Origin of the sequence: Streptomyces spiramyceticus, assembly GCF_028807635.1 — a bacterium.
Classification (GTDB): Bacteria; Actinomycetota; Actinomycetes; order Streptomycetales; family Streptomycetaceae; genus Streptomyces; species Streptomyces spiramyceticus.
In genome coordinates, this window is record NZ_JARBAX010000001.1 from 726,315 (window position 1) to 781,302 (window position 54,988).

Consider the following 54,988-nt stretch of genomic DNA (forward strand, 5'->3'; position numbering starts at 1 on the left):
CAGGGTTACGCGAGACCCGCGCGCTCCAGAGCCTCGGTGCCGGCGCGCAGGGCCGTGATCCGCTCTTCGAGCGCGAAGCCCGCGGGGGCCAGCGTCAGCGTCGTCACCCCGGCAGCGGCGTACGCCTGCATCCGCTCGGCGATCCGCTCCACGGAGCCCAGCAGGGTGGTCTGGTCGATCAGCCGGTGCGGGATCGCGGCGGCGGCGCCCTGCTTGTCGCCGGACAGGTACTTGTCCTGGATCTCGGCGGCTTCCTTCTCGTAACCCATGCGCTGGGCAAGTTGGTTGTAGAAGTTCTGCTTACGGCTGCCCATGCCGCCGACGTACAGCGCGGTGTACGGGCGGAACATGTCGGCCAGGGCGTTCACGTCGTCGCCCACCGCGAGCGGCAGCGTCGGACACACGTCGAAGCCGTCCATGCTGTTGCCGGGCTTGCCGGCCTTCTCGCGGCCCGCGCGGATGTGCTGGATCGCCGTGTCTTCGATGTGCTCGGCGGACGGGAGGATCAGCAGCGCGCCGTCGGCGATCTCGCCGGTCTGTTCCAGGTTCTTGGGGCCGATCGCGGCGATGTAGAGCGGAATGTGCTCGCGCTGCGGGTGGACCGTGAGCTTCAGCGGCTTGCCGGGGCCGTCGGGCAGCGGCAGCGTCCAGTGCTGGCCCTCGTACGACAGGCGCTCGCGGGTCATGGCCTTGCGGACGATCTCGACGTACTCGCGGGTGCGGGCCAGCGGCTTGTCGAACTTCACGCCGTACCAGCCCTCGGAGACCTGCGGTCCGGAGACGCCGAGGCCCAGGCGGAAGCGACCGCCGGAGAGGGAGTCGAGGGTGGCGGCGGTCATCGCGGTCATCGCGGGCGCACGGGCCGGGATCTGGAAGATCGCGGAGCCTACGTCGATGCGCTCTGTCTGGGCGGCGACCCAGGAGAGCACGGTGGCGGCGTCCGAGCCGTACGCCTCGGCGGCCCAGCAGACGTCGTAGCCGAGCCGGTCGGCTTCCTGGGCGACGGCGAGATTGTCGCCGTCCATCCCGGCGCCCCAGTAACCGAGGTTGATGCCGAGCCGCATAGCCACTCCCCTTACTGATCAGTAACGTCCCTGTGCGGGAGGACTCTAGCGCGCAGGAGTGCGATCCGTCAGGGCCAGTCAGGGCCAGTTGTCCACAGGGGCTCCTGCCCGCCGACCCCTGGCCAGTAATCTCAGCGCACATGGAGCAGAGGCATCTCGGGCGCACGGGGCTGCGCGTATCCCGGATCGGGCTCGGCACCCTCACGTGGGGCCGGGACACCGATGAGCACGACGCCGCCGATCTGATGAAGGTGTTCTGGGAAGCGGGCGGCACGCTCGTCGACACGGCGGATGTGTACGGCGACGGGGACGCGGAGTACGTCCTCGGTCAGCTCGTGGAACGGCTCGTACCGCGGCGTGAGCTGGTCATCGCGACCAAGGCGGGCAGTGTGCCCGACCCCGACCGGCGTTTCGACGCCTCCCGCGGCCACCTTCTGGCCGCGCTCGACGCCTCGTTGGAACGCCTCGGCACGGATTACGTCGACCTGTGGCAGGTCCACGCCTTCGACCCCGCGACACCGCTCGACGAGACGCTGCAGGCGCTCGACATCGCGGTCAGCAGCGGCCGGGCGCGGTACGCAGGGGTGTCCAACTTCTGCGGCTGGCAGCTGGCCAAGGCCGCTACCTGGCAGCTCGCGGCGCCCGGCGTACGGACCCGGCTCGCCAGCACGCAGATGGAGTACTCGCTGCTCCAGCGCGGCGTGGAGCGGGAGGTGCTGCCGGCCGCGCTCGACCTGGGGGTCGGGTTGCTGCCGTCGTCGCCGCTGGGCCGTGGCGTACTCACGGGCAAGTACCGGAACACCACCCCGGCCGACTCGCGCGGCGCGTCGGATGACCTGTCCGCCTTTGTCGCCCCGTACCTCGACGACGCCGCGAGCCGCATCGTGGACGCGGTCGCGACGGCCGCGGACGGGCTGGCGACGAGCACGCTCCAGGTGGCGCTGGCATGGATCCGCGACCGGCCGGGGGTGGTGGCCCCGATCGTCGGCGCGCGCAACGCTCAGCAGCTCACGGCGGCATTGTCAGTGGAGGCGCTTAGTCTTCCAGACGAGATCTGCCAGGCGCTCGACGACGTGTCGGCGCCCGTGCACCGCTATCCCGACCAGGACTGGAGCACGCTGTGACTGCGCTTCCCCGGGGGGAAACCCCCGGATCCCCGGCCGAAGCCCGCGACACCACCGCGGCAACCGAGGCCCCCGACACGGCCCCGGAGCCGGCCACGGCCGAGGCCGAGGCCAACGCGGAGCCGGCCGCAGCGAACGAACCGGCCGCCACGGCCGACGAGCACAGCGACGCCGGAGGAGATGTCCCTGCCCCCGGAAGTGGTGCTCCGGACAGCGAGGCCGACGCAGAATCCGTCGCCGTAACGGGCGCCGATGAGGGCGAAGGTGCGGCGGCCGTGCCGCAGTTGTCGGAGGCCGAGGCGGAGCTGGCCGCGCAGCGGGCGCTCCGTGAGCGTATTGAGCAGCGCAAGGCCGAGCGGGCGGCTCCCGTCGAGGCCGGGGCCAAGCTGAGCGGGCAGGCCGCCGATCTGCTCGCCGCCGTACGCGCCGTGGAGAGCGGCCAGAAGCCCGCCGGAGCCGTCTTCGCGACCCCGCGCCGCGTCGCGGCGGCTCCGGCGGCGTCCGTACAGGCGCCACAGACCCCGGCCGCGGCGCCCACCTCGGCGGACGCGACCCGAGCCGTGGCGGCCGTGCTGGCCGAGGGCGGGGCGCCGGAGGCACTCGCCGGTCCGGTCGCCGGCGTACTCGGGGAGCAGGCCGGGCAGGTGCTGCGCGACGACCCCTGGCAGCTGCTGTCCGTACCGGGTGTGCGGCCCGAGCAGGCCGACGCGTTCGCGCGGGCGCTGCTCGGCGCGGAGTGCGGGCCCGGCGACGAGCGCCGGACGGCGGCGCTCGTCGGCCGGCTGCTGGAGCGGGCTGCGCTCCAGGGCCACACCGCGCTGGAGGCGGCCGCGGTACGCAAGGCACTGGCCGAGTACAAGGTGCCCGATCCGGACGAGGCCGTTCGGAGCGCGATCGCCGACGGCGTGGTGCTGGTCTTCCAGGACGGCGTCGCGGACGGGCCCGGTAGCCAGGAATCCCAGGAATCCCAAGAGGAGGGTGAGGAAGCGGGCAGCAAGGCGGAAGCCGAGGCGCTGCTCGGGCTCGAACGGTACGCCCTTGCCGAGGAGAGCCTCGCCGACGGACTCGCCCGGCTGGCCAGCACTTTCGACGACGCTGCTGACTGGGACACGAGCACCGCCCCATCGCCCTCGGCCGCCGAGCTGATCCGCGCCGTCGCCGTGAACGGTCTGGTCGCACACAGTGGCGGCGAGGCGGCCCGCGCCGAACCGGCCGCGCTGGTCGACGTGGCGCGCGGGCTCGGCCTGCGGGCGTACGCCGCGTCGCACAGTACGGACGGCCGCAGGCGCCTCGCGGCGGCGGTCGACAACGCCTCCGCCTCGGTCACCGTCGTCGGCCTCCTCGCCGGAACGGAAGGCCCCGGCCGGGACGAGGAGGGCACGCTCGCCCTCGACATCCTGGTCGTACTGGACGCTCCGCAGCTGGACGTCGAGACTGCGGCAATCCTGGTGGAGTCGCTCCCCGACGGCACCAGGCTCGTCCTCAGCGGCGACCCCGGCGTGCTTCCGTCCGCAGGCGCGGGCCGGGTGTTCGGGGATCTGCTGGCCGCCCGCGCGTGCCCGCAGATCGTCTCGCGTACGCCCGACCCCGGGCCCATCGGCGAGCTGGTCTCCGGTATCGGCATCGGCGAGCTGAACCAGGTCGAAGCACCCGGCAAGGAGGTGGTGATCGTCCCGGTCCGTGACGCCGGAGAGGCGGTGCACCGCACCGTGCAGCTGGTCGCCGAATCGGTGCCGCGCGCCTTCGGGCTGTCCGCCGGACAGACCCAGGTGATCACCCCCGGGCACGGCGGCTCGGCAGGCACCCGCGCGCTGAACACCGCGCTCAAGCAGCGGCTGAACCCCGGCCCCGGCCGGTTCGGCGGCTTCGACCCGGGAGACCGGATCGCGTACGTACCGGCGCCCGGCCGGACACTGCCGGGTGCGGTGGTGTCGGCGGACGCGGATGGCCTGCACCTGGACTGCGAGGGCACACCCGTGGTCGTGCCCAAGGACCGGGTGGAGACCGCGGTCCGGCACGCCTGGGCGCTCACCGCGCACCAGGCGGCCGGGATGCGGTGGCCCGCCGTGGTGGTCGTCCTGCCCGGCGACGCCGCACCGGCGCTGAGCCGCCCCTGGGTCTGCACCGCGTTCAGCCGGGCCGAGAGGCACCTGTCCGTGGTCCACGGCGTGGATCAGGCGCTGCCGCACGCGGTGGCCCAGATTCCGGACCGGCCACGCACGACGCGCCTGCGCACGCTGCTCCAGCCCCCTGCCGAGCGGCCCGACCCCTCGGAGCCGGATCAGCCCGCCTCGTAGGAGGTCAGTCCTGCCCGGGACCTTCGATCTCGTCGAGTGCGTCAAGTGGTTCGTCGAGCTCGTCGTCGAAGACCGAGCTGACGTCGAAGCGGCACACCACCTGCTGCGGGTCGGCCTGCTCGAACGGGGCGTTCAGCCACTCCCCCGGCTCGGGCAGGTCCTCCGCGGCGGCGACCCACAAGGTGGAGTCGCCCTCCGCAAGGCCGAACTCCTTGTGGCGGGATGCGATTTCATCCGGTTCGTACTCGCCGAAGAGTACGCCCAGGGCGGCATGGACGCTGCCGCCCACGATCGCCGCCGTTCCGGCCCGCTGAGCGGCATCCAGATCGACGTCCGGGTCTGCGTCGGCGATCCGCTGCGCCTGCGCGAGCAGGCGCTTCGTCTCCACCACCGCGTAATCGCGACGGATCAGGACACTCACCGCGTTGGGCTGCTCGGGACCTGTGTACGGCGGCAGGGACTCCTCGGATCCGGGGATCTCGAAGGGTGTGACCTCGTCGTACCGGTCGTAGAGCCGCTCGTCGTACGCCTCGGCGGCCGCGGCGAGCTCGTTGAACGCGTCATAGACGGCCGGATCGTCGTCCCCGGTGCGACGTTCGACCGCGTCGAGGTGACGGTCGAGCGCGACTTTGACCGCCTCGGCGGCGGCGCGTACCTCGGCAGCGGTGGGCTGCGCAGCATCAGACATAGTGCAGACGCTATCCGTACTCGGGCTCTGCACGCACAATAGATGCGATGCCGGAATACGAATTTGTCGACGTGTACGTACCGCGCGGGGTCTCCCGCAAGGACGCCACCCGTCTGCTGACCGACCATGCCGAGTACGGACACTGGGAGTTGGACCGACTGAGTCTGCACCGCGACGGCAGCCGCCGCGTGCGGCTGCGCAGGCGGATCATCCGCCAGGTGCGGGCCACATGGTGAAGACGGAGCGGGCCCCGCAGTGCGGGGCCCGCTCCGTCTCATGCCGGGCTGTACCGGCGTGCTTTTTCCGCTACGCCGCCGAGCGACGGGCCCGGTGGTAGAGCACCGCTCCGCCGAGCAGCAGCCCCGCGCCTGCCGGAATCAGCAGGTCGAGCGGGCCCGCGCCGGTCTCTGCGAGCAGCTCGGTGCCCTTGGGCTGGGTGACCGTCTGGGTGTCCGGGTTGTTCGGCGCACCCGGCTTCGACGGGTCGTCCGGCCCGATGATCCCCCCGCGGTCCTCCGGCTCGACCGGCGAGCCCGGCTTGCCCGGCTCCCCGGGCTTCCCCGGCTCGGCGGGCTCTCCGGGCTTGCCCGGGTTGTCCGGCCCGGTCGGCGGCTTCTCGTTGCCGGATCCCGGCGGCGTCTCGTGGCCGGAGCCGTTGGCGCATGTGTTGCCTTCGGCGCCGTTGCCGAGGCCGCCGACGGTGACGGTGTTCCCGCAGGCGTTCACGGGTACGTCGACCGGCGCCTGGACGGTGTTGCCCGAGCCGACGCCGGGCGAATCGCTCGCGCGGCCGTCGGCGGACGCTCCACCACCGTTGTTCTTGCCACTGCCGGGCTTGGAACCGCTCGGGTGGCCGGATTCATTGACGCAGTTGTTTCCCATTGCGGGATTCAGTACGCCGATGACGTTCACGGTGTTCCCGCACGCGTTGATCGGGACATTCACCGGCGCCTGCACGGTGTTTCCCGACAGCACGCCCGGCGAGTCCGACGTGGATCCGTCGGCTCCCGAGCCGGCGTGCGCGTAGCCGCCGCTCATGGCCAGCACGCCACTGGCGGCCGCCACGGTGATCAGGCCTTTTCTGGTGACCTGTCGCATAGCTTCGTACCCCTGACTTCTGCCTTCGAACGAGGCCCGCGGACGTCCCTGTCCGCGGGTGGAATGCCCAGCGGCCCCGGAGTGCATGGCGCGCACTCCGGGGCCGCCCGGGGCTTCAGCCCCTCACGGGTTGAAGCGCAACGTCACGCGTTGACACAGGTGTTGCCGGAGGCGGGGTTCAGGAGACCGACCACGGAGATCGTGTTTCCGCACGCGTTCACCGGCACGTGGATCGGGGCCTGAACGACGTTGCCCGAAAGCACGCCGGGGGACTTGACAGCAGCACCCTGGGCACCCGAGTCGGCGACGGCCATTCCCGCGCCGGCGAGAACCAGACCACCAGTGGCAGCCGCAGCAGCGACGACCTTCTTGATCATTACTTTTCCTCCTTGTTGGCAAATGCGATCCCAGCCGCGGACCGCACACCCTGTAACGAAGGGAAAGTAATGAAGCTACGACCCTATGGTCGCATTCACTCTTTTCAGTCAAGTAGCACGCGCAGCCGAATAGTTGGAGTATCGGCTCGGCAGTTGCCCCGTCAGCAGTTGTCCAGAAAGCGGTCCAGCACGCGCACGCCGAATTTCAGCCCGTCGACCGGCACGCGCTCGTCGACGCCGTGGAACATGCCCGCGAAGTCCAGTTCGGGCGGCAGCTTCAGCGGTGCGAAGCCGAAGCAGCGGATCCCCAGATCGTCGAAGGACTTCGCGTCCGTGCCGCCGGAGAGCATGTACGGGACCGCGCGCGCGATGGGGTCCTCGGCCTTGAGCGCCACCTGCATCGCATCGACGAGATCCCCGTCGAAGCTGGTCTCCAGCGCCTTGTCGCCGTGCACGTCCTCGCGCCGCACGCGCGGGCCGAGGATGCGGTCGAGATCCGCGAGGAACTCGTCCTCGTAACCCGGCAGGAAGCGTCCGTCGACATGCGCGGTCGCCTGGCCCGGGATCACGTTCACCTTGTATCCGGCGCCGAGCATGGTGGGGGCGGCGGAGTTGCGGAGCGTGGCGCCGACCATCTTCGCGATGCCGCCGAGCTTGGCGAGCGTCGCGTCCATGTCCTCGGGGTCGAGCGGGGTGCCCAGCGCGTCCGAGAGCTCGTCCAGGAACGACCGCACGGTCTTGGTGACCCTGACCGGCCACTTGTGCCGGCCGAGCCGCCCGACGGCCTCGCACAGCTCGGTGATCGCGTTGTCGTTGTTGGTCATCGAGCCGTGGCCGGCCGTGCCGTCCACGGTGAGGCGCATCCAGTGCATGCCCTTCTGCGCCGTCTCGACGAGATACAGCCGCAGGTTCTCGTTGACAGTGAAGGAGAAGCCGCCGACCTCGCCGATCGCCTCCGTGACGCCGTCGAAGAGATCCGGGTGCTTGTCGACGAGATGCCGCGCCCCGTACGTACCGCCCGCCTCCTCGTCGGCGAGGAACGCCAGCACGATGTCGCGCGGCGGCTTGCGGCCGCTGCGCATCCGGTCGCGTACGACCGCGAGGGTCATCGCGTCCATGTCCTTCATGTCGACCGCGCCCCGGCCCCACACACAGCCGTCGGCAATCTCTCCCGCGAAGGGGTGGTGCGTCCAGTCGTCGGCGTTGGCCGGTACGACGTCGGTGTGACCGTGGATGAGCAGCGCGGGCTTGGACGGGTCCTCGCCCTCGATCCTGGCCACGGTCGACGCCCGTCCCGGGTGGGATTCGAAGATCTGCGGCTCCAGCCCCACCTCGGCGAGCTTCTCCGCGACGTACTCGGCGGCGGCCCGCTCCCCCGGCCCCGAGTGGTCCCCGTAGTTACTGGTGTCGATCCGGATCAGGTCACGGCACAGGTCGACGACCTCGTCCTGGCCCGAGACCGGCTCGGCCCCGTCGGCCCTGTCAGGCCTGTCAGCCCTCTTCGACTCGCTCACGCTGCTTCCTCCCACTGGCGGTGCTGGTGGTCCCCCTCATCCTCCCGCTACCCGGTCAGGTGGTGTGATCAGGGGGTCTGAATGTTTGCTATGGTTTTCCACGTCGGAACGGCCCAGGGCCGCGAGACAGACACCTTGTCCGGGTGGCGGAATGGCAGACGCGCTAGCTTGAGGTGCTAGTGCCCTTTATCGGGCGTGGGGGTTCAAGTCCCCCCTCGGACACCAGCGAAAACCTCCCAGTTGAACTGGGAGGTTTTCTGTTTTCAGCGCCCCTCGTCGCCCCTCGTCCGCGCCCTCGCCGATGCCCCTGGTCAGTGCCCCCTGGCGATCCATTCCTGTACGTGCGGGGCCTCCGCGCCGATGGTGGTGTCGTCCCCGTGGCCCGTACGGACCTCCGTGTCCGGCGGCAGGGTCAGCAGCCGGTCGCGGATCGAGTCGACGATCGTCGGGAAGTCCGAGAAGGAACGCCCGGTGGCGCCCGGGCCGCCCCGGAAGAGCGTGTCGCCGGTGAAGACAGTGGACAGCTCGGGAACGTAGAGGCAGACGGCGCCCGGTGCGTGGCCCGGTGTGTGCAGGACCGTGAGCGTGGCGCCGGCGATCGTGAGGGTCTGGCCGTCCGTGAGCTCGCCGTCGGGGGCGCGGTCCGGGTGGGTCTGCTTCCAGAGCGGGAGGTCGTCCTGGTGGAGCAGGACCGGGGCGCCGGTGGCGGCGGCGAGGGCCGGGGCCGCGTCGATATGGTCGTTGTGGGCGTGTGTGCAGACGATGGCGCGAAGCGTACGGGCGCCGAGTGCGGCCGCGATGGCCTGTGCGTCGTGGGCGGCGTCGATGACGATCGCCTCGGTGTCGTCTCCGACGATCCAGACGTTGTTGTCGACGTCCCAGGTGCCGCCGTCGAGCGAGAAGGTGCCGGAGGTGACGAGGTGGTCGATGCGGGCGGCCATCAGAAGACCACCACGGAACGCAGGACGTCGCCCTCGTGCATTCGCTCGAAGGCCTTCTCCACGTCGCCGAGCGCGATGGTCTCGGTGACGAAGGCGCCGAGGTCGATTCGGCCCTGCTGGTGCAGGTCGATGAGCATCGGGAAGTCGCGGGACGGCAGACAGTCGCCGTACCAGGAGGACTTGAGCGAGCCGCCGCGACCGAAGACGTCGATGAGCGGGAGATCGATCCGCATGTCGGGGGTGGGTACGCCGACCAGGACGACGGTGCCGGCGAGATCGCGGGCGTAGAAGGCCTGCTTGTACGTCTCGGGGTGGCCCACCGCTTCGATGACGACGTCCGCGCCGAATCCGCCGGTCAGTTCGCGGATGGCTTCGACAGGGTCCGTGGAGCGGGAGTTGACGGTGTGGGTGGCGCCCATGGCGCGGGCGGTCTCCAGCTTGCGGTCGTCGATGTCGACGGCGATGATCCTGCCCGCCCCGGCGAGCCGGGAGCCGACGATCGCCGCGTCGCCCACGCCGCCGCAGCCGATGACGGCGACCGAGTCTCCGCGGCCGACCTGGCCGGTGTTGATGGCGGCTCCGATGCCCGCCATGACGCCGCAGCCGAGGAGACCCGCGACGGCGGGCGACACGGCCGGGTCGACCTTGGTGCACTGGCCGGCCGCGACCAGGGTCTTCTCGGCGAACGCTCCGATGCCGAGCGCCGGGGACAGCTCGGTGCCGTCGAGCAGGGTCATCTTCTGTTCGGCGTTGTGCGTGTCGAAGCAGTACTGGGGGCGGCCGCGCAGGCAGGCCCGGCACTGGCCGCACACGGCACGCCAGTTGAGGATGACGAAGTCGCCCGGGGCGACATCTGTGACGCCCTCGCCGGTCGACTCGACGATGCCTGCCGCCTCGTGGCCGAGGAGGAAGGGGAAGTCGTCGTTGATGCCGCCCTGTTTGTAGTGCAGGTCGGTGTGGCACACCCCGCAGGCCTGGATCTTTACAACGGCCTCGCCCGGGCCGGGGTCGGGGACGACGATTGTCTCGACCCGCACGGGCGAGTTCTTGCCCGGGGCGACAACCCCTTGGACCTGCTGCGACATATGCGAACTTCCTTCCGTACGCGCCGATACGAGCCCCGCCTGCGCACCGTACCCGTCTACAGACCTGCGTCGTAGACCTTCTGGCCGCCCACGTACGTGCGGGCGACGCGGGTCGCGGCGATCTCCTCGGGCGGGGTCGCGTACAGGTCGCGGTCGAGCACCACCAGGTCCGCGAGGGCTCCGGCGCGTACGCTCCCGGTGTCGTCGAGGTGGTTCACATATGCGGAGCCCGCCGTGTACGCGGCGATGGCGTCCGTCAGGCCGATGCACTCCTCCGGGAGGAAGACGGGGCCCTTGCCGTCCGGCTCGATCCGGTTCACGGCGGTGTGGATGCCGTGCAGCGGGTCGGGGCTGCTGACCGGCCAGTCGCTGCCCGCGGCGAGGGTGGCACCGGCGCGCAGCAGCGCTCCGAACGGGTATTGCCGGCCGGCTCGTTCCTCCCCCAGGAAGGGGATGGTCAACTCGTCCATCTGCGGCTCGTGCGAGGCCCACAGTGGCTGGATGTTGGCGGTGGCGCCGAGTTGCCGGAAGCGGCCGATGTCGTCGGGGTGGACGATCTGGAGGTGGGCGAGGTGCGGGCGCGTGTCGCGCGTGCCGTTGGCGGTACGGGCCGCTTCGACCGCGTCCAGGGCGTCGCGTACGGCGCGGTCGCCGAGGGCGTGGAAGTGGGCCTGGAAGCCGAGGGCGTCCAGTTCGGTGACGTACGCGCACAGGGCGGCGGGGTCGATGAAGCTGGTGCCGCGGTTGGCGGTGGCGCAGCCGCAGCTGTCCAGGTAGGGGTCGATGAGGGCGGCGGTGCCTGTCTCGGCGACCCCGTCGACCATGAGCTTGACCGATCCGGCGCGGAACCGGCCGTGGCTCAGTTCGGCGCGGCGCGCGGCCAGTTCGGGGATCTGCTCGGCGCCGCGTTCGCGGTCCCACCACAGGGCGCCCGCGACGCGGGCGGTGAGTGAGCCGTCGCGGGCCGCGGCGAGGTAGGCGTCGGCCGGGTCGGCCATCGAGCCGAAGGTGCCGACGATGGCGTCCTGCCAGGCGGTGATGCCGTACGAGTGGAGCAGGCGCTGGGCGCGCAGCAGGGCGGCGAGTCGGTCGGCGGGCGTGGACGGCGGGGTGAGGCGGGCGACCAGGTCCATGGCGCCCTCCTGGAGGAGCCCGGTGGGCTCGCCGGAAGCGTCCCGCTCGATGCGGCCGTCGGCAGGGTCCGGGGTGGTGCGGTCGACGCCCGCGAGGTGCAGGGCGCGGCTGTTGGCCCAGGCTCCGTGGTGGTCGCGGTTGGGCAGGTAGACGGGGCGGTCGGGGACGACGGCGTCGAGCAGGTCCTTGGTGGGGCTGCCGCCGTCGAACGCCTCCATGGACCAGCCACCGCCGGTGATCCACTCCTGTTCGGGGTGGGTTTCGGCGTACGCCCGTACGGCGGCGACGGTATCCGCTGCCGTACGGACGGCCGTCAGGTCGCACTGCGCCAGTTCCAGGCCTGCCGCTACGGGGTGGACGTGGGCGTCCTGGAAGCCGGGGATCAGCAGCCGCCCGGCGAGGTCGACGACCTCGGTCTTCGGGCCTATGAGGTCGCGCACCTCGTCGTGGCCCACGGCGGTGATGCGCTCGCCGGTGACTGCGACGGTGGTGGCCCGGCTGCGGGCCGCGTCGAGGGTGAGGACGGGGCCGCCCGTGAAGACCAGGTCGGCGGTGGTGTGGCGCATGGTGCGTGTTCCTTCGGTAGGAGTTTGGTGTGAGGGGACAGGCGGTCATGGGGACTGTCTCCGGCGTGCCGCGTCCGGTGACGAAGTACGGGGACTTGCAGACCTTCCCCAGCAGGTGCGTTCCCAGCACCGCCCGGAGAAGCGCCGGTAACAGTGCTCGCTCGCAATACGAGGAGGGCGGCACCCCGCGTGGGGTGCCGCCCTCCTCGTCGTACCGAAAGGTGCAGGTGCTGCTAGACGCGCTCGTGGCGGTCTGCGGCCATCGTGGCGACCCGGTTGCGGACCAGGTACCAGCCGCCGACCAGCGCCGCCGCGATCAGCGGCAGGCACATCACGGTCGTACGGCCCACGCCGCCGCCCCACCACATCAGGAAGACAACGCTGGCGAGGAAGAACAGCGTGACGATCTGCGTGTACGGGGCCCACGGCAGCCGGTAGGCGGGGCGGGTGACCCGGCCGTCCTTCGAGCGGTGCCAGAAGAGCAGGGAGCAGAGCATGATCATGCCCCAGGTGCCGAGGATGCCGATCGACGCGAAGTTCAGGACGATCTCGAAGGCCTCGCCGGGCATGACGTAGTTGAGGCCGACACCGAGGACGCCGAAGCTCGCGGTCAGCAGGATGCCGCCGTAGGGCACCTGGCCCTTGTTCATCCGGCCGGTGAACTTGGGCGCGGAGCCCGAGAGGGCCATCGAGCGCAGGATGCGGCCGGTCGAGTACAGGCCCGAGTTGAGGCTGGAGAGGGCAGCGGTCAGCACGACGAGGTTCATCACGTCGGCGGCGCCGGCGACGCCGAGCTTGTTCATGACGGTGACGAAGGGGCTCTCGTTGCCGGAGTACGCCGTGTACGGGAGCAGCAGCGCGAGCAGCACGACCGAGCCGACGTAGAAGAGACCGACGCGCCACATGATCGAGTTGATCGCCTTCGGCATGATCTTCTCGGGGTTCTTGGTCTCACCGGCGGCGACGCCGCACAGCTCGACCGAGGCGTACGCGAAGACGACGCCCTGGATCACGAGGAGCATCGGCAGCATGCCGACCGGGAACAGGCCGCCGCCGTCGGTGACGGTGGAGAGGCCGGGGGTGTGGCCGCCGAGCTCGTGCTGGGTGACGACGAGGTAGATGCCGACGCACATGAAGGCGACGAGCGCGCCGACCTTGATGATCGCGAACCAGAACTCCATCTCGCCGAAGTACTTCACCGAGATCAGGTTCGCGGCGAGGACGACGGCGAGGGCGATCAGTGCGAGCAGCCACTGGGGTACGTCGCTGAACATGGCCCAGAAGTGGGCGTACGTCGCGGCCGCTGTGATGTCCGCCACTGCGGTGGTCGACCAGTTGAGGAAGTACAGCCAGCCCGCGGCGAACGCGCCCTTCTCGCCCATGAACTCACGGGCGTACGACACGAAAGCGCCCGACGACGGGCGGTAGAGAACCAGCTCGCCGAGTGCGCGGACGACGAAGAAGGCGAAGACGCCGCAGACCGCGTACGCGATGGCCAGCGAGGGGCCGGCTCCGGCCATGCGGCCGCCGGCGCCGAGGAAGAGGCCGGTGCCTATCGCTCCGCCGATGGCGATCATGTTGATGTGGCGGGACTTCAGGTCTTTGCTGTAACCCTCGTCACCCGCGTCGACATGTGGGGATGTCGATACGGGATCGGCGGGACGGGCGGGGGCCGCAGGGAGGATGCGGTCGCTCATGCTTTTTCTTCGCCTTCATTTGGGGGGTGCTGTGCGGTACCGGGCCGCACGATGGTGTTGAGAGTGATCTCGACGTGTTCGAGGTGAGCGGCCATGGCCTGCACCGCCGCTCCCTCGGAGCCGCCGACAATCGCCTCTACGAGGGCCCGGTGCTCAAGGTCCGACTGGCGTCGTCGGTCCCCGAGTTGGTTCAGGAAGGTTGACTGCCGGGCGAGGGCGTCCCTGATCTCCTTGATGATCTTGTGGAAGACAGGGTTGCCCGACGCCTGGGCGATGGAGATGTGGAAGAGCGTGTCGAGCGCCACCCATGCGGTGGGGTCGGGCTCCTGCTCCATCTTCCCGATCAGGTGCGTCAGCAGGTCCACATCGTCCTGCGTGCGCCGGGTAGCAGCGTAACCCGCGACGGGGATCTCGACGTGCCGTCGCACTTCGAGCAGGTCCCGGGCGGAGTACGCGCCGAAGATCGGGTTCTGGTCGGGTCCGCTCGCCGCGACGTACGTCCCCTTGCCGGCCCTGGACACCGTGAGGCCGAGCGCCTGGAGTGCGCGCAGGGCCTCCCGTACGACGGAACGGCTGACCTCGAAGCGCTTTCCGAGCTCGGCCTCCGTGGGGAGCTTCTCGCCGACGGCGAGTTCACCCTGCTCTATGGCGTCCCGGAGGTGGGTGAGGACGGCTTCCATCGCACTGATGCGCCGGGGTGCGCCGCCACCTGTCCGGCTGTCTGACAAGACCATGCGCTGAATGCTCGGAGGTGAGGCATGCAAGCGTCAAGAGTGAACAGCGAGTTGATTTAAAACGTCAAAAAGGATAAAGGGGTGGACATTATGGGGCGAGGACATCGAGCTCCTGAAGGGCCCCGACGGCGATCTGGCGCGTCAGCTCCTCCGCGCGCGCGGCATCGCCTTCCCTTACGGCTTCGGCGACTTGGACGTGCAGGGTGACGGCCGCCGGGTCCGGATCCTCGAACATCACCTGGTGCCGGGTACGTCCGCTCAGCACCTCGGCGACCACGTCGCCGAGCCGGGCGAACATCTCATTGCCCGAGGCGCGCAGCACGACCCGGTGGAAGGCGATGTCGTGCACGAGGTACGCGTCGAGCTGCCGGCCGCGCGAGGTCGCCACCATGCCCAGCGCGTGTTCCGTGAGATCCGCGCACTGCTCCGGGGTCGCGAACCGGGCGGCGAGTCCGGCGGCGACCGGCTCCACGGCGGAGCGCAGCACGGTCAGTGAGCGCAGCTGGCGCGGCCGGTCGGCGCCGGCCAGCCGCCACCGGATGACCTGCGGATCGTAGACATTCCACTCCTCGGTGGGGCGCACGGTCACGCCCACGCGGCGCCGGGACTCCACGAGGTGCATCGACTCCAGGACCCGGACGGCCTCGCGGACGACGGTGCGCGAGACGTCGAAGCGCTGAGCCAGCTCGTCCGTGCGCAACACGCTGCCGGGAGGGTACTCACCGGCTGTGATCGCAGGGCCGAGGCTCTCCAGCAGCTGCGCGTGCAGTCCCCGGGCCTGATTCTCCATGGGCTCAGCGTACGGGGCACCCTTCGGCACTCAAAAGTACGACGTTTATGTCACAGGCTCTTGAATACGTCGTATCTAAAGGGTTTCCTTAGCGCGGCGACCGCCCCCGACAGCGTCGCGACAGCCGATGGACCGATGTCGTTACGGACCGATGTCGATGAAGACAGCGAGGCATCCACACATGAACAGCCCCCACGTCGTCGTGGTGATGGGCGTGGCAGGGACCGGCAAGACCACCATCGGCCCCCTGCTCGCCGACCGGCTCGGCGTTCCGTACGCCGAAGGCGACGACTTCCACCCCCCGGCCAACATCGCCAAGATGTCGGCCGGAACCCCGCTGGACGACACGGACCGGTGGCCCTGGCTCGATGCGATCGGGCAGTGGGCGCACAGCCGGGCGGGGCTCGGCGGGGTGGTGAGCAGCTCCGCGCTCAAGCGGTCCTACCGCGACCGGCTGCGCGCGGCCGCTCCCGACGCCGTGTTTCTCCATCTCACCGGCGACCGCGAGCTGATCGAGTCACGGATGCGGGAGCGCAAGGGTCACTTCATGCCCGCCGCGCTGCTCGATTCGCAGTACGCCGCCCTCCAGCCGCTGCAGGAGGACGAGGCGGGCGTGTCCGTCGATGTCACCGGCACACCGGAAGAAATCACCGAGCGAGCCGTCGCGGCCCTGCGCCGGCTCGGCAGCAAGTAGTCGGCAGCAAGTAGAAGGAAGGAACACCGTGACCAGTCTCAGCGTCGAGACGCTGGCAGCGGGCGTCGTCGAGCCGATCACCTCGGCGGGCAACGGCCAGTTGGGCATAGCAGTGCTCGCCGGCATTGCCGTCATCGTCCTGCTCATTACGAAGTTCAAGCTCCACGCCTTCCTGGCGCTGACCATTGGGTCGCTGGCGCTCGGTGCGTTCGCGGGCGCCCCGCTCGACAAGGCGATCACCAGCTTTTCGACTGGCCTCGGCAATACGGTCGCGGGCGTCGGCGTACTGATCGCGCTCGGCGCGATCCTCGGCAAGCTGCTCGCCGACTCCGGCGGCGCCGACCAGATCGTCGACACGATCCTCGCGAAGGCGAGCGGCCGTGCGATGCCGTGGGCGATGGTGCTGATCGCGAGCATCATCGGTCTGCCGCTCTTCTTCGAGGTCGGCATCGTGCTGCTGATCCCGGTGGTGCTGCTCGTCGCCAAGCGCGGCAACTACTCGCTGATGCGTATCGGCATCCCGGCGCTGGCCGGCCTGTCCGTCATGCACGGCCTGATCCCGCCGCACCCGGGACCGCTGGTCGCGATCGACGCGATCGGAGCCAACCTCGGTGTCACACTCGGCCTCGGTGTGCTCGTCGCGATCCCGACCGTGATCATCGCGGGCCCGCTCTTCTCGAAGTACGCGGCCCGCTGGGTGGACGTCCAGGCGCCGGAGAAGATGATTCCGACACGTCCCTCCAAAAACCTGGAGCCCTCCGAGGACTTGGAGCGTCGTCCGGGCTTCGGTGCCACCGTTGCCACCGTGCTGCTGCCGGTCGTGCTGATGCTGGCCAAGGCGGGCGTCGACATCGTGGTCAACGACCCGGAGAACGCCGTCCAGCGGGTCACGGACGTCATCGGCTCGCCGTTGATCGCGCTGCTCGCGGCGGTGCTGGTCGGCCTGTTCACGCTGGGCCGGGCCGCCGGTTTCACCAAGGACCGGCTCTCCTCGACCGTCGAGAAGTCCCTCGCCCCGATCGCGAGCGTGCTGATGATCGTCGGTGCGGGCGGCGGCTTCAAGCAGACGCTCATCGACGTGGGCGTGGGCCAGATGATCCTGGACTTCTCCAAGGACTGGGCGATACCGACGCTGCTGCTGGCCTGGCTGATCGCCGTCGCCATCCGGCTCGCGACGGGCTCGGCGACCGTGGCCACCATCTCGGCGGCCGGTCTGGTCGCGCCGCTGGCAGCCGACATGTCGACGTCGCACGCGGCGCTGCTGGTGCTGGCCGTCGGTGCGGGCTCGCTCTTCTTCAGCCATGTCAATGACGCCGGGTTCTGGCTGGTGAAGGAGTACTTCGGCATGAACGTCGGCCAGACGATCAAGACGTGGTCAGTGATGGAGACGATCATTTCAGTGGTCGCGCTGGGCTTCGTCCTGCTGCTGTCACTCGTCCTTCAGAGCTTGTAGATCCCTCGACTCCGCTGCCCACAGCGGGTGTTCGAGCTCCGCCCATTCGCGGTCGACGGTCCCGGTGCGCATGCCGCGCCGGGACTCCGGCCGCATCAGGGCCATCCCCACATGTCCCGCCACGACGAGGCCCATGGCGAGCGCCAGCCAGTCGTGGACGAACGTGGCGCTCGTACGCCAGAGCAGCGGGGCAAGGTCCGTGAACCACATCAGCATGCCAGTGCCGAGCATGACGAGCACCGCGCCCGCGATCCAGCTCGCGTAGACCTTCTGGCCGGCGTTGAACTTCCCGGCGGGGCGCGACCCGTGGCGGTGGTCCCGCCGCAGCGCGGCCCGCAGCCACTGCCGGTCGTGCGGCCCGAACCGGTTGAGCTTCCGGAGATCGGAGCGGAACGCCCGGGAGGCGAGGCCGAGCAGGAACGGCGCGGGGATCAGCAGCCCCGACCACTCGTGCACGGTGACCACCAGGTGCCTGCGGCCGACGAGTTCGGCGAGCTGGGGTACGTACAGACAGGCCGCCGTGGCGACGCACAGGAGGGTCAGGCCTGCGGTGGTGCGGTGGATCCAGCGTTCGGAGCGGGTGAACCGCCTGATGCGGACAGGCAGTTCAGGCTCTTCAGACTGTAGGAGCATCGTCGCGTCCGTTCGACCGGCCGACCCACGCGTCGACGTCATAGCCGAGCTCCTCCCAGTACCCGGGCCGCACCTCGGGCGTGACGGTGATGCCGGAGAGCCATTTCGCCGACTTGTAGAAGTACATGGGCGCGACATACAGCCGCACGGGGCCGCCGTGGGAGTGACTGAGGGGCTTGTCCTGCATGCGAAGGGACACCAGAACGTCTTTTCTGCGGGCCTGTTGGAGGGTGAGGCTCTCGCTGTACACACCGTCGAAGCAGGTGAAGCGGACCGCCTTGGCCTCCGGCTTCACGGCGGCGGCGGCCAGTAGCCGCGACAGTTCCACACCCTCGAAGGGGGTTTCGGGGACCCGCCATCCCGTGACGCACTGGACGTCCCGGACGATCCGTGTCTGCGGCATTCCACGCAGGTCGTCGAGCGTGTACGTGGCGGGCCGCTCGACCAGGCCGTCGATCTTGAGCCGGTAGTTGTGCGGGCCTTTGCGCGGTACGGACGAGGCGACCGAGTAGTAGCGGAAGCCGCCGCCGTTGGGGAGCAGGCCGGTCAGGCCCGTCGGGTCCTTCTCCGCCGCCGAGCCGAGGAAGGAGTCCAGGCCGCTCTGGAGGTACGGCGCGGTGGCCACGCCGGCTGCGCCGAGGCCCAGCATGCCGAGGACGAGGCGGCGGCCGACGGGTGCGCCGCCGCCGTCCGGTTCCGGTACTTGAGGAGTCACCACACGATCTGAGCATCTGCGGCCCCCGGGGGCCAGGGGCCGCAGGTGATCGTCAGACTTCCGTCACACCTGGGCGGCGGCGCTCTCCGACTCGGCGGCCTTCTCCAGCTGGAACGCCTCGTTGCCCAGGCCGATCCTGGCATGCACCTCCGGCTTCGCCGAGCGCAGAACCGCGCCGTACACCAGGCCCCCGACCAGGGCGACACCGATGACGCCCGGCAAGATCCAGCTCAGGGAGGATCCGGGGCCCGCGCCCACGAGCACGTCGAAGTCCTTCACCGTGTAGACGGCGATGGCCAGGAGCGCGAGCCCGGCGATCCCGGAGGCCACCAGCCGCCCCGCCTGCGTGCGGCCGGCACCGCGGCGTACGAAGAAGGCGATGACCGCGAGAGACGCGGCGGCCATCAGCAGGATGACGCCGAGCGCGCCGACGTTGCCCATCCAGGTGAACAGGTGCAGCACGGGGACGGTCGGGTCGCCCGCCGGCTTGTCGTCGGTGACCGCGAAGGCGAGGACGACGGCCACGGAGATGACGGACTGGAGCAGCGAGCCCGCGGCGGGTGCGCCGCTCGTCTTGTTCGTACGGCCGAAGGCAGCGGGCAGCAGGCCCTCGCGGCCCATGGCGAAGGCGTACCGCGCGACGACGTTGTGGAAGCTGAGCAGTGCCGCGAACATGCCGGTCACGAACAGGACATGGAGTACGTCGGTGAAGGTGGAGCCGAGCCTGCTCTCGGTGAGGCCGAAGAGGAGACCGGGTCCCTGCTCCCCCGCCACCTTGACGATCTGGCCGGGCCCTGTGGCGACGCTGAGCGCCCAGGCGCTGAGGGCGAGGAAGAGTGCGGCGTATCCGACCGCGAGGAACATCACGCGGGATACGACGATCTGGGGGCGGCTGGTCTCCTCCGCGTACACCGGGGCCTGCTCGAAGCCGACGAAGGCGGCGATGCAGAAGCAGAGGGCGGTGCCCAGTCCGGCGCCGGTGAGGGTCTCGGGGTTGAATGCCTGGAGCGACAGGCCTTCCTTGCCCGGGTCGGCGATCGCCGCCACGTCGAAGATCACGACGAGCGCGCACTCGACGACCAGCAGGACGCCGAGCACCTTTGCGTTGAGGTCGATCTTGAGCCAGCCGAGCGCGCCGACGACCACGACGGCGACGAGCGCCGGGATCCACCAGGCGAAGGTGATGTCGAGGTAGGTGGCGAAGATCCCGGAGATCTCGAAGCCGAGGATGCCGTAGATGCCGACCTGCATGGCGCTGTACGCGACGAGGGCGACCACGGAGGCGCCCGCACCGGCGGTCGGGCCGAGGCCGCGGGCTATGTACGCGTAGAAGGCACCGGCGTTGTGGACGTGCCGGCTCATCTCGGCGTATCCGACGCTGAACAGCATCAGGACCACGCCGAGGATGACGAAGAGCAGGGGCTGGCCGACGATGCCCATGACGCCGTATGTGGTGGGCATGACACCGGCGACGACCATCAGCGGGGCGCTCGCTGCCAGTACGGACAGCAGCAGGCCGGTCGTGCCGAGGCGGCCTGCGCGCAGGGCCCGCTCCTGCCCCTTGTACGTACGGATCTCGCTTCCGCTTCCGCTCTCGCTGTCGCTCTGCACGCTCGTGCTCGATCTGCCCGTCGACATGGCGGGGGTTGTCCCTTCGGTGAGGAGTTACGCGGTGCCGAGCGCGGCATTGCGCGCGGCGTTGAAAGCCTTGTGGGGGTCCCGGTCGGGGTAGGACCACGGGGCCGGGGTGGCATGCGGCCCGATGCGGTGGAAGAGGGCGGCCGCCTCGGCGGCTCTGCCCTCGCAGAACTTCGCGTGGGCGAGGAAGTTGAGGTCGACGTGGTGGCGCGGGTGCCCCTCGTGCTCCCACTCCAGCCACCAGTCGAAGGCCGCCTTCATCACCTGGCGGGCGCGGCGGCCCGTCCAATGGCCGGAGGCGACGGGGTCTTTGGGCTCCTGGCCCGCGACCGCGAGGGCGCGGTAGCGCTCGGCGTGGGCCACCACGGGGAGTACGGCGAGCGGGGAGTCCGCCGGGGCCTGTTCCGCGGCCCAGGCGGCGAAGTCGTACACCTCGTGGAGGGGGTCGCGGCCGGTGTCCGGTCTGCGTTCGGCGAGGCGGGCGGTCATCAGGTGGTGGGCGTGATGGTGCTCGGGGTGGCGCAGCCGCACCTGGTCGAAGAGCTGGGTGACCTCCTCCTCCGTGCCGAGGGATCGGGCGATCAGCAACAGGCCGAGCCAGGGCGTCGGGTCGTCGGGTGCGCGCGCCGCGGCCCGTCGGCAGGCGTCGCGGGCGCGGTCCTGGGGCTCCTTGCCGCGCAGCGCGCCGAAGACGGCGGCGCAGGCCAGGAGGGTGGTGGCGTCGGCGCTCTCGGGCTCGGCGAGCAGCCAGTCGCCGGCCCAGGCAGCGGCGCCCGTGACCTGGGCGAGCACGACGAGGCGGTGGCCGCGGCGGTCCCAGTCGTCGCCGGTCGCGGCGAGGAGCGAGCGGGCCCGGGTCCAGCGGCCCTGCGCCAATTGCCCTCGTACGTCGACGAGTTCGGTGTCGTCGAGGGCGGGGTCGAAGGAAGGGGCGGTCCGGCGGCGTGAGCGGCCGAGGGGTGGCGGAGGTGGGGGCATCCGCGGGTCCTCCACGACGCAGAGTGCGAGCGTTTGATCACGCACAGCAAAGCGGTAGGCACTGCTCCGCGTCAAGGGCAGACCGGCCTGGAACAACTCGCCGGATGCCCTGGAGCATTGGTCCGTCCCGCTTGCCGTGCCTGCCAGGCTCTACTCTTGGCCCATGTCTGATCACTCTTCGCTGCCGCCGTGTCTGCTCGCCTTTCCGGGGCCGCTGCGGGACCGGCTGGTCGCCGCGGTGCTGTCCGGCGAGAAGGTCTCGACGACCGGTCTGCTCGCCGAGTACGAGGCCGAGAAGGAGGAGCTGCCGCCGGTCGGCGAGCGTTCCCTGGTGATCGACTCGGACGGGCGCGGGGTTGCGGTGATCGAGCTGACGGAAGTACGGGTGCTGGCGCTCGGCGACGTAGACCTTCAGCACGCGCTGGACGAGGGCGAGGGGTACGACTCGGTCGCGGCGTGGCGCGCGGGTCACGAGAGGTTCTGGCACAGCGAGGAGATGCGCGAGGCGCTCGGCGACCCGGGGTTCGTGGTGAACGACGCGACGATGGTGGTCGCAGAACGCTTCCGGGTGGTGGAGCGGCTGGCGTAGGCGGCGCCTGCGGCGGGCTTGTTCCCCTAACCGACCGCCCGCGCCGCCGCACGACCCGCCGCCCGCCCCGAGAAAAGGCAGCCGCCCAGGAACGTGCCCTCCAGGGAGCGGTAGCCGTGGACGCCGCCTCCGCCGAAGCCCGCCGCCTCGCCCGCCGCGTACACGCCCGGCAGTACGCCGCCGCCCTCGGTGAGGACCCGCGACGACAGGTCCGTCTCCAGCCCGCCCAGTGACTTCCGCGTGAGGATGTGCAGGCGTACGGCGATGAGCGGGCCCGCCTTGGGGTCGAGGATGCGGTGCGGTGTCGCCGTACGGATCAGCTTGTCGCCCAGATAGTTGCGCGCCCCGCGGATCGCCATCACCTGGAGGTCCTTGGTGAAGGTGTTGGTGATCTCCCGGTCCCTCGCGGTGATTTCGCGGCGCAGTTCCGCCTCGTCGATCAGCGGCTCCTTCGTCAGGGCGTTCATTCCGCGGACCAGTGACGTCAGGTCCTTCTCGACCACGAAGTCCGCACCCTTGTCCATGAACGCCTTGACCGGGCCCGGTACGTCCGCCCTCGCCCGGCCGATGACGTCGCGGACCGACTTGCCCGTCAGATCGGGGTTCTGTTCGGAGCCCGAGAGAGCGAACTCCTTGCCGATGATCTTCTGGTCGAGGACGAACCAGGTGTAGTCGTACCCGGTCTTCATGATGTGATCGAGCGTGCCGAGAGTGTCGAAGCCGGGAAAGAGCGGCACCGGCAGCCGCTTGCCGCGTGCGTCGAACCACAGCGACGAAGGGCCCGGCAGGATGCGGATGCCGTGTCTGGCCCAGATCGGGTTCCAGTTCTGGATGCCCTCGGTGTAGTGCCACATCCGGTCACGGTTGATCATGCGGCCGCCGGCCGCCTCCGTGATGCCGAGCATCAGGCCGTCCACGTGCGCGGGTACGCCGGAGAGCATCGAGGCGGGCGGTGTGCCGAGCCGCTGGGGCCAATTGGCGCGTACGAGGTCGTGGTTGCCGCCGATGCCGCCCGAAGTGACGATGACCGCTTGTGCCCTGAGCTCGAACGAACCGGTCACCTCGCGGCTGCTGGCCTCCCCGCGCTCGATCCCGGACGGCTCCAGGATCTCGCCGGTGACGGTGTCCACGGCCCCGGCGCTGCGGCCGAGGCCGGTGACGCGGTGGCGGAACTTCAACTGGACGAGGCCGCGCGCGACGCCTTCGCGTACGCGGCGTTCGAAGGGCGCGACGATGCCGGGGCCCGTGCCCCAGGTGATGTGGAACCGGGGTACGGAATTGCCGTGGCCGGTGGCGTCGTAACCGCCGCGCTCGGCCCAGCCGACGACCGGGAAGAAGCGCACACCCTGGCCGTGCAGCCAGGCCCGCTTCTCGCCCGCCGCGAAGTCGACGTACGCCTCGGCCCACTTGCGCGGCCAGTGGTCCTCCTCACGGTCGAAGCCGGCCGTGCCGTACCAGTCCTGGAGGGCCAGCTCGCGGCTGTCCTTGATGCGCATACGGCGCTGCTCGGGGGAATCGACGAAGAAGAGGCCGCCGAAGGACCAGTGCGCCTGGCCGCCGACGGACTGCTCGGGCTCCTGGTCGAGCAGGATCACCTTGCGGCCCGCATCGACGAGTTCCGCGGTGGCCGCGAGCCCTGCGAGGCCCGCCCCGATCACGATCACGTCAGCGTCGTACGCCATGGGTTCCGTCCTTGCCGGGGCGAGTGGAGCGAGAAGTTACTCGTGCGTCAGATCTTCGGGAGAGGCGGGCGGGGCGTCAACCTGTTCGGGGCGGTGAGGTTGGATGGCCCGTATGACTCCCGTGACTCCCGCAGACGAGATTCTGGACATCGTCGACGAGTACGACGAGGTCGTCGGGCAGGCGCCGCGCGGCGAGGCGTACGCGCGTGGCCTGCGCCATCGCTGCGTCTTCGTCCTCGCGCGGGACGGCGAGGGGCGGTACTTCGTGCACCGCCGAACACCGGTGAAGCTCGTCTTCCCTTCCCTGTACGACATGTTCGTGGGCGGAGTCGTCGGCGCGGGCGAGTCCTACGACGACGCGGCGCTGCGCGAGGCGGAGGAGGAGCTGGGAGTGTCCGGTCTGCCCCGACCCGTACCGCTGTTCAAGTTCCTGTACGAGAGCGGGGACGGCGTGCAGACCTGGTGGTCGTACGTCTACGAGGTGCGCTGCGATCTGCCGGTGAACCCGCAGGTGGAGGAGGTCGCCTGGCACGGGTTCCTCACCCGGGAGGAACTGGACCAGAGGCTCGGGGAATGGGAGTGGGTGCCGGACGGGCTGGCCGCGTGGGAACGGCTGCGGGCGTCAGGGGCGGCGGGCCCGGGCCGCAGGTGACGTTCGGCGCGGCGGCCGGACGGGGCCGCCGGTAACGCGCGACGCGGCGGCGGCCAGGCCCGCCGGTAAGGTGCGGCGCGTGATCGACTTCGTACAGAGCCTGCGGCTGTGGTTCGCGCCCCAGCGGATCCGGGACGAGGGCGAGACCCCCGACTACCGCTTCTCGCTCGCCAACGAACGCACCTTCCTCGCCTGGATCCGTACGGCACTCGCCCTCATCGGCGGCGGTTTCGCCGTCGACCAGTTCCTGCCGGACCTCGCCTGGGGCGCACGCACGGGCATGGCGCTCGGGCTGCTGGCGGCCGGCGTGCTGTGCGCGCTGCGGGCGGTCAATCACTGGGTGCGCTGCGAGCGCGCGATGCGGCGCGGCGAGGACCTTCCCGTGACCCGGTTCCCGACGCTGCTGGGCCTTGCGGTCGCCGTCGTCGCGGTCGCCATGGTGGTGGCTGTCCTCTTCGGCTGGGACAACGGGTGACCACCCACGTCCCTGCACCCGTCCCCGACCGGGACCCCGGCCTCCAGCCGGAGCGGACCAGGCTGGCCTGGCGCAGGACCACGCTGACTTGCACCGTGGTGGCCGTGCTGGCCGGCAAGCAGGCGGTCCACGAGGAGTTCACGGTGGCCGGGGCCATCGCCATGGCGCTGAGCGCGCTCGTCTGGCTGGGGTTTCTGGCGGTGGCCAACCGCCGCATCCAGGTTCTCGGGAGCGCGGCCCGGCCGGGCCCGCTGTCCGTGCGCGGCGCGATGACGGCGGCCGTGTGCACGATCGCGCTCGCCGGGTTCGCCGTGGCGATGGTGGTCTGACCGGCGGCCGGACGGCCGGCACCGGCGGCGGGGTGCTCGGCGGAGTACGGCGACGACATCGGCGCGGCGCAGGGCTTCGAAGCGGGTCGACGGGCCACTCCCGGATTAGCCTGGGAAATGTCACAAACCATCCCGAATCGCACCACAAGCAGCAGAGGTGAACGACATGGCCACCCTCCACCAGGAGCACACGACCCACGAGCACATCCACGGCCCGACCTGCGGGCACGTCGCCGTGCCGCACGGCGACCACACCGACTACGCGCACGAGGGTCACATGCACCGGGAGCACTCCGGCCACTGGGACGAGTGCGAGTCCATCGACCATGTCCCGCACAGTCGTCACCCCCACGAGCACGGCGAGGGATGCGGACACGGCGCCGTCCTGCACGGCGACCACCTGGACTACGTCCACGACGGCCACCGCCACGCCGCCCACGACGGCCACTGGGACGATCACTGAGATCGGACGACCACCGAGATCATTCACCGGATTCCGCTCCCCCGTGTCAGCGTCAACTGGCAGGCTCGGACCCACGACCGACCAGTTCGACCACTACTCGGGGGAGCCCGGTGCCTGCCACGGATCCGTACACCGTCCAACTCGCGCCTGAGGTGCATGCGTACATCCAGCCCGACGGCGGATGGTGCCTGAACAACGCGGGCTTCGTCAGCGACGGCCGATCGACCCTGCTCGTCGACACCGCGGCCACCGAGCGCCGGGCTCACGCCCTGCGCGACGCGCTCCTCGCGACCGGAGCGCCCCTTCCCCGCACGGTCGTCAATACGCACCACCACGGCGACCACACCTACGGCAACAGCGTTTTTGCCGGCCGGGGGTCCGGGGGTGGCCCCCCGGGAAAGCACAGCGCCGGCCCGGGGTCCGGTGGTGGCCCCCCGGGAAAGCACAGCGAGGGTGAGGCCACGATCGTCGGGCACGACACCTGCCGCGCCGAGGTCCTCGCGGTCGGCCACCAGCTGCACCTGATGTGGCCGCAGAACGACTTCGGGGACATCACCATCACCGCCCCCACCCTCACCTACAGCGACCGGCTCACCGTCCACGCGGGCGGCACCGAAGTGCGGCTGATCCACCCCGGCGTCGCGCACACCACCGGCGACACGGTCGTCCATCTGCCCGAGTACGGGATCGTCTTCACCGGCGATCTGGTCTTCCAGGGCGGCACGCCCTTCGTCCCCATGGGGTCGCTGAGCGGTTCGCTGCGCGCCCTCGACCTGCTCCGCTCGCTCGACGCGCCCACCGTCGTGCCCGGGCACGGCCCGGTGACCGACCCGTCGGCGTACGACGCCACCGAGCGCTACCTGCGGTACGTCGCCGAGCTCGCCCTGACCGGTCGCGCCAAGGGCCTCACCCCGTTGGAGACTGCCCGCGAGGCCGACCTCGGGGTCTTCGCCGAGCTGCGCGAGAGCGAGCGGCTCGTCGCCAACCTGCATCGCGCGTACGCCGAACTGGACGGCCTGCCGGAGGGCTCACCGCTCGATCCGGTGGCCGTATTCGGCGACATGGCGGCCATGAACGGCGGGAAGCCGGTCGCCTGCCACGCGTGATCCCCGTCTCGGGGTACGTCGGCACACTGGACGGCATACCGACTGGTCGGCATGATGAGGCGAGACGTCCTGCCCGCCCTCGGAGGTGCCCCCATGAGTTCAGTCCACCCGCCAGGCCTCGATCCCGAGCAGCTGCGCGGTCATCTCGACCGCGAGCGGCCGGGACTGGTGAGCGGACCGCTCAGCGCCCGGCTCATCGAGGGCGGCCGCTCGAACCTGACGTACGCCGTCACGGACGGCCGCTCGCGGTGGGTGGTGCGCCGGCCGCCGCTCGGCCATGTGCTGGCCACCGCACACGACATGAAGCGCGAGTTCCGCGTCATCAGCGCGCTGCACCCGACGAATGTACCGGTGCCGGAGCCGCTGCTGCTGTGCGAGGACGACTCGGTCATCGGATCGCCGTTCTACGTCATGGAGTTCGTGGACGGTGTTCCGTACCGTACGGCGGGCGAACTGGCCGCGCTCGGCCCCGAGCGCACCCGTAACGCGGTGTTCGCCCTGGTCGACACCCTTGTCGCCCTGCACGCCGTGAACCCAGAGGCGGTGGGCCTCGGCGACTTCGGCCGCCCCGAGGGCTTCCTCGACCGGCAACTGCGCCGCTGGGGCAAGCAGCTCGACGCCTCCCGCAACCGCGAGCTGGCGGGCATCGACGAACTGCATGCCGCACTGGGGCGCTCGCTGCCCGACTCGCCCGCGCCGACGGTCGTACACGGCGACTACCGGCTCGACAACGTCCTGATCGGCGGCCCGGACGACCGGATCAAGGCCATCCTCGACTGGGAGATGTCGACGCTCGGCGACCCGCTGACCGACCTCGGCCTCCTCGTGATGTACAGCTCCGAACTGGGGCTGCCCGACTCCCCCGTCTCCACGACGGCCGGCGCCGCGGGCCACCCGTCGGCGCGCGAGATCGTCGAGCGGTACGCCGCCGGGTCCGGCCGGGACACGTCCGCCATCGCCTGGTACACGGCATTCGCGTGGTTCAAGCTCGCCGTGATCCTGGAGGGCATCCACTACCGCTACACGCTCGGGCAGACCGTCGGCGCCGGCTTCGACCGGATCGGCGACCTCGTGCCCGTGTTCATCGAGCACGGCCTCACCACCCTGCAGGAAGGCTGAGACACCATGGACTTCGCATACGACGCACGGACCGAAGAGCTCCGCACCAAGCTGGCCGCTTTCATGGACGAGTTCGTCTATCCGGCCGAGAAGACCGCGCACGAGCAGCGCGAGCAGCTCGCATCGCCGTGGGACACGCCGCAGGTCGTGGAGGACCTGAAGGCGGAGGCGCGCAGGCAGGGTCTGTGGAACCTCTTCCTCCCGGACGCGGAGTACGGCGCCGGACTCACGAATCTGCAGTACGCGCCGCTCGCCGAAATCACCGGCCGCAGCCCGCACCTGGCGCCGACCGCACTGAACTGCGCGGCGCCGGACACCGGGAACATGGAGCTGCTGGCCCAGTTCGCCTCCGACGAGCAGAAGAAGCAGTGGCTGGAGCCGCTGCTCGCGGGTGAGATCCGGTCGGCGTTCGCGATGACCGAGCCGGAGGTGGCCTCGTCGGACGCGACGAACATCGAGACGCGGATCGATCGGGATGGCGACGAGTACGTCATTACGGGACGTAAGTGGTACATCTCCGGCGCGATGAACCCCGACTGCAAGATCTTCATCGTGATGGGCAAGACCGACCCGGACGGCGCCGACGTCCGCCGCCAGCAGTCGATGATCCTGGTGCCGCGTGACACGCCGGGGGTCGAAGTCCGGCGCGCGATGCAGGTGTACGGGTACGAGGACCACGACCACGGCGGTCACGCCGAGATCGTCTTCGACGGGGCGCGGGTGCCGACGTCTGCGCTGGTCGGGGAGGAAGGCGGCGGCTTCGCCATCGCGCAGGCGAGGCTCGGCCCCGGGCGGATCCACCACTGCATGCGGCTGATCGGCATGGCCGAGCGGGCGATCGAGCTGATGTGCCGGCGGGCGGTGTCGCGTGAGGCGTTCGGCAAGCCGCTGGCCCAGCAGGGCGTCGTACACAACTGGATCGCGGACGCCCGGGTGGCGGTCGAGCAGCTGCGGCTGCTCGTGCTCAAGACGGCGTGGCTGATGGACACCGTGGGCAACCGCGGTGCGCACACCGAGATCCAGGCGATCAAGATCGCTACGCCGCGGGCGGTTGTCGACATCATCGACAAGGCGGTGCAGCTGCACGGTGCGGGTGGCGTGAGCCAGGACTTCCCGCTGGCGGAGCTCTGGGCGGCGGCGCGGACGCTGAAGCTGGCGGACGGCCCGGACGAGGTGCACCAGCGGTCGCTGGCGCGGCGGGAACTGAAGAAGTACGCGTAGGGAGTGGGGGTGGGCCGGGGGGTGGGGTGCGCGTTGCCTACGGCGCCTGTTCCCCACCCCGCCCCTTCCCGAACTGGGGCTCCGCCCCAGACCCCGGTCCCGGGGGCCTGGGGGCTTGCCCCCAGTTTCGGGAAGAATGGGGTCTCCCCTGCTCGAACGAAGTTGAGAGCTTGGGGAAGGGTAGGGGAACTGCGCCGCAGGCAACCCGCACGTCCCGCAGCCGCACCCCCACCCGCCCCCACCTACGGCCGCAACGCCCTCAACAACAGGTCCGCCAAATGGTCCGCCACCTGCTGCGGAGTCAGCGGCCCGTCCGGGCGGTACCACGTCGACAGGTGGTGGACCGAGCCGAAGTGGTAGTCCACGACCAGATCAGCCGGCGTCGCGGTCGAGAAGACGCCCTCCTTCTGCCCCTCCTCGATCAGCGCGCGGAACCGCTCGTGATACCGCCGCCGCTCCGCCCGCACCTGCTTGTCCTTCTCCGGACTCAGATGGTGCATGGAACGGAAGAAGATCGACGCGTCGTCGAGATTCTCGATGGTCGTCACGACAACATCCGCCGCCGCGTCCCGCAGCCGCCGCTCCACCGGCGCGTCCGCGTCCGCGAACGCGTCGAGGCGCTCCTGCTGGAGGCGCAGGACGCGGGCGTACACCTCGTGCAGCAGGTCGTCCTTCGAGCCGAAGTAGTGGTAGAGCGCGCCCTTTGTGACACCGGCCGCCTCGACGATCTCCTGCACCGAAGTGCGGTCGTAGCCGCGCTCGGCGAACAGACGGGTGGCGGCGGCCAGCAGCCTCTGGGGGACGGGGATGCCGCTCCCGTCCGTCGTCCTGGCCATTGCCGCCACCTGCCTTTCACATAGAACAACCGGTTACGAGCGGGAACGCAGTTCCCGCCTGAGGATCTTCCCACTCGTCGTCTTGGGAAGCTCGGGCAGTATCTCCACCTCGCGCGGGTATTTGTACGCGGCCAGCCGTTCCTCGCAGTATGCGGAGATGTCCGCCGGGGCGACCTCGGCTCCGGGGCGGAGGCTGACGTACGCCTTGACGCTCTCCCCCCGGTACGCGTCGGGGATGCCGACGACGGCCGCCTCGCGCACCGCCGGGTGGGTGTAGAGGACGTCTTCGACCTCGCGCGGCCAGACCTTGAAGCCGGACGCGTTGATCATGTCCTTCTTGCGGTCGACGACGTAGAGCCAGCCGTCCTTGTCCATGAAGCCGATGTCGCCCGTGCGCAGTTCGCCGCCGGGGAAGGCTTCGGCGGTGGCCTCGGGGCGCCGCCAGTAGCCGGAGACGACCTGCGGGCCTCGGACGGTGATCTCGCCCTGCTCGCCGAAGGGAACGTCGTCGCCCTTCTCGTCGACGATCCGTACAACCGTGTCCGGCCCCGGAACGCCGACCGACAGCGTCCCGGAAACCGGGTCGACGGGAGCTTCCTTCTCGGGCGGCACCGACGCGCACGGCGCGGTGCATTCGGTGAGTCCGTAGCCGTTGCGGATGTACGGTCCGAAGCCCTCGCGGAATTTCTCCACCAGCGCCGGGGGCACCGGCGCCCCGCCCGAGGAGATCACCTGGAACGAGGCGAAGTGCTCGGGCGTCACGCCGGGCGTCGCCGCGAGCGCCATGAAGGCGGTGGACGGGCCGACGGTGTACGCGGGGCGGTGCTCGGTGAAGGCGTCGAGGACGACGCCCGGGTGGAAGCGGTAGGCGAGGACGAGGGTGCCCGCGTTGGCGAGGCAGACGGCCAGTTCGCAGACCATTCCGGTGATGTGGAAGAGCGGCGCGAGCGCGAAATAGGACTCGCCCTCGGTCAGAGGGTGGCCGGTGCGCTGTCGCTCGGCGTTGTACGTGATGTTGCCGTGGGAGTTCATGGCGCCCTTGGGGGTGCCGCTGGTGCCCGAGGTGTAGCTGATCAACGCGATGTCGGTGGCGGCGAGTTCGCGGCCGACGGGGGCGGGAAGTCCCTGGCGGGCAATGGTCACCAGGTCGTCGGCGTCCGAAGCCTGCGGCACGCGCTCGAAATTCAGGACCCTGGTGTCGTTCCTGGTCTGGAGGTCGAGCTCGCAGGCGGTGAGGGCGATGCGTACGGGAGAGTCCGCGACCGTCTCGCGCAGATACGCCTCCCACGCCCGGTCCGAGCAGATCAGCGCGGTCGCTTCGGAGTCCGCGAGGGCGTGGCCGACCTCGGCCGACTTGTACATCGGGTTGAGCGGGACGACGGTGGCCCCGGCCTTCCAGGCGCCGAGGAGCGCGATGACGAAGTGCGGGGTGTTCTGAAGCATGATCGCGACCCGGTCGCCGCGTTCCAGGCCGTTCGCGGCCAGGTGGCCGGCGACGGAGTCGGAGAGCGCGTCGGTCTCGCGGTAGGTCAGCCGTCCGTCGAAGTAGGCGAGGGCGGGGTGTTCCGGTGCGCGGGCCACCGTGGCGCGGAAGGCGTGCAGCACCGTCTGCGGTGGCTGGACGGGCGCGAGCTGGGCGGCGCTGAGTTGGGCGAGCCAGGGCTTGGCGGCGTACATCGATCCACTCATCGGCTCACTCGTCGGCTCGCTCATCGGCTCACTCGTCGGCTGACTCACTGGGCTGCCTCTTCCCACTTCTGCTGCAGGTGGTTCATGCCGGCCAGCCAGCGGTCGGGGTTCCCTGCGCGTGCCTGGTAATAACCGGCGACCTCACGGTGCGGCAGGATCAGGAAGCGGTCTGCCTCAATGCCGTCGAAGAGGGCATCGGCGACGTCCTCCGGTTCGATGGCGGTCGGAGCGAGCACCAGTTCGCCGGCCGAGCCGGCCGCGGTCAGCATGTCGGTGCGTACGCCCTGCGGGCAAATCGCGTGGACCTTGACGCCGCGGTGGCGGTAGGTGAGCGAGAGCCACTCGGCGAAGGCGAGCGCCCCGTGCTTGCTGACGCTGTACGGCGCCGCGCCGACCATGGTCAGCAGTCCGGCCGCCGAGACGGTGGAGACGAAGCGGCCGCTGCCGCCCTCCAGCCAGTCGGGCAGCAGCGCGCGGGCGGCCCTGACGTGGGCCATCACATTGACGTCCCAGGCCGCTGCCCAGACCGCCTCGTCCGCGAAGGCGTCCCCGGGCGAGGCGAGGCCCGCGTTGGCGCAGTACACGTCGACCCGGCCGCCGAGGGCCTCGCGCGCCTCGTCGACGATCGCGGACGCGTCGCCCGCCACGGCGATGGCGCCGATCTCTTCGGCTATCGCCTTGATCTTCTGCGCGTCGAGGTCGTTGACGACGACGCGTGCGCCCTCCGCCGCGAATCTGCGGGCGAGAGCGGCTCCGATGCCGCCTCCCGCACCGGTGACGACGACGCGCGCGTCCTGGAACTGGCTCATCTGTGGGGCCCGCCTCTCGCTGCCGACAACCCGAGCAGACTAACCAGTCGGTATGGAGCGGCGGAAGGGGTGGAAGGACTCGAACCTCCGTGCGCGACGCGTTCCCGGCGGCCGGTCCGCGCGCTAGCGTGCGTGGCCATGACAGACAGTGCCGATCACGGAGGTAGTGGGATGAACCTGTCCAGACGGGGACTGCTGGCCGCCACCGGGGCGGCGGGAGCGGCAGGAGCACTCGCCGCATCCGCCGGCCCCGCCACCGCACGGCCGGCACGGACCCGGGTGCGTACCGGCTTCGACCGGCTGGCCGGCGACGGCTACGCGCACCTCCAGGGGCAGAAGGTCGGCGTCGTCACGAATCCGACCGGTATCACATCGGAAGTCCGCCACATCGTGGACGTCATGCACGCCGACGACCGCGTGAACCTCGTCGCCGTCTTCGGCCCCGAGCACGGCTTCCGCGGCACCGCGCAGGCGGGCGGCTCGGAAAGGCGCTACGACGATCCGGCGACCGGACTGCCCGTCTACGACACGTACGTGAAGAGCGGGCAGCCGCTCGCCGACATCTTCAGGACGTCGGGCGTGGACACGGTCGTCTTCGACATCCAGGACGCGGGCGCGCGCTTCTACACGTACATCTGGACCCTGTACGACTGCATGGTGGCCGCCGCGCTCGCGGGCAAGCGTTTCGTCGTCCTCGACCGTCCGAACCCGGTGACCGGACGCGCCGCGCTCGGCCCGGTGCTCGACAAGGCATTCGCCACCTTCGTGGGCCGCGAGCCGATCGCCCAGGCGCACGGGATGACGGTCTGCGAGCTGGCGCGGCTCTTCAACGGCGAGTTCCTGGCAAAGCCGGTGGAGCTGGACGTGGTCAGGATGTCGGGCTGGCGGCGCGGCGACTTCTTCGACGCGACGGGCCTTCCGTGGGTGCCGCCGAGCCCCAACATGCCGACGCCCGACACCGCGCTCGTCTACGCGGGCACCTGCCTGTTCGAGGGTACGAACCTGTCCGAGGGGCGCGGCACGACCCGGCCCTTCGAACTGCTCGGCGCGGACGGCATCGACCGCAGGTGGGCCGAGGCCGCGAACGCCGAGGGACTGGCCGGCGTGCACTTCCGCGAGGCGTACTTCGCGCCCACGTTCTCCAAGTTCCAGGGCAGGACTGTCGGGGGCGTACAGCTGCATGTGCACGACCGGGAGGCGTACGACCCGGTGCGCACCGGCATCGCGCTGCTCGTGACCGCGAAGAGGAGCTGGAGCGGCTTCGCCTGGCGGCCCGACAACTGGATCGACAAGCTGACGGGCAGCACGCGGGTCCGCACGATGATCGACGCGGGGGCGGGCACGGACGAGGTCGTGGGCGCGTGGGGCGGCGACCTCGCGGCTTTCAGGTCCGTACGCCGGGAGTATTTGGTTTACCGCTAACTGGTCCGACGTGGCGTATGGCCGACTCTCCGTTCCGGCGGGATGCTGTTTTCGCAGCACACGGCTCGGAGCGGAGGGGTGCGCCATGGCGGATGTGGGTGTGAGGCCGTACCGGGAAATCACCTTCGACGCGGACGGGGATGTCGACGCGCGGCAGCGCGACCGGCTGGCGGAGCTCGATGTCACGGACCTGGTGATGTTCGCGCACGGCTGGAACAGCGACCGCTCGGTCGCCACCCGGCTGTACGACCGCTTCTACGCCCCCTTTCCCGGCCTGTTGGCGGACGCCACGGGTGTACGGCTCGGCTATGCGGGCATCGTGTGGCCGTCGATGCGCTTCACGGACGAGCCGATCCCGGACTTCGAGCCGCGGACCGCCGCCCCGGCCGGTGCCCCCGGACCCGGGCTCGACAGACGCACGCGGCAGTCGCTGGCCGAGCTCTTCCCCGGCCGCGAGGCGGTCGTGGAGAGGCTGGCGCAGCTGCTCGACGAGCAGCCGGAGGAGCGGGCGGCCTTCGACGAATTCGGCATGCTGGTACGGCGGTTGATCGAAACGCCGACCGACGGGCCCGCCTCGCTCCACGGGTCCGACATGGAGTCGGGCGACGCATCGCAGACCGAGCCGACGATGCTGTACGAAGACACCCTGACCGTGTGCCGCGACTTCACACAGGCGCTGGCCGAAACCGGCACGGAGCCGGAGCCGGAGCGTAGCCTCGCGCTGGGCGGTGGCCTGAAGAAGGTGTGGAACGGCGCCAAGGAGCTGCTGCGCCAGGCGACGTACTACGCGATGAAGCGGCGGGCGGGGACGGTGGGCCAGTTGGGGCTCGGTCCGGTGCTCGGGCAGCTCGCGGGGTCCTCGCCGTCGGTGCGTATCCACCTGGTCGGGCACAGCCAGGGGGCGCGGCTGGTCGCGTTCGCGCTGCGCGGCCTGCCCGACGGCGTACGGAACGTGAAGTCCGTGACGCTGCTCCAAGGCGCCTTCTCCCACTATGCGTTCGCCGGCCGCCTGCCGCACTCGACGCGCAACGGCGGCGCGCTCCGTGACGCCCAGCGGCGGGTGGACGGCCCCGTGGTGGCCTGCTACTCGCACCACGACACGGCGCTCGGGGTGATCTATCCGCTGGCTTCGCGGCTGGCGCGCGATTCGGCCGGGGTGGTGAGTCTCGGCGCAGAGTGGGGAGCGATGGGCTTCGACGGGATCCAGGCCGTCCTGGACACCCCCGTGTTCACGCTGACCAAGGCACTGCGGGACGGCATTCCTGGCTCGGGATGTGTCAATGTCGACGCGGCTTCGGTCGTACGGCGCGGGGGTCCGCCGTCCGGTGCGCACAGCGACATCTGCCATGAGGAGCTGGCGAGGGTGGTGCTGGCCGCGGGGCGGATCGGCAGCTGAACGCCCCCGGCGCCCGGGGGCGGTTGTGGTGGTGCGCGGTGGTGGCGGTGCGCGACTGGCGGAAAGCGAATGCGCGTCAACTCGCCAAAATCCCCATTGATGGGTTCGATTCGAATTTCGATGGAGCCGATCCGGGTAGGCGTACGTCCACTCTGTGACGCCGAAGTACCAGCGACGGAGGTGGCAGTGCAATGGCCGGTTTCCGGAGTCTTGCGAGACAGGTGCGCGATCCGCGGTGCGATCTGGCACTGCGGCGGTATTCGCTGCGCAAATGCCTGGAGAGGTTTGCCCCTTATGGGCACCGGGCGACCTGGGACCACCTGTGCTCACGGCACAGGATCGAACCCGAGGACAGGGAGCCCGATCCGGCGCGGCTGGTGGCCGCGCTCGACGAACTGGAAGAGGCACGGGCCGTCTGGCTCGTGTACGAAGTGGAGTTCGCCAAGCGGCGCAAGCGCGAGAAGCACGACGGGCTGCGGCGCCCCGGCTCCTTCGACGACTGGCACCGGCGCACGTGGGGAGGCTGCGGGATTGCATGGTGCGACGATCCCTCGGTCCATCCGGCGGCGACGCTCGGCGACGTACTGCGCCGGCTGATCTCCGCCCTGGAGTCCGAGCCCGGCGCGGTGTGCCCGGTGTGCGCGGATGTCAGGATCGTCTGGAAGCAGGAACTGACTCACGAGCCGTGGTCGGGACCGGTCTGCACGGGCTGCGGCATCCTGGTGCCGAGGCCCGTACTGACGCCCGAGGCACTGGCGGAGTCCAAGAAGGCACGGCGCAGGGAACTGGCATCGGTGGCGTGAGCGATCGGTGGGTGAGCACGCGGGGGCGCGGCGCGCAGTGTGCTGCCGCGCCCCCGCGTTGACCCTGTTGACCGCTTTGCCGATGCGCCGCCACCGCATGCGCGCTCAGGTGGCCGACTGCTCGCAGTCCTGCGCGCTCTTGCGCTCGGGGAGCAGCCGGGATCCTGTCATGCGCTCGCCGAAGACGTCGTCCGGGTTGGACAGTACGCAGGTCTCCATGGACAGGCAGCCGCAGCCGATGCAGTCGGTGAGGTGGTCGCGCAGCCTGCCGAGCTGCTTGATCCGTTCGTCCAGTTCCGAGCGCCAGGCCTCGGAAAGCCTGGCCCAGTCCGCACGGTTGGGCGTGCGCTCCTCGGGAAGTTCGGCCAGGGCGTCCCTGATGGTGGCGAGCGGGATGCCCACGCGCTGCGCCGCGCGTACGAAGGCGACCCGGCGCAGGGCGTCGCGGCCGAAGCGGCGCTGGTTGCCCGCGGTCCTGCGGCTGCTGATGAGGCCCTTGGACTCGTAGAAGTGAAGGGCGGACACGGCGGCGCCGCTGCGCGCGGACAGCTGGCCGACCGTGAGTTCATGGATCTTCTCTGGAATCTGCGGCACTCCTCGAACCCTACTGGGCCATCCGTTGACAGGAGCGGGCCTCCCAAGGATGCTGAGCAAGCGCTTAGACATTCGTTGAGAGGCAGGGGCAGGGACATGGCAGAGCCGAGGATCTTCACGTCCGCCGACGAGCTGCGCGCCGGGGTCGGCGAGCAGCTGGGGCACAGCGACTGGCTGGAGGTCGACCAGAAGCGGATCGACCTTTTCGCCGATGCGACAGGCGATCACCAGTGGATCCATGTGGACCCCGAGAAGGCCGCGGCCGGCCCGTTCGGGTCGACGATCGCGCACGGCTATCTGACGCTCTCGCTGCTGCCCGCACTGGTCCCGCAGATCATGCGGGTCGAGGGCATGAAGATGGGCGTCAACTACGGCACCAACAAGGTGCGTTTCCCGTCCCCCGTGCCGGTCGGCTCGCGGCTGCGCGCGACGGCGGTGCTCAAGGACGTCACCGACGCGGGCGGCGGCGTACAGGTGACCGCCGTCGTCACGGTGGAGCGCGAGGGCGGCGACAAGCCGGCATGCGTGGCGGAGTCGGTGTCCCGTTACTACTTCTAGCGCTGCTGCTTCTGAGCCCTGCTGCTTCTGAGCGCCAGTGCTTCTGAAGCTCTACGTGCGCGTGCCCACCATGCGCAGGACGAGGTCGGCGTAGAGCTCGCCGACCTCGTCGGGCGTCCTGCGTCCCTTGGTGTCGAACCAGCGGGCCACGTCGATGCAGAGCGAGAGCACCGCGAGGGTGGTCCCGGGCACGTCGGGGACGTCGAACTCGCCCGCCTGCACGCCCTCGTTGATGATGCGGCGCACCGCGGCGTCGCTCTTGCGGCGCAGCTCGACGATCTCGGCACGGTGCTCGGCGTCGAGCGAGTCGAGTTCGTACTGGACCACGTGCGCGGTGGTGCGCCGTCCGGCGTGCCAGCGGACGAAGGAGCGTACGGCGTCGGCGAGCCGCTCGGCGGGGCTGCCCGGGCCGTTCGCGGCGGCCTCCAGGATCTCCAGGGCCTTGCCGTGGCCGATCCGGCTGATCCGGTGGAGCAGCTCTTCCTTGGTCTTGTAGTGGATGTAGAGCGCGGCCGGGCTCATCCCGGCGCGGCCCGCGATGTCGCGGGTGGTGGTCGCGTGGTAGCCGCGCTCGGCGAACGCCTCGACGGCGGCGACAAGCAGTCTCCTGGCCGCCTCAGGGGTGACCTCGTCCCACGGCATGTTCTCGCCGTCGGCCGTCTCCTCCGCCGTGGTCATCGTTCGCCCCTTCGTTTCCAGCAGGACGAACACCATACCCCGACGGTGAGCAAGCGCTTAGAGAATGGCGCGGAGATTGGCCTGGACATTGGCGCGGAGCATACTCAGAGCTTCTGGAACGGGTCGTGCTCGGCGAGGAGCTTCTCCAGCCTGGCCTGGTCTACGCGGCTCACGATCTGCCCCGCCTCCTGCCGGTCCCTGATGACCTTGGCGAGCGTGAAGGCGGAGGTGACGAGGTAGAGGACGCCGATGGCCAGGAAGGCGCGCACCCAGGCGTCGGCTTCGAGGTAGAGGATCCCGAGGGTCACGGCGCCCAGGGCGATCGCGAAGGCGATGACGGCCTGTCCGTAGTACGCCGTCGTGTTCTGCTGCTTGACCGTTGTGTCGCTCATGACGGACAGCATCGGCGGCGGCGGGGCGGGCGGCATCCGCTCACGTACTCACATGACGTACTCAGAATGCCGAAACGCCGGTCAGGGCACGGCCGATGAGCAGCTTCTGGATCTGGCTGGTGCCCTCGTAGAGCGTCATCACGCGCGCGTCGCGCAGCAGCTTGCCCACCGGGTACTCGTCGATGTAGCCGTAGCCGCCGAACACCTGGAGGGCGTTGTTCGCGGCCCGTACGGCGGCCTCGGAGGCGAAGAGCTTCGCTTTGGACGCCTCGGTCACGAACGGCTCGCCGCGATCGATCAGGTCGGCGACGCGCCAGGTCAGCAGGCGGGCGGCGTCCACGTCCACCGCAATGTCGGTGATCAGCTCCTGGACGAGCTGGTGACGGGCGATGCTCTTGCCGAACTGCTCTCGCTCGGTCGCGTACGTCACGGCCGCGTCCAGGGCGGCCTGCGCTATGCCGACACAGCCCGCCGCGACGGACATACGCCCCTTGGCGAGTGCCGACATGGCTACGGAGAAGCCCTTGCCTTCGGGCGCCAGCATGGCGGAGGCGGGGACGCGTACGTCTTCGAGGACCAGTTCGGCGGTGGCCTGGCCGCGCAGGCCGAGCTTGCCATGGATCTCACGGCGGGTCAGGCCGGGGGTGTCGGTGGGGACGAGGAAGGCGGATACGCCCTTGTGGCCCGGGGCGTCGGTGGAGCGGGCGAACAGCAGCACCACATCGGCCCAAGTGCCATTGGTGATGAACATCTTGGAGCCGTTGACGACGTAATTTCCCCCGCTCTCGGCTCCGCTCGAACGGGAGGTACCCCCATCGTCGCGCACCGCGCGGGTCGTGAGGTTGCCCGCGTCGGAGCCGGTGCCCGGCTCGGTGAGGCCGAAGCAGCCGACCAGTTCGCCGGACGTGAGGCCGGGCAGCCACTGCCGCTTCTGCGCCTCGCTCCCCCAGGACGCGATGGTCTTGGCGACCAGACCGAGCGATACGGAGACGATGCCGCGCACCGAGGAGTCACCGCGGCCGAGTTCCTCCGTGACGAGGCAGTACGCGAGGTGGTCGCCGGCGGAGCCGCCGTACTCCTCAGGGATCGTGAGTCCCAGGAAGCCGAGCGCTCCGAGCTTCTTCACGATGGCGCGGTCGACGCTCTCGGCCCGGTCCCACTCGGCGGCGTGCGGGGTGATCTCGCGGCCGACGAAGTCCCGGGCGAGCTGCCGTACCGCGGCCTGCTCCTCACTGAGCTCCAGATTCATCCCGGCACCCCACTTGTCGATGAGTCTTCTTTTCGATGAGGCTTTAATTAGCACTGCTAGCTTCTGGCTGGCAGGCCCTACTATGAGCCGCATGGCCCGCCCGCGCAAGCCCCTCCTCAGCCGTGACCGCATCGTCCTGGCGGCAGGCGCGCTCGTGGACGCCGAGGGACTGGAAGCGGTCTCCACGCGGCGACTCGCGGCCGAGCTCGGGGTCAGCGGCCCCTCCCTCTACAACCACTTCCGCAACAAGGACGAGATCCTCGAAGCGGTCGCCGACGCCGTCCAGGCGAGGGTCGACCTGTCGATGTTCGACGAGTCGGACGGCCGGGACTGGCGCACCGCGCTGCACGACTGGGCGGTCTCCTACCGCGCGGCGCTCACCGAGCACCCGAACATCGTCCCGGTCCTGGCCCGGGGTCCGGGCCGCCGCCCGGCGGGCCTGCGGGTCGCGGACGCGGTGTTCGGCGCGATGGTCGGGGCGGGTTGGCCGCCCGCCCAGGCGACGTACATCGGCGCGCTGATGCGGTACTTCATCACCGGCTCGGCGCTCGGCTCCTTCGCGAGCGGCTTCGTCGACGACGAGGCGGCGTACGACCCGGAGGACTATCCGCACCTCGGGCAGGCGCATCTGCTGGCCGAGCGCCGGCAGAAGGTCGACGAGGGGGCGTTCGAGACGGGGCTGAGGGCGCTGCTCGACGGTCTGGCGCTGCAATACGAGCAGCACGGGCAGCACGGGCAACACGCGACGGTTCGGTCTGGGCCGAAGGGTCGCTGACGCATCCTGGATGCATGGCGCACCCCTCGCACAACCCCTCGCAGAACGACTCGCACAACGACTCGCAGACCGGGTCCTCCCCGGCCCGTCGCCTCGCGGCCCTGGCCACGCTCCTCGCCGACGAGACGCGGGCGTCCTTCTGTCTGGCCCTGCTCGACGGGCGGGCCTGGACGGCCGGCGAGCTCGCGCGGCACGCGCGGGTGGCGCCGTCGACCGCGAGCGAGCACCTCGGCAAGCTCGTCGCGGGCGGGCTGCTCGCGGAGGAGCGCCAGGGCCGCCACCGGTATGTACGGCTCGCCGACGCGGCGATGGCGCACCTGGTGGAAGACCTCGCCGCGCACGTTGCCCCGCCGGCCGACGAACGCCCGCGCACACTGCGTGCTGCGAACGCGAGCAGCGCGATGGCACGCGGGCGTACGTGTTACGACCACCTCGCCGGGCGGATCGGCATCGTGATCACCGATGCGATGACCGAACGCGGCCTGCTGCGCCAGGACGCCGGCTTCGCGCTGACGGATGCCGGGGTGGGGTGGTTCGGCGCGCTCGGCATACCCCTGCAACGCACGGGCCGACGACCGCTGGTACGAGCCTGCCTGGACTGGACGGAACGCCGCCCGCACCTGGCCGGGATCGCGGGGGCGGCGCTTTGCGGGCACGCGCTGGATGCCGGGTGGTGCGTACGGATCGGCTCGGAGCGGGCGGTGAAGGTGACGGCGGAGGGGGAACGGGCGCTGCGGGAGACGCTGGGGGTGGTGGAGTGGGGCGGTTGAGGCCCCACTCCACCACCACCGCACCTATCCCCCGTACGCCCCCGCCCACCCGTCCGCCGTGTCGTACGTCGGCACTCCCACCACATCCGCCTCGTCCCGAGCCACCGCCCCCGCAAGCTCCACCGCTCGGTGCACCGCCGCGCGGAAGAGCAGCGAGCCCAGGCTGATTCTGGCCACCCCTAGCGCGCCCAAGCGGGCCACCGTCAAACCGCCCGGCGTGTACAGGACATTGAGCGGCGTCTCGTACTTCGCCGTCAGAGTCCCGATGACCGGCTCGTCCTGCAGGCCGGGGACGAACAGACCGTCCGCGCCCGCGTCTTCGTAGGCCGACAGCCGGTACGCCGTCTCGTCCGCGTGCCCCGGAAGCCAGTACGTGTCCGTACGGGCGTTCACGAACAGCGTGGGCGCCGCGTCCTTCACCGCGCGGATCAGCTCACGCTGGTACGCCACGGGGGCGAGGGCCCCACCGGGGCGGCCGTCTTCGATGTTCACGCCGGCCACCCCGACGCGTACCAGATCCGCCGCCAGCTCGGCGACCTCCGCAGGCTCCCCGCCGAAGCCTCCCTCGATGTCCACGCTCACCGGGACCGTCAACCGGGCCAGGCCGCGCCCGAGTTGGAGCGTCTCCTCGCGGGCGGCGCCCGTCGCGTCGGACTTTCCGGCGGCCGACGCGACGCCGAGGCTGGTCGTGCCGATCGCGGCGAAACCGGCCTCGGCGAGCGCGGCGGCGGACGCGTGGTCCCAGGCGTTGGGCAGGAGAAGCGGGGTGCCCGGGCGGTGGTGCAGGCCGCGGAACTGCTCGTAACGGTTCATGAAGAGGTCTCCTCAAGGAGTACGTCGAGTACGCCGCAGGCCAGCGCCACGGCGTGCAAGGATCCCGGGCACGGGCGCATGCCGTGCCCGAAGGGAGCGTCGGCGGCCGCGAGGTCCAGAGGCACCTCGGTGCCCTCGGCGACGGGCCGGCCGTGCAGGGTCGCCCCCGCGGCGGCAACCCGCTGGGTGCCACGCACAGGCGGGTCGAGGCGCAGCGTCTCGGCCACCAACTCGTCGGCGCCCTGGCCGGATTGTGACGGTCGCGCGGCAAGCGCGTTCGTGATCAGGGCCGCCGTCGCGTCACACGTCTGCACGAGGAGCCCGATCCGGTTCGCGACGGCCTCGGGCTCACCGTCGGGCAGCAGGACCACCAGCGTCCGTACGCCCTCGTCCGCCTGGGCCATCGCCCCGGGCGCCGCCCCCGGCCGGTACGCGGCGGCCACCACGCGCGTCGCCGCGACGACCTCGGCGAACGCGTCGACCTCGTCGACCTCGTCGGATCCACCGCGCGCTCCGAGCGCGGCCCCCAGCACCGCCACCGGCACATACGGCGCCGCGTCCCGCGTGACCTGCCGCGTCAGGGACCTGGCCCCGGCCCGGAGACGGGCGGGGTCGAGCAGCCGCAACTCCCCTTCCGTCAAAGCCCGTCGGCGTACATGCACCGCACCGTTGCTGAAGCGCGGCACCGTGCGGCGCAGCCACCGCATGGTGCCCATCGGCGCGGCCCCGTCAGCGGTGGCGGGCGGCACGATGAACCGGGGGTCGCAGAGCACGGCACGTACGTCCGGCACAGGCGTCGTCATGCACCGAACGTAAGCCCGTGACTCTTCGGCCGCCGCCGAAGAGTGCGGCGACGTGTTGTACGGCTTTCGCGTTGCTCCTGTTCCAGCCACGCACGGTGTGACGTTCTTCACCCCGATAAGGCCCGAATATCACGCAGCGTAGCGACATGTGTACATCTTCTTTACGTACTGTTACGTGTGGCAAGGCAAGTCCGCAGGACCGCACGACCGCACGCCACAGGCACTGAAGGAGACTCATGAAACCGTTCGTGTTGAACTACGCACTTCCGGCGGAGAATTCAGCAGTCACCCTCCCTTACACCTACGACTCCGCACTCCAGTTGAACGTCCTGCCCGACGGACGCCCTGCCATCGCCGACCGGGCAGTGCTCCTGGCAGCGGGCACCACGACGTCAACAGCCGGTTCCCAGACGCACTTCGACGACTGACCGGCCCGGCGGCGTCGATGACTGTGCTGATCCTGACCTGCCCGCAGGATGTGACGACGGACATGGTGGTGGCCAAGCTGCACGCACGGGGGGTCCCTTTGGTGCGTTTCGATCCTGCGGATCTGCCCGAGGAAGCCACCATGTCGGCGGAGTACATCAGTGGCGACTTCGACGGCTATCTGTCGTCCGAAGGGCGCATGGTGAGCATGAGTGGCCTGCGCTCCATATGGGTACGCAGGCCGGGCGAGCCCGCGGCACACGCCCCCGAGCCGTCGGAGTGGCTCACCGCCGAGTCGCGGCAGGCCCTGTACGGGATGCTGTATTCCACGACCGCACGGTGGATGAACCATCCCTGCGTGGCAGCGCAGGCCCGCTGCAAGCCATGGCAACTGCGGGTTGCCCATCGCAGCGGTTTCGCCGTGCCCCCCACGGTCGTGACCACGTTCCCTCGCGTGGCCCGCCAATTCGCGGCGCAGCACCGGGACATCGTGGTGAAGTCCGCTTCGGGACCGCCGCCCGGTGATCCGCCGATCGCGCTTCCCACCACCCGCATCGGGCCGGAGGCGGACTTCGACGGCGTCGCGGCCGGGCCCACGCTCCTCCAGCAGTACATCCCCAAGCGGGCCGACATCCGGCTGACCTGTGTGGGCGGGCGACTGTTCGCGGCCCGCAAGGAATCGCCCTCCGGGCAGGTGGACGGGCGATACGCCGCGACCGGTGAGGCCTGGGAGCCGGCCGACGTGCCCGATCGCGTGGCCCGGGCTGTCCATGAATACACCGAGCTTGCCGGTCTGGCTTACGGAGCTTTCGACTTCGCCGAGGATGCCGAGGGCCTGTGGTGGTTCCTGGAGTGCAATCAGGGGGGCCAGTTCGGCTTTGTCGAGCTGGAGACGGGTCAGCCCATCGCGGAGGCGGTCGCTTCCTGGCTGGCCACCGCGGCTGCGTAGGCCGCGCGTACGTGAGCGGGTGCCAGTGCGGGTCCCCCGTCTGCCCTCAAACGCCGGACGGGCTGGATTTACCAGCCCGTCCGGGGGGGTCTACCGCACCGCGTCCGCCGCCGCCCGCTTCGCCAGCACCCTGATCGACAGCAGGGCGATCACCGCGAGGCCCACGATGTACCCCGACACCGCCATCGACGTACCGAACACCTCAAGCAGCAGCACCATCACGAACGGCGCCAGCCCGCCCCCGAAGACCGCCGCGATCTGATATCCGAGCGATGCCCCGGTGTATCGCATCTCCGCCGTGAACAGCTCCGCGAACAGCGCCGCCTGCGGCCCGTACATGATGCTCAGGAAGCAGCTGCACACGAACGTGCCCACCGCCAGCCACACCAGCGACCCCGTGTCGATCAGCAGGAACATCGGTACCGCCCACACCAGCAGGCCCACCGCACCCGCCGCGTAGATCCGCAGTCGCCCGATACGGTCCGAGAGCGCCGCAGCCGCCGGGATCAGCGCCAGCTGGGTGAGGCTGACGCACAACGACACCGCGAGAACCGCGCTGCGCTTCATGTCCAGTTCGCGCGTCGCGTAGTCCAGCACGCCGGTGATGATGATGTAGAACGTCGCGGTATTGACGGCGAACGAACCACCGGCCAGGAACACCGTGCCGAGATGCTTCGTCAGGATCGTACGCAGCGGCGACCGGGCGGCGTCCGCGCCCTTCTCCTGCTCCGCCAGAGCCCGTTCGGCCTCCCGGAAGGCAGGTGTCTCCTCGACCCGCGTGTGGATGTACCAGGCGAGTACGAGCACGAGGATGCCCACGAAGAACGGCACCCGCCATCCCCACGACGCGAAGGCGCTCTCACTGGTGGTCGCACCCGCGATGAGGAAGACGGTGTTGGCGGTCACCACACCGATCGGCACACCGAGCTGGACCAGGCTGCCGTACAGGCCGCGCTTCCCCTCCGGGGCGTACTCCGTGGCCATCAGCATCGCGCCGCCCCACTGCGCACCGACCGCGATGCCCTGGGCGACGCGGAGCAGGACCAGCAGGATCGGTGCCGCGATGCCGATCGTCTCGTACGTCGGCAGGAGGCCGATTCCGGTGGTGGCGAGGCCCATCAGGGTCAGGGCCATTACCAGCATCGGCTTGCGGCCGCGCTTATCACCCAGCTGACCTGCGATGATGCCGCCGACGGGGCGGGCGAGGAAGCCGACGGCAAAGGTGGCGAAGGCGGCGAGCACACCCGCCGACGAGCTGCCGGACGGGAAGTACAGGTCTCCGAGGACGAGAGCCGCTGCGATGCCGAAGACGAAGTAGTCGTACCACTCGACGGCGGACGCGAGGGCGGCCGCAGTGGCGACTTTGCGGCGATTGCGGTCGGCGGGCGGGGAGTTCGTGGTGTCCGTGAGCGGGGAAGGTGCCGTGTCCATGCTGTGCACACTCCGATGGGTGCGGGGGACGTAACAGGGGACGTAACAGGGGGGCGGCGCCGAGATGTGCCGGGACCGTACCGACCGGATGGTACGGCGGTCAACGGGTCTGGCATCCGGAGTTTCCGCCGCTCCGTCGCCCCGGCCGCAACCGCCTCCGCGCAGCACAAGCACCCCGGCCGCACAATGGCGTCCGGGGTGCCGGAAATGCAGGGCCGCTAGCTCGGGCTAGAAGACGACCAGGGCGCGGCCCCCCTTGCCCGCCAGCATGTTGTCGAACGCGGCCGGGATGCCGTCGAGGCCGATCTGTTCGGTGACCATGCTGCTCAGGTCGAGGCGTCCGGCCCGGATGTGGTCGGCGAGCACGGGCAGGTCACGCTCCGGGTCGGAGTTGCCGTACACGCAGCCCGAGAGCGTACGGCCGAAGTGGAAGATCTCCAGGGCGTTGAACGTGACCTGCTGGTCCTTGCCGCCGATGCCGACGACCGTGGTCCGCCCGCCCCGCCGCGTGGAGTCCCACGCCGCACGGATGGTGAGGGCCCGGCCCACGCACTCGACGGCCACGTCGACGCCCTGCGCGGCACCGGTGAGCTTGCGGACCTCCTTGGCGGTGGTCTCGGAGGCGATCACGAAGTCGGTGGCTCCGGCGGCCCGCGCCAGCTCCTCCTTCGCCGGGGACATGTCGACGGCGACGATCTGCCCCGCGCCCGCGATACGGGCCGACTGGAGGACGGCCAGGCCGACCCCGCCGACTCCGAAGACCGCGACCGACTCGCCCGCACGTACCCGCGCGGAGTGGTGGACCGCCCCGTAACCGGTGAGGACCGCGCAGCCGAGCAGCGCCGCGTCGGTGAGCGGGATGCCTTCGGGGACCGGCAGGACGCAGTTGGCGGCGACAACCGTCTCCTCGGCGAACGCCGCGACGTTCAGACCGGGGTGGAGGTCCGTGCCTCCCCCAGCCTCCGGCCGGGGGGACCCCCATCTCGCTGCGCTCGCGGTGCGGGCGTAGACACTGGCGGCACCGGACAGGGCGCTGGCGCACAGCCACACCTCGCCGATGCCGCAGTGGTGACACGTCCCGCAGGAGGGCGCCCAGTTGAGGACCACGCCGTCACCGGGGGCGACATGCGTGACGCCCTCGCCGACGGAGACGACTGTGCCCGCGCCCTCGTGGCCGAGTACGGCGGGGACCGGCACCCGCATGGTGCCGTTGGACAGCGAGAGGTCGGAGTGGCAGACCCCGGCAGCGGCGAGACGGACCCTCACCTGGCCGGGTCCCGGCTCCGGAAGTTCGATGTCGCGGATCTCCAGGGGGGAGCCGACGGCGGGCAGTATGGCGGCGCGGACCACAGTGGGTTACTCCTTGCGCGGAGGACGGAGGACGGAGGGAGAGGTGGCTGGGGAACCTCGGCGGAGGACCTGCCCGGGCGGCGGCAGCGCCCGCGCTCAGAACTGCAGCGACTTGGTCTGCAGGTACTCGGAGAGGCCGTGCGACCCCAGCTCGCGCCCGACACCCGACTGCTTGTAGCCCCCGAAGGGCGCAAGCGGGTTGAAGCGGCCACCGTTGATGTCGACCTGCCCGGTGTCCATGCGGCGGGCGAAGGCCACGGCCTCCGCCTCGTCGGCGGCCCAGACCGCGCCCGCGAGGCCGTAGACCGTGCCGTTGGCGATACGCAGCGCCTCGTCCTCGTCCTCGTACTTCAGGATGGAGACGACCGGACCGAAGATCTCCTCCTGGGCGATGGTCATGCCCGGAGTGACGTCGGCGAAGACGGTCGGGGCGACGTAGTAACCCTTGTCGAGCGGAGCCTCGGCGCCGCCGGCGACGAGCCGTGCGCCCTCCTCGACGCCCTTCTCGATGTAACCGCGCACGCGCGCCTGCTGCTTGGCGTTGACCAGCGGGCCCACCCGGTCACCGACGGTGTACTTGGCGACAGCAGCGGCGGCGACGGCCACGGCCTCGTCGTACTGGTCCCGGTGGACCAGCATCCGCGTCCACGCGCTGCACGTCTGGCCGGAGTTGCTCATCACATTGGCGATGCCGACATTGACCGCCTTGGCCAGATCGGCGCTCGGCAGGATGACATTGGCCGACTTGCCGCCCAGCTCCAGCGCCACCCGCTTGACGGCGGCGCCGGCCGTCGCGCCGATCTGCTTGCCGACGGCGGTGGATCCGGTGAACGAGACCAGGTCGACGCCGTCGTGCTCGGCGAGCGCCTGGCCCGCGACCGGCCCGAGGCCGGTGACGAGGTTGAAGACACCGGCCGGGATGCCGGCCTCGTCGACCGCCTCGGCGAAGAGCTGGGCGGTCAGCGGGGTGTCCTCGGCGGGCTTGAGTACGACCGTGCAGCCCGCCGCGAGGGCGGGTCCCACCTTGGCGACGATCTGGTGCAGCGGGTAGTTCCACGGCGTGATCGCGCCGACCACACCCACCGGCTCCAGGAGCACGGTGGAGTTCCCGACCTTCTCCTCGAAGGAGTACGTCGCGGCCAGTTCGGCGTACGACCCGGCAACCAGGATCGGCACCCCCGCGTGCACCATCTGCGAGAAGCCCAGCGGTGAGCCCAGCTCGGCGGTGACCGTCTCGGCGATCTCGTCCTTGCGGGCCACGAGTACGTCGCGCAGCGCGGCGATCTTCGCGGCGCGCTCGGCGGGCGCGGTCGCGGCCCACCCCGGGAAGGCGTCGCGCGCCGCGCGCACGGCGGTGTCGACGTCTTCGGCGTTACCGGCCGGAACCTGGCCGATGATCTGCTCGTCGGCGGGGTTCACGACCGTGATCGTGTCCCGGCCTGCGGCGGGCCGCCACTGACCGCCGATGTACATCCCGTCGTGGGCCTTCATCGCATCCTCCAAGGGCTGGCGTAAGTCGTCCACAGCCCAAACTAGCGATGTTAGTTTTTGGGCGCCAGGGGCACCGGAGTGAGGAAGGCCTGTTTCGGGCCGGTCGCCTGTTGACCGCCGGAGGTGGTTCAGTGGCGCGGATCAGGGGCGTGGATCAGTGGCTCAGAAGTCGGCCCAGGTCGGCTCGTCCAGGCGGGCCACGGACTCCTGGGCGTACGCGCGCTCGTAGGCGTCGCGGATCCGCTCGATCTGATCGTCGCGGACCTCGGCCTCCGACCCGGGGTACAGCAGGATCAGTTCGTACGAACGCTCGCGCTCGATCGTCCCGTTGGCGTCCCGCCACTGCCCCCACCCGTTCTGCACGGTGAGCCCGGACGGGAATCTGCTGGTCACGTGCCGCTCCACGAAGCGCATGAACTGCTTGTCGGTGACGTCGGGGCCCCCGTCGGGGCGCTGCGTCCCGAAGAAGAGCCGCGTTTCCACGTACTCCTTGCCCCGGGCAGCGGCGGACGAGGCGGCGGATGCCGGGGCTTCGCCGCCGAGCGTGGCGTACGCGGTCGGGGCGCCGACGGCGAGGAGGACGCCCGCCGTGACGGCGACGAGGCGGGTGCGCGTGGTCGGGAAAGGCATGGGGACCCCTTCGGTACGGATGGAGTGGCGGCCAGGGGGCGTTGGTCGCACCCGGCACAGCCAATGCCCCTCGCCGGATCACGCCCTGCGGTTGAGATCCGCGAGACCGGTGACATCCGTGAGATGGGCGAAGACAACGACGTTGGACGCGTAGCCCGCCTTGCGGTCGAACGCGCCGCCGCAGGTGAGCACTCGGAGCTCGGGGCGACCGGTGGAGCCGTACACCTCTTTGTCGGGGAACTTCGACTTCTCGTACGTCCGCACGGAGTCGACCGTGAACACGGCAACCCGGCCGTCCTTACGGGCCAACCGCACGGTGTTCCCGGGCTTGAGGAGTTTGAGGTTGAGGAAGATGGCGGGGCCGGTCCGCGTGTCGCGGTGACCGACGACCACGGCGGTTCCCTTCTCGCCGGGGCTGGGGCCCCGGTTGTACCAGCCGACGAGGCGCGGATTGTCCACCGGCGGGGTGATGAGGCGCCCGGACTTGTCGAGGCCCAGGCCGACGACCGGCGCCGCGACATTGAAAGCGGGGATGGCGAGGCGGGTCGCGGGCGAGGACGACAGCGGCGCAGGCGGCGGCTTCGACTCCGCCTCGGGCTCGGGCTTCGGCTCCGCCTGCGGCCGTGGTCCGGCTTCCGCCTCCGAGGGCTCCTGCGCCGCCCCGTCCGCCGCCGGCGCGGCGGCGGACGGCGGGCCGGGCGACGAGTCCCCGTCCCCGGCCCACCACATCACGCCCTGGACCAGCAGCCAGGTCACGACCACCGTCCTGGCAAGACGGAAGAGGCGCCTTTGCCTGCGCGAGTACCGGTACCTACGACGCGCCATCGGTGCGGCGACGGGACCGACGGACGAGGATCAGTCCGGCCGTCCCCGCCAGGCCCGCCGCGATCATCGCACCGACGCCGAACGAAGAGCTCTCGGCGTTGGTCTCGGCCATGCCGCCGCCGCCCGCGCCGACGGGACCCTTGGGCGGGATGCCCTGAGGCGGGTTGCCCTGAGGCGGGTTGCCCTGAGGCGGGTTGCCCTGGGGCGGGACACCCTGGGGCAGGTTGCCCTGAGGCGGGACACCCTGGGGCGGGTTGCCCTGAGGCGCGGCGGCGCCCTTGGCGGCAGCGGCCGGTCCGTTCGCGCCGGCCGGGCACTCGACCTTGAACACCTTCATCTTGCGGGCGTTCTGGGCGCCCTTGAAGGTCCAGGTGACCTTGTACATGCCGTTCGGCAGGTTGAGCGGGGTGGTGACACCCGTGCCCGTTTCGCCGAGGCTGATCCGGCCGTTGATGCTCGCAACGGCCGGCTTGGGGGGCTGGGGATCGATCTTCCAGGAGACCTGCTGGAGCCCGTCGAACTTGAAGGCTGCGAGGTAGAACGCACAGACCTCGGGCTCGTTGTTCTGGCTGGCGAAGGCCGTGCCGACAGAGTGGATCACCACGTTGCCATTGTCGCCGGGGGCGGCGAGCGCCGTCGGTGCTCCCGTCAGGGCGACAGCGCCCAGGGTGAGCCCGGCGACGGTGGTGCGCAGAAGTGGTCGGACAGTCATGCGGGGTTCCTCCAAACCATGAAGATGTCGGATAGATCACCTGATAATCCGACTATCTGTCACGGCACGGGTACGGAGGGTGGGCGAAACGCCGCGCCACCCTCCGATGTCCCCCGTCCAGCCCCACGACCGCCCGAGCGGGCGGTCTCCGCGGGATCAGATGATGCCGAACGCGATCCCCGCCGCCAGCACCACCAGCGAAGTGAGCGCGGCCCACTTGACCGTGAACCTGGTGTGGTCGCCGAACTCGACCTTGGCCATGCCCACCAGGACGTACACGGCGGGGACCAGCGGCGACGACATGTGCAGCGCCTGGCCGACCAGCGAAGCGCGGGCGATTTCGAGCGGCGAGACTCCGTGCGCGGCTCCGGCCTCGGCGAGGACCGGCAGGACGCCGAAGTAGAAGCCGTCGTTCGACATGAAGTAGGTGAGCGGGAGGCTCAGGATGCCGGTGACGACGGCCATGTGCGGGCCCATGCCCTCGGGGATGGCGCCGACGAGCCAGTCGGCCATGTGCTCGACCATGCCGGTGCCGGTGAGTACGCCGGTGAAGACCGCGGCAGCAAAGACCATCCCGGCGACATTGAGGACGTTGTCCGCGTGGGCGGCGATACGGGCCTTCTGCTCGGCCATGTTCGGGTAGTTGACGGTGAGAGCGAGAGCCGCACCCATGAGGAACAGCACCGGGATCGGCAGCAGTTCCGTGATCATCGCCGTGAGCAGGACGAGGGTGAGACCGGCGTTGAACCAGTAGAGCTTGGGGCGCAGGGTCGCGCGGTTGGGGTCCAGGCCCTGGAAGCCCTCGCCGTCCGCGGAATCGGCGCCAGGGCCGACGTTCGTACCCGTACCTGCACCCGTACCCGTACCCGTACCCGTACCGCCAACGCTCTTACGGGGCTCGGAGTCACAGCCGCCCGCCCCCACCAACACCTGCTCCTCCGACTCGACCTCGACCGCCTCGTCCAGCGACAGATACCCGAGCCGCTTGCGCTCGCGCCGGCCCAGCACGTACGCCAGCACGAAGACGAAGACCAGTCCGACGGCCAGCGCCGGAATCATCGGCACGAAGATGTCGGCCGCGTCGAGCTTCAGCGCGGTGGCGGCGCGGGCGGTGGGGCCGCCCCAAGGCAGCGTGTTCATCACGCCGTTCGCGGTGGCGGCGACGCCGGTCATGACGACCAGGCTCATGCCGAGCCGCTTGTACAGCGGGTACATCGCCGAGACCGTGATCATGAAGGTGGTCGAGCCGTCGCCGTCGAGCGAGACGATCGCGGCGAGCGCGGCCGTACCCACCACGATGCGCAGCGGGTCGGCCTTGCAGAACCGCAGGATGCCTCGCACGATCGGGTCGAAGAGACCCACGTCGATCATCACGCCGAAGTAGACGATGGCGAACATCAGCATCGCGGCGGTGGGCGCGAGATTGCCGACGCCTTCGAGGACGTAGTCCCCGAGTTTCGCGCCCTGTCCGACGAACACACAGAAGAGTGCCGGGATCAGCACCAGCGCCGCGATCGGCGACATCTTCTTCATCATGATCAGGACCAGGAAGGTCGCGATCATGACGAATCCGAGGATTGTCAGCATTTGGGGTACCTAACGCTCGCCCTTGAACTCCCACCAGACCCGGCGGTTCGTTGACGTTAGGTCGCGCCCCGATGCGTTAACAAGACGTTGACGTGCGAGCAATAAGAGCAAAACCCCAGGTCACAGCGCAGGTACGATGTCGACGGGGAAGCCGTTGAGCACAGCGGTGCCGGACAGCGGGTCGAGTCGGCTCCCGTCGAGCAGCTGGTTGACGTTGACGCCCGGGGTGGCCGCCGCGACCGACATCCGGACGCCCGGCCTGTCATGACCCCAGCCGTGCGGCAGGCTCACGACGCCGGCGCGCACCGCGTCTGTCACCTCCACCGGCGCCTCCACTGCCCCTCCCTCCGCGCTGATACGGGCTGACGCGCCGTCGGTGAGACCGAGCCGCAGCGCGTCGTCCGGGTGGATCTGGAGGGTGCAGCGGTTGCTGCCGCCGTTGAGCGACGCGATGTTGTGCATCCAGCTGTTGTTGGACCGCAGATGACGCCGGCCGACGAGGACGAGAGCCGCGGGCCGCTCGTCCAGCGCGCGCCGCAGCCGGGGCAGGTCGGCGGCGATGGGGGCGGGCAGCAGCTCGATCCTTCCGCTGCGGGTCTTGAGGATCTGCCCGAGGCGCGGCTTGAGCGGGCCCAGGTCGATGCCGTGCGGGGCTGCCTTGAGCCTGTCGAGTGTGAGGTCGTACGGACCGAGGCGCAGCATCAGGTCGAGCCGCCGCTCGGGCCCGGTGCGGCCGGTGAGTTCGGCGGCGAGCTCCTTGGGGGCGCCGACCCTGGTGAGCGTGGAGTCGATGACCATGTCGTCGACGGCCGACGGATCGGCGCCGTGCATACCGCTGACAGCGAGGATCAGCCGGGCGTGGATCTCGCTCTCGTCCATCCGTCCGGCCTCCAGCGGGACGGCCGCCGGGGAGTAGCGCACCTGGTTGTGCACGGCGAAGGTGTTGAACGAGAAGTCGAAGTGCGCGCTCCGGGAGGGCGGCGGCGGGGGCAGGACGACGTCGGCGTGCCGCGAGGTCTCGTTGAGATACGGGTCGATGCTGACCATGAAGTCGAGATCCTCGCTCAGCGCCTGGTCCAGGCGGTCGCCGTCGGGCGCTGAGAGCACGGGGTTGGCGGCGATGGCGATGAGCGCGCGCACCCGCCCCTCCCCCGGCGTCCGGATCTCCTCGGCCAGCGCGGCGAGCGGCAGTTCGCCCTTGGCCTCGGGGTGGCCGCTGACCCTGCTGTGCCAGCGGCCGAGGTCGAAGCCCTTGCCGGGGCCTGCGGGGCGGGGCGTGCGGGCGGTGGCGGAGAGCGGGAAGAGGGCGCCGCCGGGGCGGTCGAGGTTGCCGGTGAGGATGTTGAGTACGTCGACGAGCCAGTTGGCCAGCGTGCCGAACTCGACGGTGGAGCTGCCGACCCGTCCGTACACGGCGGCGGTCGGCGCGGCGGCGAGTCCGCGTGCCAGGCCGCGGATCTCGTCGGCCGGGACGTCGCAGGCGGCGGCGACGGCCTGAGGGGTGAAGTCCCGTACGGCTTCCCGCACTTCGGCCAGGCCCTCGATGTGCTTCTCCAGCACGCCGGGCGCGGTGAGCTTCTCCTCGAAGAGAACCTGCGCGAGGGCGGCGAGCAGCAGTGCGTCCGTGCCGGGCCTGATGGCGACATGCCGGTCGGCGGTCTTCGCCGTACGCGTGCGGCGCGGGTCGACGACGACGAGCGTGCCGCCGCGCTTGCGCAGTGCCTTGAGCTTGCCGGGGAAATCGGGGGCCGTGCACAGACTGCCGTTGGAGTCGAGAGGGTTGGCGCCGAGGAGCAGCAGATGGTCCGTACAGTCCAGGTCGGGCACCGGAATCGCGTACGGGTCGCCGAAGAGCAGGCCGCTGGACACGTGCTTGGGCATCTGGTCGACCGTGCTGGCCGTGAAGAGGCTGCGGGTGCGCAGCGCGGCGAGCAGGACGGACGGGTAGAGGGAGCCGGCCATGGTGTGGACGTTGGGGTTGCCGAGGACCACGCCGACGGAGTTCGGCCCGTACTCCTCGATCAGCGGACGTATCCGGGCGGCGACGAGATCGAAGGCCTCGCTCCAGCTCGCCTCCCGCAGCTCTCCGTCCTTGCGGACGAGGGGCCCGGTCAGGCGGTCGGGGTCGGCGTCGAGATCTCCGAAGGAGGCGCCCTTGGGGCAGATGAAGCCCCGGCTGAAGATGTCTTCGCGGTCGCCGCGTGCTCCGGTGACCTTGGTCCCCTCGATCGTGAGGGTCAGGCCGCAGGTGGCCTCGCAGAGTGGGCAGATACGCAGGGCGGTGCGGGAATCGGTGGTGCGGGATACGGCGGCTGGGGCTTGACCGGACATGAGCCCTCCCGGGGGCGGCGGCGACGGTGGCGCGCGGGCACGGCCGAGCATACCGACCGGTACGAACGTCGGGGAGTCATTCGCCGAGGCATTCCGGAGTCAGCGGCATGCGCGGACTCATTCGAGCGTACGGGCGAGATAGGCGTGGAGGACCGCCCGCGTCTCGGCGATGAGATCCGGGTCGCCCGACGGCTGCGCACGGAACGCCAGCTGAAGCAGCGCGTCGGCGGCCTCGACGGCGACCAGCATCGTCCGGCGCAGGGCAGCGTCCGGTTTGCGGCCGAGGTGGGCGGAGAGCAGGCCGGTCAGGCGGTCCGTTACGCGGTGATTGATCCCGGCGGCCGGATCGCCCACCGGGATCTGGACGCCGAAGTCGACGAGGCCGAAGCCGGGGACGGTGCGCTTCATGGCGATGTACTCGTCGAGCACGGCATCGGTGGCGCGACGCCAGTCGGCGGCCGGGATGCCGGCGATCCGGCTGCTGATCCGCTCGGCGTAACTGTCGAGGTTGCGCTGGGCGAGGGCGTCGGCCATGGCGCGCTTGTTGCCGAAGAATCGGTAGACCGAGCCGATGGGGACGCCCGCACGGGCGGCGACGTCGCGGGTGCTCAGGTCCTCGTAACCGGTCTCGTCGAGGAGTTCGGCGCAGGCGTCCAGTATCCGGGTCAGCCGCTCGGCGCTGCGCTGCTGCACGGGGGCTCGGCGGAGTGAGTTCGTAACAGGCACGGGCTCCATGGTGCCGATCCTCCCCTACGGGCGGCTCCGGGCGGGCCTCGCGCAAACACCGGAAAGTGATCACACGGCCCAGTAGCC

The 54,988-nt window shown here is 70.4% G+C and carries 55 protein-coding genes and 1 tRNA gene; 22 read left to right on the top strand and 34 right to left on the bottom strand.

Translation table 11 applies throughout. The features are described 5' to 3' along the window. Positions 1 to 5 precede the first annotated feature (5 nt). Complete coding sequence (locus PXH83_RS03215; RefSeq protein WP_274556387.1) at positions 6 to 1,064, bottom strand: LLM class F420-dependent oxidoreductase; 1,059 nt, start codon at positions 1,062 to 1,064, stop codon at positions 6 to 8. A gap of 140 nt (positions 1,065 to 1,204) precedes the next feature. Here PXH83_RS03215 and PXH83_RS03220 point away from each other — a divergent pair, with 140 nt between their 5' ends. Further along, entirely contained in the window at positions 1,205 to 2,188 is a 984-nt protein-coding gene (locus PXH83_RS03220; protein ID WP_274556389.1) for an aldo/keto reductase, read from the top strand. Beyond that, positions 2,185 to 4,485 (top strand): helix-hairpin-helix domain-containing protein, encoded by a 2,301-nt coding sequence (locus PXH83_RS03225; RefSeq protein WP_274556391.1) that lies wholly within the window; start codon positions 2,185 to 2,187, stop codon positions 4,483 to 4,485. Before PXH83_RS03220 ends, PXH83_RS03225 begins: the two co-directional genes overlap by 4 nt. A gap of 4 nt (positions 4,486 to 4,489) precedes the next feature. Here the strand turns inward: PXH83_RS03225 and PXH83_RS03230 are convergent, their stop codons facing one another. After that, positions 4,490 to 5,173: a hypothetical protein gene (locus PXH83_RS03230; protein WP_274556393.1), complete on the bottom strand. Its 684-nt coding sequence runs from the start codon at positions 5,171 to 5,173 to the stop codon at positions 4,490 to 4,492. A 47-nt stretch (positions 5,174 to 5,220) separates the two neighbouring features. Between PXH83_RS03230 and PXH83_RS03235 the strand changes: the two genes are divergently transcribed. After that, on the top strand, positions 5,221 to 5,409 hold the full coding sequence (locus PXH83_RS03235) for a DUF5703 family protein (protein WP_030907692.1): 189 nt from the start codon (positions 5,221 to 5,223) through the stop codon (positions 5,407 to 5,409). A 70-nt stretch (positions 5,410 to 5,479) separates the two neighbouring features. Here the strand turns inward: PXH83_RS03235 and PXH83_RS03240 are convergent, their stop codons facing one another. The 3 genes from PXH83_RS03240 to PXH83_RS03250 form a co-directional block, all read right to left on the bottom strand. Beyond that, positions 5,480 to 6,271 (bottom strand): chaplin, encoded by a 792-nt coding sequence (locus PXH83_RS03240; RefSeq protein ID WP_274556401.1) that lies wholly within the window; start codon positions 6,269 to 6,271, stop codon positions 5,480 to 5,482. A gap of 143 nt (positions 6,272 to 6,414) precedes the next feature. Continuing rightward, complete coding sequence (gene chpH, locus PXH83_RS03245; RefSeq protein WP_274556402.1) at positions 6,415 to 6,648, bottom strand: chaplin ChpH; 234 nt, start codon at positions 6,646 to 6,648, stop codon at positions 6,415 to 6,417. A 161-nt stretch (positions 6,649 to 6,809) separates the two neighbouring features. After that, on the bottom strand, positions 6,810 to 8,162 hold the full coding sequence (locus tag PXH83_RS03250) for a M20/M25/M40 family metallo-hydrolase (protein WP_420803109.1): 1,353 nt from the start codon (positions 8,160 to 8,162) through the stop codon (positions 6,810 to 6,812). Between the two features lie 137 nt (positions 8,163 to 8,299). On the opposite strand from PXH83_RS03250, the gene PXH83_RS03255 reads away from it, so the two are divergent. Then, a tRNA-Leu gene (locus tag PXH83_RS03255) sits at positions 8,300 to 8,387 on the top strand. 86 nt (positions 8,388 to 8,473) lie between these two features. On the opposite strand, the gene PXH83_RS03260 is transcribed toward PXH83_RS03255, so the two are convergent. From PXH83_RS03260 to PXH83_RS03285, 6 genes are all read right to left on the bottom strand, one after another. After that, a complete protein-coding gene (locus PXH83_RS03260; protein WP_274556404.1) occupies positions 8,474 to 9,103 on the bottom strand; it encodes an MBL fold metallo-hydrolase in 630 nt (209 codons plus the stop codon). Next, complete coding sequence (locus tag PXH83_RS03265) at positions 9,103 to 10,188, bottom strand: S-(hydroxymethyl)mycothiol dehydrogenase (RefSeq protein ID WP_274556406.1); 1,086 nt, start codon at positions 10,186 to 10,188, stop codon at positions 9,103 to 9,105. Before PXH83_RS03265 ends, PXH83_RS03260 begins: the two co-directional genes overlap by 1 nt. 56 nt (positions 10,189 to 10,244) lie before the next feature. After that, positions 10,245 to 11,888, bottom strand: a complete 1,644-nt coding sequence (locus tag PXH83_RS03270; RefSeq protein WP_274556408.1) for an amidohydrolase — start codon at positions 11,886 to 11,888, stop codon at positions 10,245 to 10,247. Between the two features lie 233 nt (positions 11,889 to 12,121). Next, the gene (locus PXH83_RS03275; RefSeq protein ID WP_274556410.1) at positions 12,122 to 13,585 is read right to left on the bottom strand and encodes an amino acid permease; all 1,464 of its coding nucleotides are present in this window, start codon (positions 13,583 to 13,585) and stop codon (positions 12,122 to 12,124) included. Beyond that, positions 13,582 to 14,319, bottom strand: a complete 738-nt coding sequence (locus PXH83_RS03280; protein WP_274556412.1) for a FadR/GntR family transcriptional regulator — start codon at positions 14,317 to 14,319, stop codon at positions 13,582 to 13,584. The genes PXH83_RS03275 and PXH83_RS03280 overlap by 4 nt, the downstream gene beginning before the upstream one ends. Positions 14,320 to 14,407: 88 nt before the next feature. Then, positions 14,408 to 15,109 (bottom strand): FadR/GntR family transcriptional regulator, encoded by a 702-nt coding sequence (locus PXH83_RS03285; protein ID WP_274556414.1) that lies wholly within the window; start codon positions 15,107 to 15,109, stop codon positions 14,408 to 14,410. Positions 15,110 to 15,290: 181 nt separating this feature from the next. Here PXH83_RS03285 and PXH83_RS03290 point away from each other — a divergent pair, with 181 nt between their 5' ends. Both PXH83_RS03290 and PXH83_RS03295 read left to right on the top strand, forming a co-directional pair. Beyond that, positions 15,291 to 15,803 (top strand): gluconokinase, encoded by a 513-nt coding sequence (locus PXH83_RS03290; RefSeq protein ID WP_274556416.1) that lies wholly within the window; start codon positions 15,291 to 15,293, stop codon positions 15,801 to 15,803. A gap of 28 nt (positions 15,804 to 15,831) precedes the next feature. Continuing rightward, positions 15,832 to 17,256 carry a GntP family permease gene (locus PXH83_RS03295; protein ID WP_274556418.1) on the top strand — a complete coding sequence of 475 codons (1,425 nt, stop codon included), beginning with the start codon at positions 15,832 to 15,834 and terminating at the stop codon, positions 17,254 to 17,256. Here the strand turns inward: PXH83_RS03295 and PXH83_RS03300 are convergent. The 4 genes from PXH83_RS03300 to PXH83_RS03315 form a co-directional block, all read right to left on the bottom strand. After that, positions 17,233 to 17,889: a cytochrome b/b6 domain-containing protein gene (locus tag PXH83_RS03300; RefSeq protein WP_274556420.1), complete on the bottom strand. Its 657-nt coding sequence runs from the start codon at positions 17,887 to 17,889 to the stop codon at positions 17,233 to 17,235. The two genes, PXH83_RS03295 and PXH83_RS03300, sit on opposite strands and share 24 nt — an antisense overlap. Next, positions 17,873 to 18,538, bottom strand: coding sequence for a molybdopterin-dependent oxidoreductase (locus PXH83_RS03305; RefSeq protein ID WP_274562646.1), 666 nt, complete (start codon positions 18,536 to 18,538; stop codon positions 17,873 to 17,875). Before PXH83_RS03305 ends, PXH83_RS03300 begins: the two co-directional genes overlap by 17 nt. A gap of 129 nt (positions 18,539 to 18,667) precedes the next feature. Beyond that, a complete protein-coding gene (locus tag PXH83_RS03310; protein ID WP_274556423.1) occupies positions 18,668 to 20,242 on the bottom strand; it encodes an APC family permease in 1,575 nt (524 codons plus the stop codon). Positions 20,243 to 20,269: 27 nt separating this feature from the next. Beyond that, complete coding sequence (locus tag PXH83_RS03315; protein ID WP_274562647.1) at positions 20,270 to 21,220, bottom strand: hypothetical protein; 951 nt, start codon at positions 21,218 to 21,220, stop codon at positions 20,270 to 20,272. Between the two features lie 163 nt (positions 21,221 to 21,383). Here PXH83_RS03315 and PXH83_RS03320 point away from each other — a divergent pair, with 163 nt between their 5' ends. Next, complete coding sequence (locus PXH83_RS03320; protein ID WP_274556425.1) at positions 21,384 to 21,809, top strand: ASCH domain-containing protein; 426 nt, start codon at positions 21,384 to 21,386, stop codon at positions 21,807 to 21,809. A 26-nt stretch (positions 21,810 to 21,835) separates the two neighbouring features. Here the strand turns inward: PXH83_RS03320 and PXH83_RS03325 are convergent, their stop codons facing one another. Then, the gene (locus tag PXH83_RS03325; RefSeq protein ID WP_274556427.1) at positions 21,836 to 23,491 is read right to left on the bottom strand and encodes an FAD-binding dehydrogenase; all 1,656 of its coding nucleotides are present in this window, start codon (positions 23,489 to 23,491) and stop codon (positions 21,836 to 21,838) included. 112 nt (positions 23,492 to 23,603) lie between these two features. Between PXH83_RS03325 and PXH83_RS03330 the strand changes: the two genes are divergently transcribed. From PXH83_RS03330 to PXH83_RS03360, 7 genes are all read left to right on the top strand, one after another. Further along, positions 23,604 to 24,143: an NUDIX hydrolase gene (locus PXH83_RS03330; protein WP_274556433.1), complete on the top strand. Its 540-nt coding sequence runs from the start codon at positions 23,604 to 23,606 to the stop codon at positions 24,141 to 24,143. A gap of 79 nt (positions 24,144 to 24,222) precedes the next feature. Next, positions 24,223 to 24,618, top strand: a complete 396-nt coding sequence (locus PXH83_RS03335) for a YidH family protein (protein WP_214928611.1) — start codon at positions 24,223 to 24,225, stop codon at positions 24,616 to 24,618. Then, positions 24,615 to 24,947 carry a DUF202 domain-containing protein gene (locus PXH83_RS03340; RefSeq protein ID WP_274556437.1) on the top strand — a complete coding sequence of 111 codons (333 nt, stop codon included), beginning with the start codon at positions 24,615 to 24,617 and terminating at the stop codon, positions 24,945 to 24,947. Before PXH83_RS03335 ends, PXH83_RS03340 begins: the two co-directional genes overlap by 4 nt. Positions 24,948 to 25,113: 166 nt before the next feature. After that, entirely contained in the window at positions 25,114 to 25,410 is a 297-nt protein-coding gene (locus PXH83_RS03345; RefSeq protein ID WP_274556439.1) for a hypothetical protein, read from the top strand. Between the two features lie 110 nt (positions 25,411 to 25,520). After that, positions 25,521 to 26,516, top strand: coding sequence for an MBL fold metallo-hydrolase (locus tag PXH83_RS03350; protein ID WP_274556442.1), 996 nt, complete (start codon positions 25,521 to 25,523; stop codon positions 26,514 to 26,516). Between the two features lie 93 nt (positions 26,517 to 26,609). After that, positions 26,610 to 27,635 carry a phosphotransferase family protein gene (locus tag PXH83_RS03355; protein ID WP_274556444.1) on the top strand — a complete coding sequence of 342 codons (1,026 nt, stop codon included), beginning with the start codon at positions 26,610 to 26,612 and terminating at the stop codon, positions 27,633 to 27,635. Between the two features lie 6 nt (positions 27,636 to 27,641). Continuing rightward, positions 27,642 to 28,856 (top strand): acyl-CoA dehydrogenase family protein, encoded by a 1,215-nt coding sequence (locus tag PXH83_RS03360; protein WP_274556446.1) that lies wholly within the window; start codon positions 27,642 to 27,644, stop codon positions 28,854 to 28,856. 242 nt (positions 28,857 to 29,098) lie between these two features. On the opposite strand, the gene PXH83_RS03365 is transcribed toward PXH83_RS03360, so the two are convergent. Genes PXH83_RS03365 through PXH83_RS03375 form a run of 3 tightly spaced genes read right to left on the bottom strand, consistent with a single transcriptional unit; the run spans position 29,099 to position 32,190 of the window. Then, positions 29,099 to 29,692 (bottom strand): TetR/AcrR family transcriptional regulator, encoded by a 594-nt coding sequence (locus PXH83_RS03365; RefSeq protein WP_214928617.1) that lies wholly within the window; start codon positions 29,690 to 29,692, stop codon positions 29,099 to 29,101. 33 nt (positions 29,693 to 29,725) lie between these two features. Next, a complete protein-coding gene (locus PXH83_RS03370) occupies positions 29,726 to 31,381 on the bottom strand; it encodes a class I adenylate-forming enzyme family protein (RefSeq protein ID WP_274562649.1) in 1,656 nt (551 codons plus the stop codon). Positions 31,382 to 31,425: 44 nt separating this feature from the next. Continuing rightward, a complete protein-coding gene (locus PXH83_RS03375; protein ID WP_274556452.1) occupies positions 31,426 to 32,190 on the bottom strand; it encodes an SDR family oxidoreductase in 765 nt (254 codons plus the stop codon). Between the two features lie 171 nt (positions 32,191 to 32,361). Between PXH83_RS03375 and PXH83_RS03380 the strand changes: the two genes are divergently transcribed. From PXH83_RS03380 to PXH83_RS03390, 3 genes are all read left to right on the top strand, one after another. Then, positions 32,362 to 33,612, top strand: a complete 1,251-nt coding sequence (locus PXH83_RS03380; RefSeq protein WP_274556455.1) for an exo-beta-N-acetylmuramidase NamZ family protein — start codon at positions 32,362 to 32,364, stop codon at positions 33,610 to 33,612. Between the two features lie 85 nt (positions 33,613 to 33,697). Further along, positions 33,698 to 35,008, top strand: a complete 1,311-nt coding sequence (locus PXH83_RS03385; protein ID WP_274556457.1) for a serine-threonine protein kinase — start codon at positions 33,698 to 33,700, stop codon at positions 35,006 to 35,008. 191 nt (positions 35,009 to 35,199) lie between these two features. Further along, positions 35,200 to 35,811, top strand: a complete 612-nt coding sequence (locus PXH83_RS03390) for a hypothetical protein (protein ID WP_274556458.1) — start codon at positions 35,200 to 35,202, stop codon at positions 35,809 to 35,811. Between the two features lie 105 nt (positions 35,812 to 35,916). Here the strand turns inward: PXH83_RS03390 and soxR are convergent, their stop codons facing one another. Next, a complete protein-coding gene (soxR, locus tag PXH83_RS03395; protein ID WP_274556460.1) occupies positions 35,917 to 36,405 on the bottom strand; it encodes a redox-sensitive transcriptional activator SoxR in 489 nt (162 codons plus the stop codon). 96 nt (positions 36,406 to 36,501) lie between these two features. Between soxR and PXH83_RS03400 the strand changes: the two genes are divergently transcribed. Further along, positions 36,502 to 36,963: a MaoC family dehydratase gene (locus PXH83_RS03400; RefSeq protein WP_274556462.1), complete on the top strand. Its 462-nt coding sequence runs from the start codon at positions 36,502 to 36,504 to the stop codon at positions 36,961 to 36,963. Between the two features lie 51 nt (positions 36,964 to 37,014). On the opposite strand, the gene PXH83_RS03405 is transcribed toward PXH83_RS03400, so the two are convergent. The 3 genes from PXH83_RS03405 to PXH83_RS03415 form a co-directional block, all read right to left on the bottom strand. Then, the gene (locus tag PXH83_RS03405) at positions 37,015 to 37,641 is read right to left on the bottom strand and encodes a TetR/AcrR family transcriptional regulator (RefSeq protein ID WP_274556465.1); all 627 of its coding nucleotides are present in this window, start codon (positions 37,639 to 37,641) and stop codon (positions 37,015 to 37,017) included. A 104-nt stretch (positions 37,642 to 37,745) separates the two neighbouring features. Beyond that, entirely contained in the window at positions 37,746 to 38,033 is a 288-nt protein-coding gene (locus PXH83_RS03410) for a YiaA/YiaB family inner membrane protein (protein WP_274556467.1), read from the bottom strand. A gap of 61 nt (positions 38,034 to 38,094) precedes the next feature. Continuing rightward, positions 38,095 to 39,282 carry an acyl-CoA dehydrogenase family protein gene (locus PXH83_RS03415; protein WP_274556470.1) on the bottom strand — a complete coding sequence of 396 codons (1,188 nt, stop codon included), beginning with the start codon at positions 39,280 to 39,282 and terminating at the stop codon, positions 38,095 to 38,097. A 91-nt stretch (positions 39,283 to 39,373) separates the two neighbouring features. Between PXH83_RS03415 and PXH83_RS03420 the strand changes: the two genes are divergently transcribed. After that, on the top strand, positions 39,374 to 40,057 hold the full coding sequence (locus PXH83_RS03420) for a TetR/AcrR family transcriptional regulator (RefSeq protein ID WP_274556472.1): 684 nt from the start codon (positions 39,374 to 39,376) through the stop codon (positions 40,055 to 40,057). Positions 40,058 to 40,071: 14 nt separating this feature from the next. Continuing rightward, the gene (locus tag PXH83_RS03425; protein ID WP_274556474.1) at positions 40,072 to 40,827 is read left to right on the top strand and encodes an ArsR/SmtB family transcription factor; all 756 of its coding nucleotides are present in this window, start codon (positions 40,072 to 40,074) and stop codon (positions 40,825 to 40,827) included. A 24-nt stretch (positions 40,828 to 40,851) separates the two neighbouring features. On the opposite strand, the gene PXH83_RS03430 is transcribed toward PXH83_RS03425, so the two are convergent. Further along, positions 40,852 to 41,640 carry an isocitrate lyase/PEP mutase family protein gene (locus tag PXH83_RS03430; protein WP_274556476.1) on the bottom strand — a complete coding sequence of 263 codons (789 nt, stop codon included), beginning with the start codon at positions 41,638 to 41,640 and terminating at the stop codon, positions 40,852 to 40,854. After that, a complete protein-coding gene (locus PXH83_RS03435; RefSeq protein ID WP_274556478.1) occupies positions 41,637 to 42,443 on the bottom strand; it encodes a cytochrome P450 family protein in 807 nt (268 codons plus the stop codon). The genes PXH83_RS03430 and PXH83_RS03435 overlap by 4 nt, the downstream gene beginning before the upstream one ends. A 236-nt stretch (positions 42,444 to 42,679) precedes the next feature. Here PXH83_RS03435 and tgmA point away from each other — a divergent pair, with 236 nt between their 5' ends. Then, positions 42,680 to 42,871 (top strand): putative ATP-grasp-modified RiPP, encoded by a 192-nt coding sequence (gene tgmA, locus PXH83_RS03440; RefSeq protein ID WP_274556484.1) that lies wholly within the window; start codon positions 42,680 to 42,682, stop codon positions 42,869 to 42,871. Between the two features lie 17 nt (positions 42,872 to 42,888). After that, positions 42,889 to 43,818, top strand: a complete 930-nt coding sequence (gene tgmB / locus PXH83_RS03445) for an ATP-grasp ribosomal peptide maturase (protein ID WP_274556486.1) — start codon at positions 42,889 to 42,891, stop codon at positions 43,816 to 43,818. A gap of 90 nt (positions 43,819 to 43,908) precedes the next feature. On the opposite strand, the gene PXH83_RS03450 is transcribed toward tgmB, so the two are convergent. The 9 genes from PXH83_RS03450 to PXH83_RS03490 form a co-directional block, all read right to left on the bottom strand. Then, a complete protein-coding gene (locus PXH83_RS03450) occupies positions 43,909 to 45,249 on the bottom strand; it encodes an MFS transporter (RefSeq protein WP_274556489.1) in 1,341 nt (446 codons plus the stop codon). A 228-nt stretch (positions 45,250 to 45,477) separates the two neighbouring features. Continuing rightward, the gene (locus tag PXH83_RS03455; protein ID WP_274556491.1) at positions 45,478 to 46,599 is read right to left on the bottom strand and encodes a Zn-dependent alcohol dehydrogenase; all 1,122 of its coding nucleotides are present in this window, start codon (positions 46,597 to 46,599) and stop codon (positions 45,478 to 45,480) included. A 96-nt stretch (positions 46,600 to 46,695) separates the two neighbouring features. Then, positions 46,696 to 48,090 carry an aldehyde dehydrogenase family protein gene (locus tag PXH83_RS03460; protein WP_274556493.1) on the bottom strand — a complete coding sequence of 465 codons (1,395 nt, stop codon included), beginning with the start codon at positions 48,088 to 48,090 and terminating at the stop codon, positions 46,696 to 46,698. A 162-nt stretch (positions 48,091 to 48,252) separates the two neighbouring features. Continuing rightward, positions 48,253 to 48,720 (bottom strand): DUF3574 domain-containing protein, encoded by a 468-nt coding sequence (locus PXH83_RS03465; RefSeq protein ID WP_274556496.1) that lies wholly within the window; start codon positions 48,718 to 48,720, stop codon positions 48,253 to 48,255. A gap of 78 nt (positions 48,721 to 48,798) precedes the next feature. Beyond that, the gene (locus PXH83_RS03470) at positions 48,799 to 49,545 is read right to left on the bottom strand and encodes a class F sortase (protein WP_274556499.1); all 747 of its coding nucleotides are present in this window, start codon (positions 49,543 to 49,545) and stop codon (positions 48,799 to 48,801) included. Further along, positions 49,532 to 50,257: a hypothetical protein gene (locus PXH83_RS03475; RefSeq protein ID WP_274556501.1), complete on the bottom strand. Its 726-nt coding sequence runs from the start codon at positions 50,255 to 50,257 to the stop codon at positions 49,532 to 49,534. The genes PXH83_RS03470 and PXH83_RS03475 overlap by 14 nt, the downstream gene beginning before the upstream one ends. 156 nt (positions 50,258 to 50,413) lie before the next feature. Beyond that, entirely contained in the window at positions 50,414 to 51,844 is a 1,431-nt protein-coding gene (locus PXH83_RS03480; RefSeq protein WP_274556503.1) for a CitMHS family transporter, read from the bottom strand. 120 nt (positions 51,845 to 51,964) lie between these two features. Next, complete coding sequence (locus tag PXH83_RS03485; RefSeq protein ID WP_274556509.1) at positions 51,965 to 54,175, bottom strand: molybdopterin oxidoreductase family protein; 2,211 nt, start codon at positions 54,173 to 54,175, stop codon at positions 51,965 to 51,967. 117 nt (positions 54,176 to 54,292) lie between these two features. Continuing rightward, positions 54,293 to 54,910 (bottom strand): TetR/AcrR family transcriptional regulator, encoded by a 618-nt coding sequence (locus tag PXH83_RS03490; RefSeq protein WP_274556511.1) that lies wholly within the window; start codon positions 54,908 to 54,910, stop codon positions 54,293 to 54,295. Positions 54,911 to 54,988: the final 78 nt, after the last annotated feature.

Bases quoted from the DNA above. Each gene is read 5' to 3' on its own strand.
- PXH83_RS03215 (WP_274556387.1), bottom strand. From the start codon at position 1,064: ATGCGGCTCGGCATCAACCTCGGTTACTGGGGCGCCGGGATGGACGGC.
- PXH83_RS03220 (WP_274556389.1), top strand. From the start codon at position 1,205: ATGGAGCAGAGGCATCTCGGGCGCACGGGGCTGCGCGTATCCCGGATC.
- PXH83_RS03230 (WP_274556393.1), bottom strand. From the start codon at position 5,173: ATGTCTGATGCTGCGCAGCCCACCGCTGCCGAGGTACGCGCCGCCGCC.
- PXH83_RS03235 (WP_030907692.1), top strand. From the start codon at position 5,221: ATGCCGGAATACGAATTTGTCGACGTGTACGTACCGCGCGGGGTCTCC.
- PXH83_RS03240 (WP_274556401.1), bottom strand. From the start codon at position 6,271: ATGCGACAGGTCACCAGAAAAGGCCTGATCACCGTGGCGGCCGCCAGT.
- chpH (WP_274556402.1), bottom strand. From the start codon at position 6,648: ATGATCAAGAAGGTCGTCGCTGCTGCGGCTGCCACTGGTGGTCTGGTT.
- PXH83_RS03260 (WP_274556404.1), bottom strand. From the start codon at position 9,103: ATGGCCGCCCGCATCGACCACCTCGTCACCTCCGGCACCTTCTCGCTC.
- PXH83_RS03265 (WP_274556406.1), bottom strand. From the start codon at position 10,188: ATGTCGCAGCAGGTCCAAGGGGTTGTCGCCCCGGGCAAGAACTCGCCC.
- PXH83_RS03270 (WP_274556408.1), bottom strand. From the start codon at position 11,888: ATGCGCCACACCACCGCCGACCTGGTCTTCACGGGCGGCCCCGTCCTC.
- PXH83_RS03275 (WP_274556410.1), bottom strand. From the start codon at position 13,585: ATGAGCGACCGCATCCTCCCTGCGGCCCCCGCCCGTCCCGCCGATCCC.
- PXH83_RS03280 (WP_274556412.1), bottom strand. From the start codon at position 14,319: ATGGTCTTGTCAGACAGCCGGACAGGTGGCGGCGCACCCCGGCGCATC.
- PXH83_RS03285 (WP_274556414.1), bottom strand. From the start codon at position 15,109: ATGGAGAATCAGGCCCGGGGACTGCACGCGCAGCTGCTGGAGAGCCTC.
- PXH83_RS03290 (WP_274556416.1), top strand. From the start codon at position 15,291: ATGAACAGCCCCCACGTCGTCGTGGTGATGGGCGTGGCAGGGACCGGC.
- PXH83_RS03300 (WP_274556420.1), bottom strand. From the start codon at position 17,889: ATGCTCCTACAGTCTGAAGAGCCTGAACTGCCTGTCCGCATCAGGCGG.
- PXH83_RS03305 (WP_274562646.1), bottom strand. From the start codon at position 18,538: ATGCTGGGCCTCGGCGCAGCCGGCGTGGCCACCGCGCCGTACCTCCAG.
- PXH83_RS03310 (WP_274556423.1), bottom strand. From the start codon at position 20,242: ATGTCGACGGGCAGATCGAGCACGAGCGTGCAGAGCGACAGCGAGAGC.
- PXH83_RS03315 (WP_274562647.1), bottom strand. From the start codon at position 21,220: ATGCCCCCACCTCCGCCACCCCTCGGCCGCTCACGCCGCCGGACCGCC.
- PXH83_RS03320 (WP_274556425.1), top strand. From the start codon at position 21,384: ATGTCTGATCACTCTTCGCTGCCGCCGTGTCTGCTCGCCTTTCCGGGG.
- PXH83_RS03325 (WP_274556427.1), bottom strand. From the start codon at position 23,491: ATGGCGTACGACGCTGACGTGATCGTGATCGGGGCGGGCCTCGCAGGG.
- PXH83_RS03330 (WP_274556433.1), top strand. From the start codon at position 23,604: ATGACTCCCGTGACTCCCGCAGACGAGATTCTGGACATCGTCGACGAG.
- PXH83_RS03345 (WP_274556439.1), top strand. From the start codon at position 25,114: ATGGCCACCCTCCACCAGGAGCACACGACCCACGAGCACATCCACGGC.
- PXH83_RS03355 (WP_274556444.1), top strand. From the start codon at position 26,610: ATGAGTTCAGTCCACCCGCCAGGCCTCGATCCCGAGCAGCTGCGCGGT.
- PXH83_RS03360 (WP_274556446.1), top strand. From the start codon at position 27,642: ATGGACTTCGCATACGACGCACGGACCGAAGAGCTCCGCACCAAGCTG.
- PXH83_RS03365 (WP_214928617.1), bottom strand. From the start codon at position 29,692: ATGGCCAGGACGACGGACGGGAGCGGCATCCCCGTCCCCCAGAGGCTG.
- PXH83_RS03370 (WP_274562649.1), bottom strand. From the start codon at position 31,381: ATGAGTGGATCGATGTACGCCGCCAAGCCCTGGCTCGCCCAACTCAGC.
- PXH83_RS03375 (WP_274556452.1), bottom strand. From the start codon at position 32,190: ATGAGCCAGTTCCAGGACGCGCGCGTCGTCGTCACCGGTGCGGGAGGC.
- PXH83_RS03380 (WP_274556455.1), top strand. From the start codon at position 32,362: ATGAACCTGTCCAGACGGGGACTGCTGGCCGCCACCGGGGCGGCGGGA.
- PXH83_RS03385 (WP_274556457.1), top strand. From the start codon at position 33,698: ATGGCGGATGTGGGTGTGAGGCCGTACCGGGAAATCACCTTCGACGCG.
- PXH83_RS03390 (WP_274556458.1), top strand. From the start codon at position 35,200: ATGGCCGGTTTCCGGAGTCTTGCGAGACAGGTGCGCGATCCGCGGTGC.
- PXH83_RS03400 (WP_274556462.1), top strand. From the start codon at position 36,502: ATGGCAGAGCCGAGGATCTTCACGTCCGCCGACGAGCTGCGCGCCGGG.
- PXH83_RS03405 (WP_274556465.1), bottom strand. From the start codon at position 37,641: ATGACCACGGCGGAGGAGACGGCCGACGGCGAGAACATGCCGTGGGAC.
- PXH83_RS03410 (WP_274556467.1), bottom strand. From the start codon at position 38,033: ATGAGCGACACAACGGTCAAGCAGCAGAACACGACGGCGTACTACGGA.
- PXH83_RS03415 (WP_274556470.1), bottom strand. From the start codon at position 39,282: ATGAATCTGGAGCTCAGTGAGGAGCAGGCCGCGGTACGGCAGCTCGCC.
- PXH83_RS03420 (WP_274556472.1), top strand. From the start codon at position 39,374: ATGGCCCGCCCGCGCAAGCCCCTCCTCAGCCGTGACCGCATCGTCCTG.
- PXH83_RS03425 (WP_274556474.1), top strand. From the start codon at position 40,072: ATGGCGCACCCCTCGCACAACCCCTCGCAGAACGACTCGCACAACGAC.
- PXH83_RS03430 (WP_274556476.1), bottom strand. From the start codon at position 41,640: ATGAACCGTTACGAGCAGTTCCGCGGCCTGCACCACCGCCCGGGCACC.
- PXH83_RS03435 (WP_274556478.1), bottom strand. From the start codon at position 42,443: ATGACGACGCCTGTGCCGGACGTACGTGCCGTGCTCTGCGACCCCCGG.
- tgmA (WP_274556484.1), top strand. From the start codon at position 42,680: ATGAAACCGTTCGTGTTGAACTACGCACTTCCGGCGGAGAATTCAGCA.
- tgmB (WP_274556486.1), top strand. From the start codon at position 42,889: ATGACTGTGCTGATCCTGACCTGCCCGCAGGATGTGACGACGGACATG.
- PXH83_RS03450 (WP_274556489.1), bottom strand. From the start codon at position 45,249: ATGGACACGGCACCTTCCCCGCTCACGGACACCACGAACTCCCCGCCC.
- PXH83_RS03460 (WP_274556493.1), bottom strand. From the start codon at position 48,090: ATGAAGGCCCACGACGGGATGTACATCGGCGGTCAGTGGCGGCCCGCC.
- PXH83_RS03465 (WP_274556496.1), bottom strand. From the start codon at position 48,720: ATGCCTTTCCCGACCACGCGCACCCGCCTCGTCGCCGTCACGGCGGGC.
- PXH83_RS03470 (WP_274556499.1), bottom strand. From the start codon at position 49,545: ATGGCGCGTCGTAGGTACCGGTACTCGCGCAGGCAAAGGCGCCTCTTC.
- PXH83_RS03475 (WP_274556501.1), bottom strand. From the start codon at position 50,257: ATGACTGTCCGACCACTTCTGCGCACCACCGTCGCCGGGCTCACCCTG.
- PXH83_RS03480 (WP_274556503.1), bottom strand. From the start codon at position 51,844: ATGCTGACAATCCTCGGATTCGTCATGATCGCGACCTTCCTGGTCCTG.
- PXH83_RS03485 (WP_274556509.1), bottom strand. From the start codon at position 54,175: ATGTCCGGTCAAGCCCCAGCCGCCGTATCCCGCACCACCGATTCCCGC.
- PXH83_RS03490 (WP_274556511.1), bottom strand. From the start codon at position 54,910: ATGGAGCCCGTGCCTGTTACGAACTCACTCCGCCGAGCCCCCGTGCAG.